The 57671-nt window shown below is 29.9% G+C and carries 54 protein-coding genes (1 of these 54 cut by a window edge); 33 read left to right on the top strand and 21 right to left on the bottom strand.

The annotated features are described in order from the left end of the window. Positions 1 to 26: 26 nt before the first annotated feature. Positions 27 to 1301, top strand: a complete 1275-nt coding sequence (gene purD, locus ACSHW5_RS02935; RefSeq protein ID WP_435674614.1) for a phosphoribosylamine--glycine ligase — start codon at positions 27 to 29, stop codon at positions 1299 to 1301. 100 nt (positions 1302 to 1401) lie between these two features. Here purD and ACSHW5_RS02930 read toward each other — a convergent pair whose 3' ends face one another. Together ACSHW5_RS02930 and ACSHW5_RS02925 are read right to left on the bottom strand one after the other, a co-directional pair. Next, on the bottom strand, positions 1402 to 2442 hold the full coding sequence (locus tag ACSHW5_RS02930) for a sensor histidine kinase (protein ID WP_435674613.1): 1041 nt from the start codon (positions 2440 to 2442) through the stop codon (positions 1402 to 1404). A gap of 8 nt (positions 2443 to 2450) precedes the next feature. Then, the gene (locus tag ACSHW5_RS02925; protein WP_435674612.1) at positions 2451 to 3149 is read right to left on the bottom strand and encodes a response regulator transcription factor; all 699 of its coding nucleotides are present in this window, start codon (positions 3147 to 3149) and stop codon (positions 2451 to 2453) included. 241 nt (positions 3150 to 3390) lie between these two features. On the opposite strand from ACSHW5_RS02925, the gene ACSHW5_RS02920 reads away from it, so the two are divergent. Next, positions 3391 to 4197 (top strand): T9SS type A sorting domain-containing protein, encoded by an 807-nt coding sequence (locus ACSHW5_RS02920; RefSeq protein ID WP_435674611.1) that lies wholly within the window; start codon positions 3391 to 3393, stop codon positions 4195 to 4197. 86 nt (positions 4198 to 4283) lie between these two features. Then, positions 4284 to 5000: a 3'-5' exonuclease gene (locus ACSHW5_RS02915; RefSeq protein WP_435674610.1), complete on the top strand. Its 717-nt coding sequence runs from the start codon at positions 4284 to 4286 to the stop codon at positions 4998 to 5000. A 244-nt stretch (positions 5001 to 5244) separates the two neighbouring features. Here ACSHW5_RS02915 and ACSHW5_RS02910 read toward each other — a convergent pair whose 3' ends face one another. Next, entirely contained in the window at positions 5245 to 7107 is a 1863-nt protein-coding gene (locus tag ACSHW5_RS02910; RefSeq protein WP_435674609.1) for an ABC-F family ATP-binding cassette domain-containing protein, read from the bottom strand. A 201-nt stretch (positions 7108 to 7308) separates the two neighbouring features. Beyond that, positions 7309 to 10980, bottom strand: a complete 3672-nt coding sequence (locus tag ACSHW5_RS02905; RefSeq protein WP_435674608.1) for a S8 family serine peptidase — start codon at positions 10978 to 10980, stop codon at positions 7309 to 7311. Between the two features lie 327 nt (positions 10981 to 11307). On the opposite strand from ACSHW5_RS02905, the gene ACSHW5_RS02900 reads away from it, so the two are divergent. The 4 genes from ACSHW5_RS02900 to ACSHW5_RS02885 are packed head-to-tail and all read left to right on the top strand — an operon-like array spanning position 11308 to position 15304. After that, entirely contained in the window at positions 11308 to 12324 is a 1017-nt protein-coding gene (locus ACSHW5_RS02900; RefSeq protein ID WP_435674607.1) for a sugar phosphate nucleotidyltransferase, read from the top strand. Beyond that, positions 12325 to 13305: a tetratricopeptide repeat protein gene (locus tag ACSHW5_RS02895; RefSeq protein ID WP_435674606.1), complete on the top strand. Its 981-nt coding sequence runs from the start codon at positions 12325 to 12327 to the stop codon at positions 13303 to 13305. A 2-nt stretch (positions 13306 to 13307) separates the two neighbouring features. Then, positions 13308 to 14081, top strand: coding sequence for a DUF4292 domain-containing protein (locus tag ACSHW5_RS02890; protein ID WP_435674605.1), 774 nt, complete (start codon positions 13308 to 13310; stop codon positions 14079 to 14081). After that, complete coding sequence (locus tag ACSHW5_RS02885) at positions 14081 to 15304, top strand: murein hydrolase activator EnvC family protein (protein ID WP_435674604.1); 1224 nt, start codon at positions 14081 to 14083, stop codon at positions 15302 to 15304. Before ACSHW5_RS02890 ends, ACSHW5_RS02885 begins: the two co-directional genes overlap by 1 nt. Positions 15305 to 15449: 145 nt before the next feature. On the opposite strand, the gene ACSHW5_RS02880 is transcribed toward ACSHW5_RS02885, so the two are convergent. The 4 genes from ACSHW5_RS02880 to ACSHW5_RS02865 form a co-directional block, all read right to left on the bottom strand. After that, positions 15450 to 17777: a CotH kinase family protein gene (locus ACSHW5_RS02880; RefSeq protein WP_435674603.1), complete on the bottom strand. Its 2328-nt coding sequence runs from the start codon at positions 17775 to 17777 to the stop codon at positions 15450 to 15452. A 106-nt stretch (positions 17778 to 17883) separates the two neighbouring features. Beyond that, entirely contained in the window at positions 17884 to 18384 is a 501-nt protein-coding gene (locus tag ACSHW5_RS02875) for a mechanosensitive ion channel domain-containing protein (protein WP_435674602.1), read from the bottom strand. An 11-nt stretch (positions 18385 to 18395) separates the two neighbouring features. Continuing rightward, positions 18396 to 18905: an acyl-CoA thioesterase gene (locus ACSHW5_RS02870; RefSeq protein ID WP_435674601.1), complete on the bottom strand. Its 510-nt coding sequence runs from the start codon at positions 18903 to 18905 to the stop codon at positions 18396 to 18398. A 263-nt stretch (positions 18906 to 19168) separates the two neighbouring features. Then, the gene (locus ACSHW5_RS02865) at positions 19169 to 20077 is read right to left on the bottom strand and encodes an SPOR domain-containing protein (protein ID WP_435674600.1); all 909 of its coding nucleotides are present in this window, start codon (positions 20075 to 20077) and stop codon (positions 19169 to 19171) included. Positions 20078 to 20204: 127 nt separating this feature from the next. Between ACSHW5_RS02865 and ACSHW5_RS02860 the strand changes: the two genes are divergently transcribed. The 10 genes from ACSHW5_RS02860 (at position 20205) to ACSHW5_RS02815 (ending at position 32578) form a co-directional block, all read left to right on the top strand. Then, on the top strand, positions 20205 to 21749 hold the full coding sequence (locus tag ACSHW5_RS02860; protein WP_435674599.1) for a 7TM diverse intracellular signaling domain-containing protein: 1545 nt from the start codon (positions 20205 to 20207) through the stop codon (positions 21747 to 21749). A 92-nt stretch (positions 21750 to 21841) separates the two neighbouring features. Beyond that, positions 21842 to 24337: a T9SS type A sorting domain-containing protein gene (locus tag ACSHW5_RS02855; protein ID WP_435674598.1), complete on the top strand. Its 2496-nt coding sequence runs from the start codon at positions 21842 to 21844 to the stop codon at positions 24335 to 24337. A gap of 55 nt (positions 24338 to 24392) precedes the next feature. Then, positions 24393 to 25493 carry a DNA-processing protein DprA gene (gene dprA / locus ACSHW5_RS02850; RefSeq protein WP_435674597.1) on the top strand — a complete coding sequence of 367 codons (1101 nt, stop codon included), beginning with the start codon at positions 24393 to 24395 and terminating at the stop codon, positions 25491 to 25493. 153 nt (positions 25494 to 25646) lie between these two features. Beyond that, on the top strand, positions 25647 to 26714 hold the full coding sequence (locus tag ACSHW5_RS02845) for a hypothetical protein (protein WP_435674596.1): 1068 nt from the start codon (positions 25647 to 25649) through the stop codon (positions 26712 to 26714). Between the two features lie 135 nt (positions 26715 to 26849). After that, complete coding sequence (gene dinB, locus ACSHW5_RS02840; RefSeq protein ID WP_435674595.1) at positions 26850 to 27932, top strand: DNA polymerase IV; 1083 nt, start codon at positions 26850 to 26852, stop codon at positions 27930 to 27932. Positions 27933 to 28005: 73 nt separating this feature from the next. Beyond that, positions 28006 to 28458 (top strand): GNAT family N-acetyltransferase, encoded by a 453-nt coding sequence (locus ACSHW5_RS02835; protein WP_435674594.1) that lies wholly within the window; start codon positions 28006 to 28008, stop codon positions 28456 to 28458. After that, positions 28459 to 29568 (top strand): NAD(P)/FAD-dependent oxidoreductase, encoded by a 1110-nt coding sequence (locus ACSHW5_RS02830; RefSeq protein WP_435674593.1) that lies wholly within the window; start codon positions 28459 to 28461, stop codon positions 29566 to 29568. A gap of 46 nt (positions 29569 to 29614) precedes the next feature. Beyond that, the gene (locus ACSHW5_RS02825; protein ID WP_435674592.1) at positions 29615 to 30748 is read left to right on the top strand and encodes an NAD(P)/FAD-dependent oxidoreductase; all 1134 of its coding nucleotides are present in this window, start codon (positions 29615 to 29617) and stop codon (positions 30746 to 30748) included. After that, on the top strand, positions 30748 to 31458 hold the full coding sequence (locus ACSHW5_RS02820) for a methyltransferase domain-containing protein (protein ID WP_435674591.1): 711 nt from the start codon (positions 30748 to 30750) through the stop codon (positions 31456 to 31458). The genes ACSHW5_RS02825 and ACSHW5_RS02820 overlap by 1 nt, the downstream gene beginning before the upstream one ends. A gap of 67 nt (positions 31459 to 31525) precedes the next feature. Next, positions 31526 to 32578 carry a type III polyketide synthase gene (locus tag ACSHW5_RS02815; protein ID WP_435674590.1) on the top strand — a complete coding sequence of 351 codons (1053 nt, stop codon included), beginning with the start codon at positions 31526 to 31528 and terminating at the stop codon, positions 32576 to 32578. Between the two features lie 100 nt (positions 32579 to 32678). Here the strand turns inward: ACSHW5_RS02815 and ACSHW5_RS02810 are convergent, their stop codons facing one another. Both ACSHW5_RS02810 and ACSHW5_RS02805 read right to left on the bottom strand, forming a co-directional pair. Next, positions 32679 to 33425 carry a uroporphyrinogen-III synthase gene (locus tag ACSHW5_RS02810; protein ID WP_435674589.1) on the bottom strand — a complete coding sequence of 249 codons (747 nt, stop codon included), beginning with the start codon at positions 33423 to 33425 and terminating at the stop codon, positions 32679 to 32681. Positions 33426 to 33442: 17 nt separating this feature from the next. Next, the gene (locus tag ACSHW5_RS02805; protein WP_435674588.1) at positions 33443 to 34084 is read right to left on the bottom strand and encodes a DUF4271 domain-containing protein; all 642 of its coding nucleotides are present in this window, start codon (positions 34082 to 34084) and stop codon (positions 33443 to 33445) included. Between the two features lie 78 nt (positions 34085 to 34162). Between ACSHW5_RS02805 and ACSHW5_RS02800 the strand changes: the two genes are divergently transcribed. Genes ACSHW5_RS02800 through ACSHW5_RS02790 form a run of 3 tightly spaced genes read left to right on the top strand, consistent with a single transcriptional unit; the run spans position 34163 to position 36654 of the window. After that, positions 34163 to 34885, top strand: coding sequence for a polyprenol monophosphomannose synthase (locus tag ACSHW5_RS02800; protein WP_435674587.1), 723 nt, complete (start codon positions 34163 to 34165; stop codon positions 34883 to 34885). A gap of 10 nt (positions 34886 to 34895) precedes the next feature. Then, on the top strand, positions 34896 to 36236 hold the full coding sequence (locus ACSHW5_RS02795) for a dihydroorotase (protein WP_435674586.1): 1341 nt from the start codon (positions 34896 to 34898) through the stop codon (positions 36234 to 36236). A gap of 1 nt (position 36237) precedes the next feature. After that, positions 36238 to 36654, top strand: coding sequence for a DUF4296 domain-containing protein (locus tag ACSHW5_RS02790; RefSeq protein WP_435674585.1), 417 nt, complete (start codon positions 36238 to 36240; stop codon positions 36652 to 36654). Here the strand turns inward: ACSHW5_RS02790 and ACSHW5_RS02785 are convergent. Continuing rightward, positions 36629 to 37645 (bottom strand): NAD-dependent epimerase/dehydratase family protein, encoded by a 1017-nt coding sequence (locus ACSHW5_RS02785; RefSeq protein ID WP_435674584.1) that lies wholly within the window; start codon positions 37643 to 37645, stop codon positions 36629 to 36631. The genes ACSHW5_RS02790 and ACSHW5_RS02785 overlap by 26 nt on opposite strands. 185 nt (positions 37646 to 37830) lie before the next feature. On the opposite strand from ACSHW5_RS02785, the gene tyrS reads away from it, so the two are divergent. Both tyrS and ACSHW5_RS02775 read left to right on the top strand, forming a co-directional pair. Further along, positions 37831 to 39126: a tyrosine--tRNA ligase gene (tyrS, locus tag ACSHW5_RS02780; protein ID WP_435674583.1), complete on the top strand. Its 1296-nt coding sequence runs from the start codon at positions 37831 to 37833 to the stop codon at positions 39124 to 39126. An 8-nt stretch (positions 39127 to 39134) separates the two neighbouring features. Further along, entirely contained in the window at positions 39135 to 39896 is a 762-nt protein-coding gene (locus ACSHW5_RS02775) for a sterol desaturase family protein (RefSeq protein WP_435674582.1), read from the top strand. 8 nt (positions 39897 to 39904) lie between these two features. Here the strand turns inward: ACSHW5_RS02775 and ACSHW5_RS02770 are convergent, their stop codons facing one another. The 4 genes from ACSHW5_RS02770 to ACSHW5_RS02755 all read right to left on the bottom strand — a co-directional run bounded on the left by ACSHW5_RS02770 (position 39905) and on the right by ACSHW5_RS02755 (position 42743). Further along, the gene (locus ACSHW5_RS02770) at positions 39905 to 40351 is read right to left on the bottom strand and encodes a YHS domain-containing (seleno)protein (protein WP_435674581.1); all 447 of its coding nucleotides are present in this window, start codon (positions 40349 to 40351) and stop codon (positions 39905 to 39907) included. A 79-nt stretch (positions 40352 to 40430) separates the two neighbouring features. Beyond that, positions 40431 to 41153, bottom strand: coding sequence for a mechanosensitive ion channel family protein (locus ACSHW5_RS02765; protein WP_435674580.1), 723 nt, complete (start codon positions 41151 to 41153; stop codon positions 40431 to 40433). 144 nt (positions 41154 to 41297) lie between these two features. Further along, positions 41298 to 41756: a large conductance mechanosensitive channel protein MscL gene (gene mscL / locus ACSHW5_RS02760; protein WP_435674579.1), complete on the bottom strand. Its 459-nt coding sequence runs from the start codon at positions 41754 to 41756 to the stop codon at positions 41298 to 41300. Positions 41757 to 41768: 12 nt separating this feature from the next. Beyond that, entirely contained in the window at positions 41769 to 42743 is a 975-nt protein-coding gene (locus ACSHW5_RS02755; protein WP_435674578.1) for an acyl transferase, read from the bottom strand. A 125-nt stretch (positions 42744 to 42868) separates the two neighbouring features. On the opposite strand from ACSHW5_RS02755, the gene ACSHW5_RS02750 reads away from it, so the two are divergent. From ACSHW5_RS02750 to ACSHW5_RS02735, 4 genes are all read left to right on the top strand, one after another. Continuing rightward, positions 42869 to 43276: a hypothetical protein gene (locus ACSHW5_RS02750; protein WP_435674577.1), complete on the top strand. Its 408-nt coding sequence runs from the start codon at positions 42869 to 42871 to the stop codon at positions 43274 to 43276. Positions 43277 to 43378: 102 nt separating this feature from the next. Beyond that, the gene (locus ACSHW5_RS02745; protein ID WP_435674636.1) at positions 43379 to 43912 is read left to right on the top strand and encodes an RNA polymerase sigma factor; all 534 of its coding nucleotides are present in this window, start codon (positions 43379 to 43381) and stop codon (positions 43910 to 43912) included. Beyond that, on the top strand, positions 43913 to 45277 hold the full coding sequence (locus ACSHW5_RS02740) for a hypothetical protein (protein WP_435674576.1): 1365 nt from the start codon (positions 43913 to 43915) through the stop codon (positions 45275 to 45277). Between the two features lie 149 nt (positions 45278 to 45426). After that, positions 45427 to 45771 carry a hypothetical protein gene (locus tag ACSHW5_RS02735; protein ID WP_435674575.1) on the top strand — a complete coding sequence of 115 codons (345 nt, stop codon included), beginning with the start codon at positions 45427 to 45429 and terminating at the stop codon, positions 45769 to 45771. Here the strand turns inward: ACSHW5_RS02735 and ACSHW5_RS02730 are convergent. Continuing rightward, entirely contained in the window at positions 45762 to 46817 is a 1056-nt protein-coding gene (locus tag ACSHW5_RS02730) for an isoaspartyl peptidase/L-asparaginase family protein (protein WP_435674574.1), read from the bottom strand. The two genes, ACSHW5_RS02735 and ACSHW5_RS02730, sit on opposite strands and share 10 nt — an antisense overlap. 111 nt (positions 46818 to 46928) lie before the next feature. On the opposite strand from ACSHW5_RS02730, the gene amaB reads away from it, so the two are divergent. Then, positions 46929 to 48470: an L-piperidine-6-carboxylate dehydrogenase gene (gene amaB, locus ACSHW5_RS02725; protein WP_435674573.1), complete on the top strand. Its 1542-nt coding sequence runs from the start codon at positions 46929 to 46931 to the stop codon at positions 48468 to 48470. 117 nt (positions 48471 to 48587) lie between these two features. On the opposite strand, the gene ACSHW5_RS02720 is transcribed toward amaB, so the two are convergent. The 3 genes from ACSHW5_RS02720 to ACSHW5_RS02710 form a co-directional block, all read right to left on the bottom strand. Next, entirely contained in the window at positions 48588 to 49319 is a 732-nt protein-coding gene (locus tag ACSHW5_RS02720; RefSeq protein ID WP_435674572.1) for an energy transducer TonB, read from the bottom strand. A 140-nt stretch (positions 49320 to 49459) separates the two neighbouring features. Next, positions 49460 to 50065 carry an FAD-dependent oxidoreductase gene (locus ACSHW5_RS02715; protein WP_435674571.1) on the bottom strand — a complete coding sequence of 202 codons (606 nt, stop codon included), beginning with the start codon at positions 50063 to 50065 and terminating at the stop codon, positions 49460 to 49462. A 1-nt stretch (position 50066) separates the two neighbouring features. Further along, entirely contained in the window at positions 50067 to 50651 is a 585-nt protein-coding gene (locus tag ACSHW5_RS02710) for a MarC family protein (RefSeq protein ID WP_435674570.1), read from the bottom strand. An 89-nt stretch (positions 50652 to 50740) separates the two neighbouring features. On the opposite strand from ACSHW5_RS02710, the gene ACSHW5_RS02705 reads away from it, so the two are divergent. Then, entirely contained in the window at positions 50741 to 51310 is a 570-nt protein-coding gene (locus tag ACSHW5_RS02705; protein WP_435674569.1) for a DUF3109 family protein, read from the top strand. On the opposite strand, the gene ACSHW5_RS02700 is transcribed toward ACSHW5_RS02705, so the two are convergent. Continuing rightward, the gene (locus ACSHW5_RS02700) at positions 51302 to 53224 is read right to left on the bottom strand and encodes a tetratricopeptide repeat protein (RefSeq protein ID WP_435674568.1); all 1923 of its coding nucleotides are present in this window, start codon (positions 53222 to 53224) and stop codon (positions 51302 to 51304) included. The genes ACSHW5_RS02705 and ACSHW5_RS02700 overlap by 9 nt on opposite strands. A 12-nt stretch (positions 53225 to 53236) precedes the next feature. Then, entirely contained in the window at positions 53237 to 53971 is a 735-nt protein-coding gene (locus ACSHW5_RS02695) for a LytR/AlgR family response regulator transcription factor (RefSeq protein WP_435674567.1), read from the bottom strand. 451 nt (positions 53972 to 54422) lie between these two features. On the opposite strand from ACSHW5_RS02695, the gene ACSHW5_RS02690 reads away from it, so the two are divergent. The 5 genes from ACSHW5_RS02690 to ACSHW5_RS02670 form a co-directional block, all read left to right on the top strand. Further along, positions 54423 to 55160 (top strand): energy transducer TonB, encoded by a 738-nt coding sequence (locus ACSHW5_RS02690; protein ID WP_435674566.1) that lies wholly within the window; start codon positions 54423 to 54425, stop codon positions 55158 to 55160. Between the two features lie 67 nt (positions 55161 to 55227). Then, on the top strand, positions 55228 to 55974 hold the full coding sequence (gene deoC, locus ACSHW5_RS02685) for a deoxyribose-phosphate aldolase (protein ID WP_435674565.1): 747 nt from the start codon (positions 55228 to 55230) through the stop codon (positions 55972 to 55974). Positions 55975 to 55976: 2 nt separating this feature from the next. Next, positions 55977 to 56552, top strand: a complete 576-nt coding sequence (locus tag ACSHW5_RS02680; protein ID WP_435674564.1) for an acyltransferase — start codon at positions 55977 to 55979, stop codon at positions 56550 to 56552. A 375-nt stretch (positions 56553 to 56927) separates the two neighbouring features. Next, on the top strand, positions 56928 to 57338 hold the full coding sequence (locus tag ACSHW5_RS02675) for a hypothetical protein (RefSeq protein WP_435674563.1): 411 nt from the start codon (positions 56928 to 56930) through the stop codon (positions 57336 to 57338). Positions 57339 to 57347: 9 nt separating this feature from the next. Further along, positions 57348 to 57671, top strand: partial view of a lysophospholipid acyltransferase family protein gene (locus ACSHW5_RS02670; RefSeq protein ID WP_435674562.1) — the 5' end (the start) only. Its footprint extends 405 nt past the window's final position; 324 of the gene's 729 nt are visible here — the first part of the coding sequence; it begins with the start codon at positions 57348 to 57350; its stop codon lies off the right edge, out of view.

Below are 57671 nucleotides of genomic sequence, written 5' to 3'. Positions count from 1 at the left end.
CAAAACAATACAAAAAGTAATTACTTATGAATATTCTTATTTTAGGAGCTGGTGGAAGAGAACATGCTTTTGCCTTAAAATTAAAAGAAAGTAAAAAAATTAATCAACTTTTTGTAGCGCCTGGTAATGCGGGCACACATAAAATAGCCACCAATATTTCTATAAATCCAACAGATTTTGAAGCCGTAAAAAAAACAGTTTTAGAAAATGACGTAAACATGGTAATTGTTGGCCCAGAAGCACCCTTAGTAGCGGGTGTTCATGATTTCTTTCTTGCTGATGAAGTGTTAAAAAACATACCCGTTATTGGGCCTAAAAAAGACGGCGCTTTATTAGAAGGAAGTAAAGATTTTTCTAAACAATTTATGCAGAAACATGGCGTTCCTACAGCTCGTTATAAATCTTTTACCAAAGAAAACTTAACAGAAGGTTTCAACTTTCTAGAAACCTTAGAACCACCTTATGTTTTAAAAGCAGATGGGTTAGCTGCCGGAAAAGGAGTTTTAATTTTAAATTCTCTTGAAGAAGCAAAAACAGAATTAGAAGAAATGGTTTCTAATAAAAAGTTTGGCGAAGCCTCTACCACCGTGGTTATTGAAGAATTTTTAAAAGGAATAGAATTGTCTGTTTTTGTATTAACAGATGGTAAAAACTATAAAATTTTACCTTCAGCAAAAGATTACAAACGAATTGGCGAAGGTGATACGGGCTTAAATACTGGCGGAATGGGAGCAATTTCTCCTGTGCCTTTTGCAGATGATGCATACTTAAAAAAAGTAGAAGAACTGGTAGTAAAACCTACCATTGCAGGTTTGCAGAAAGACGGCATAGATTATAGAGGTTTTATTTTTATTGGATTGATGAATGACAACGGAAATCCTTCTGTAGTTGAGTACAATGTAAGAATGGGAGACCCGGAAACGGAAGTAGTTTTACCAAGAATAAAATCTGATTTGTTAGATTTATTTGAAGGTGTTGCCAATCAAAACTTAAATGAAAAATCTTTTTCAGTGATTAATGACATCGCAACAACAGTAATGTTGGTTTCTGGCGGATATCCTGAAAGTTATGAAAAAAACAAAGAAATTACTGGCTTAGAAAACGTTACAGAGTCTACTGTTTTTCATGCCGGAACTACTTTAAATAACAACAAAGTTGTTTCTGCAGGTGGTAGAGTTATGGCTGTTACTTCCATTGGAAATACCATTGAAGAAGCTTTAGAAAAATCTTACAGAAGTATCGATAAAATTCATTTTGATAAAATGAATTACAGAAAAGATATTGGTTTTGATTTAACCTAGTTACAGAATTAATTTCCTTCAAAGTATTCATATACTTGGGGGAAAATCATTAAAAAAGAGCAAACTATCTTAACACAAGATAAACAAGCTATAAAAAAAATTATTTGGCCTTTTCTACGGTAAATGAAAATTCAGACCCTAATCCAAAGGTACTTTTTAGAAAAATAGTTTCATTGTGTGCCTCAACAATGTGTTTTACAATAGACAACCCTAAACCAGAACCACCTTGTTCTCTAGACCTACTTTGATCTACTCTATAAAAACGTTCAAATAATCTAGGAATGTGTTGTTGTTTTATACCTTCTCCATTATCAATAACTTTGATAATAAATTTATCTGCATTATAAGAATCTACACCAACAATGGTTGTTCCGTTTGGTTTTCCATATTTAATAGAATTTACCACTAAATTAATGAGTACTTGTTCAATTTTTTCAACATCTCCTCTTACAAAAATCGGAAACTCATATATTTTATCAAACTTTAAAGTAATGTTTCTCTTTTTTGCTTTCATTTCAAACAAATCGAAAACATTTTGTATAACTACTAAAACATTAAAAACGTTCATATTTAGTTTCATGCCTTCTGTTTCTAATTTGGCAATCATGTCTAAATCTTTTGTTACTGCAACCAGTCTTTCTACTCCTTTGTTAGCTCTTTCTAGGTATTTTACACGTATTTGTTTGTCGTTTACAGCACCTTCTATTAAAGTTAATATATACCCTTGTACTGTAAATAAAGGTGTTTTAAGTTCGTGTGCAACATTCCCTAAAAAGTCTCTTCTAAAAGTATCTCTTTCTGTTAAGTTTTTAATCTCTAATTTTTTAACCTCAACATATTTCTGCATTCTTTTAGATAATTTATCAATATCTGTTGTAGCAGAATCTCTTTTAAGATCTTTAATATCTAAAATTGAAACCTCCTCATAAATTCCCCTTAAACGTCTATAAATAAAGTGTTCTGCTCTGTATTGAGTGATAAAAAAAGTTGTTAAAAAAAGAATTATTACAGAAATAATAATGATGCTAAAATCAAAATTATGAAGAATAAAAAAGTATGAAATTGCCGCAATAACAACAGAAAGTAGTGTTAAATATGTTGCAGACCAAAGTGCATACGAATATGTTTTTTTAAATTTCAAGGCTAAATTTATTTATCTGATCCTTCTAACACAAATTTATAGCCAACCCCTTTAACTGTTTTAAAATGGTCGTCGCCAATTTTTTCGCGTAATTTTCTAATATGAACATCAATAGTTCTTCCGCCTACTACAACTTCATTTCCCCAAACAGAATCTAAGATTGCTTCTCTTTTAAACACTTTACCAGGTTTAGAAGTTAACAAAGAAAACAATTCGAATTCTTTTCTTGGAAGCGCTATTTTTAACCCTGCTTTATAAACAACATATTCATCTCTGTCTATAACAATGTCACCAATTTTAAAAACTTCTTCATCTTCTTTTTCAGTTTTTAGTCTGCGTAATAAAGATTTTACTTTGCTTACTAAAACTTTTGGTTTTATGGGTTTTGTTATATAATCATCTGCACCTGCCTCAAAACCTGCAACTTGAGAATAATCTTCACCTCTAGCGGTTAAAAATGAAATCAATACATTTTCTAATGATTTTATCTTTCTAATTTTTTCACAAGCTTCTATGCCGTCCATTTCTGGCATCATAATATCTAATAAAATTAAATGTGGAACATGTTTTTTAGCAGACTTTATAGCTTGTTGCCCATTACTTGCAGTAAATACTTGATATCCTTCACTTTTTAAATTGTAACCTACAATTTCTAAAATGTCTGGTTCATCATCAACCAATAAAATTTTAATTTCACTTTTATCCATAAATTTATTAAAACTATGAACATCAAAAATAATCAATATTATAGTAAGAATTACAAATGCATAACAGAATATTCATTTTTACTCCTTAAAACAACAATCTAAAGCATTAAATAACAGGTGATTAATTAACTACAGAACTATCTTTTTTAATTAATGTTAACAATTAATTAATCTAAACACCCTATAATGCTCTTTCAAAAAATGGTTATATTTACAATACAAACCGTAAAAAATATCTAATATGAAAAAAAATTACATTTTAAGTTTTTTCTTAACTTTCTCTATCTGCTCTTTCACTTTTGCGCAAGAAATGCTTCTAAACGGAGATTTAGAGAATTGGGATAATGACACGTCTCCTACAAGTTGGACAAAATCAGAATCATTAACAAAATCTACTGAGGCTCATGGAGGTTCTTTCTCAGCGTTTAGAAATGCTGGTTCTTCAACTAAAAAGTTAAGTCAAACAATTGATGGAATAACTCCTGGCGCTAGTTATACTATTAGTTTTTGGTATAAAGTTACAGCTGGTGATGAAGAAGATGCTAGAATTTGGTGTACTTGGAAAAATGGTATTACTTCTGTTTATCATGTTGGTACTTCACAAAATGCTACAGAAGATCCTTTAAGAGGGCCAGAAAATGGTTATTTAAGTAATAACGGAGGTGTTTGGTCTAAACATGAAGTTACAGTTACTGCCCCAGCAGGTGTTGACGCTTTTTATTATGAAGTTAGATCTTATACAAACTCATTAACTTATTGGGATGATTTATCTTTTATAAAAAATGCAACTGCTTCAGTTGAAAAAAATACTATAGAAGGTTTTACTACCTATCCTAACCCTATTACAAACAATAGTTTTACTATAAAAAGTTCTTCAACCAAAGAAAAAAGTGTGGCCATTTATAATTTATTAGGAAAAAAAGTATTTGCAGCTAACTTTTCTGGTGAAAAGAAAGATATAGATGTTGCTACTTTTACTTCAGGAATTTATATTGTAAAGGTTACTGAGGATACTAAAACAGCCACTAAAAAAATAGTGATCAGATAAATTTCAATTATATTTTTAAATGCTAAAGCTTCGAAATTTTCGGAGCTTTTTTATTTTTATTATCTTTAGTAAAAAAACGAATTGTTATGAATTTATCTATCAAAATAAATGATGTTCTTTTTTTAGATATAGAAACAGTACCACAAGCAGAAAATTGGAAACTACTTTCTAAAGAAACGCAAGAGCTTTATAAAAAGAAAACTCAATACCAACGTAAAGATGAGTTTACTGTTGAAGAATTTTATGAACGAGCCGGAATTTGGGCAGAGTTTGGTAAAATAATCTGTATTTCTGTGGGATATTTTATTGATGTTGAAAATAAAAAGCAATTCCGCATTACTTCTTTTTTTGGTGATGATGAACATACACTTTTAACTGATTTTAAAGTTTTATTAGACAAACATTTTGCCAAGAAAAGTAATGTTTTATGTGCGCATAATGGAAAAGAATTTGATTTTCCGTTTATTGCCAGAAGAATGATTGTGCATCAAATAGATTTGCCTAAAAAATTAAATTTATTAGGCAAAAAACCTTGGGAAGTTCCGCATTTAGATACCTTAGAATTATGGAAATTTGGAGATTATAAACATTATACTTCTTTAAAACTTTTAACGGCTATTTTAGGTATTCCTTCACCTAAAGATGACATTGACGGAAGTGAGGTTGCCAAAGTATACTACGAAGAAAAAAACCTAGAAAGAATTGTTACCTATTGCGAAAAAGACACCATTGCAGTAGCTCAGATCTTGTTACGTTTTAACAATCAACATTTATTAAAAGATGAAGATATTATTAGGGTTTAACTGTTTTACGAAGATTTAAAGAGAAATTCAGAAGCACATAAAGAAAATAAGAAGTTCTTTTCTGAAGGTAAAAAAAACTTATAGGTATTTTATTTATAGGTAGTTATTTGGTATAATACCTACAAGGTCAAGAAAAAGACCTTGCAGGTGAATATTGTTTGTTTTACGCTAATATTTTTTGAAGTTTTCTCTGTCAATCTCTGCGAACTTTGCGAAAAAAACTTTGCGTTTTTGCGGTAAATTACTAGCCTTCTAATTTCATAGAAAGCTCTAACCAGCGCTCTTCTTTTTGCTCTAAATTTGTAATAGTTTCTTGTAGTTCTTCAGATTTTTTTGCAATATCTTCTTCTGGTATTTCAACATTTAAAAACTGAGTTTCAATAGCTGATTTTCTTTTTTGAAGTCTTTCTATATCAGCTTCCAAAGTACCAAACTCACGTTTTTCGTTAAAACTTAGTGCGTTTTTTGTTGTTTTTTTCTCTTCCTTCTTATTTTCTACAGGTTTTTCAGTGTCTTCTACTAAAGCAGTACCATCATCATAGGCTCTAAAATCTGAGTAATTTCCAGGAAAATTCTCTACAACACCTTCTCCTCTAAATACAAAAAGTGCATCTACAATTTTATCCATAAAATATCGGTCGTGAGAAACCACCAAAAGGTTACCAGGAAAATCTAACAAGAATTCTTCTAAGACATTTAACGTAACAACATCTAAATCGTTGGTAGGTTCATCTAAAATTAAAAAATTAGGATTTTGGATTAAAACAGCACATAAATACAAACGCTTTTGTTCTCCACCAGAGAGTTTTTCAACAAAATCATATTGTTTCTTTTTATCAAACAAAAAGCGCTCTAACAATTGCGAAGCAGATATTTTTCTGCCTTTGGTTAATGGAATAAATTCTCCAAACTCTTTAACAACTTCAATTACTTTTTGTCCTTCTTTTATTTCAATTCCTGCTTGTGTATAATAACCGTATTTTACAGTTTCACCCAAAATAACTTTACCAGAATCTACGGGTGCCGTTTCTGTAATAACATTTAAAAATGATGATTTTCCGGTTCCATTTTTACCTATAATACCAATGCGTTCTCCACGTTTAAAAACATAATCAAATCCATCTAAAATCTTCTTATCACCAAAAGACTTAGAGACTTTATGAAGTTCTAGAATTTTACTTCCTAAACGTTCCATATTAATTTCTAACTGAACTTGGTGGTCTTTTCTACGTTGATGTGCTTTTTCTTTAATTTGATAAAAATCATCTGTTCTAGATTTAGACTTTGTTGTTCTTGCCTTTGGTTGCTTTCGCATCCATTCTAATTCTTTTTTAAATAAACTTTTTGCTTTTCCTAAATTGGTAGCTTCTAATGCCAAACGTTCTTCCTTATTCTGTAAATAATAAGAATAATTACCTTTGTATTTATATATTTTACCCTCGTCTAATTCTAAAATCTCATTACAAACTCGTTCTAAAAAATAACGATCATGCGTTACCATAAAAAGGGTAATTTTTTCTTTTGCAAAGAAAGCTTCTAACCACTCTATCATTTCTAAATCTAAATGATTTGTAGGCTCATCTAAAATTAAAAAATCTGGTTTGTTAATAAGTACAATGGCTAAAGAAAGACGTTTTTTTTGTCCACCAGAAAGACTTCCTACTTTTAATGTTAGGTCTTCTAATTTTAATTTAGATAAAATTTGTCTGTATTGTGTTTCAAAATCCCAAGCATTGTATTGCTCCATTTGCTCAAAAGCAGCTTGATAAGCGTCTGTATCATCTAAGTTTTTAAGCGCTTTCTCATATCTATTTACTATTGAAAGTATTTTATTATCTGTAGCAAAGATGGTTTCTTCAATAGTTAAATCTGGATTTATCTCATCTTTTTGAGCCAAATAGGCAATAGAGATTCCATTTCTAGAGACCACTTGCCCAGAATCTGGAACATCTAAACCTGCAATAATATTTAAGATGGATGTTTTTCCACTTCCATTTTTAGCAACAAAAGCAACTTTTTGGTCCTTGTTAATTCCAAAAGAGATGTCTTCAAATAAGATACGTTCTCCATAAGATTTAGAGATATTTTCAACGGATAAATAGTTCACAGAAATAAAATTTATTTTTGCAAAGAAACAAAAAACCCAAGCGTTAACTTGGTTTTTTAGAATCTATTAACTTTTGGAATTTTCTTTTCCCTAAATTTAAAGAAGAAAGCTCCTTTTTTAAGGGCTAAAAACCTTCATCAAAAACAAAAACCTCAAGCTAGGCCTGAGGTTTTATAAAAGTAATTACAAATGTATCCTTTCTTATTGTTTTATAAACTTTTGTATAAAAGTTTCTTCTTCGTCTGTTAATTCTATCAAATAAATTCCTTTTTTCAAAGTGCTAATATCAATAGTATTGTTTTTAATTGTTCCGGATGTAATTAACTGACCTAATAGATTTGTAATTCTATAGTTGGATTTAATTGCGCCAAAACTTGTGTTAATGTTTAAAATAGCAGAAGTAGGATTTGGATATAGCAGATTATCTCCAAACTCTTTATTAGATGCTGATTCTGTTGTATAATAGCTATTCACTTCATTTACAGAATTTATAGAACTTCCTCCATTACCAATAATACCTGTAATTGTAACTTGGTCTATGTAAATATGATCATCATTTTTTGATGCATCATTTTGGAATCTGAATGCAGAATTGGAAGCAAAATTAACATCTGTACCATTTAAAGTAACGGTTGCCGAATAAAAAGTATTATTGTTAAATGATGTTCCTCTTGCCCACGCTGCAACTGTAGACCAAGAAGATCCGTTATAAAAACGCAACCAAAAATCTTCACCGTTTTCCATTGATCTAGCATAGAAATAGAAAGTTACCTCAACAGAATTAAAACTTGTTAAATTAAAACTAGATGATGTCATTGCAGAACCAGTACCAGAGTTATCTCTTAAACGAATAGACCTATTACCTTCAAAAGAACGTGAACCAGAATACCTATAACAATCAGATCCTCCATCAGACCAACCATCCCAACCAGATTCAAAGAATCCTTCATGTAATACTGTTGTAGAACCTGTTGATCCATCAAGAGTTGTAAAAGTTACACTAGTACTTTGTGCCGATACATTACCAGCTGCATCTTTTGCATTTACGGTGTATGAATAACTTGTAGCAGCAGTTAAACCCGTAAGATTTGCGCTTGTAGAACTTACACTTCCTATACTTGTACCGCTACTAAAAATTTCATAAGCTGTTACACCAACATTGTCTGAAGATGCAGACCAAGATAAACTAGCCGTTGTTTCTGTAATATTTGATACCGTTAAATTTGTTGGTATTGTTGGTGCTTGTGTATCTGCAGCTGGCGCATTTACATGTACAGTTCTTGAAACTTCTGTAGCTGCATTTCCCGCAGCATCACTTACGTTATAGGTTACAACATAGGTATTTACTGTATTTGTATCAACAGTATCGCCACCAATAACAATATTAGCTGTTAAATTTCCATCTACATTATCTGTTGCTGTTGCTCCTAACTCATTGTAAGCATCTCCTTGTGTTACATTTATGGTTGATGCTCCTGTTAGTGTAATTATTGGCGCTGTTGTATCTGCAACTCCGTCTGTAATATTTACAGTATAATCTTCTGTTTCTCCATAATTATAACTTCCACAAGAACTTGGTATTGCATTGTATTGCATAACAACTCGCATTCTAGTTGCTCCTGTTATTGCAGAAGTTGGTATAGTAAAAGCACCACTTACTGGAGTGGTTGTAGAGGCAGACTTTGACCAAATGGTTTCTCCATTGTCTGTAAAATCTCCATCTTTATTGTAATCAATAAACACCGCATACCCTTCGTTATATAAAGTGCCTGTCCAGGTTGGAGTTATTGTTATGGTAGCAGAAGTTCCTTTGGTTAAAACTGTAGATTGCGAAGTATAATCTGCATATCCACTAGAAGCTGCACCTGTTGTATTGTTAATACTTCCTAAAACAACTTTACTAATATATTCATCAACCACACTGTTTCCATTAGAACTACAATAGTTTAATTGAATTTCGCTTGTTGTAAAACTTACGGATGCACTATATGCTGATGTAGCGTTGTCTGGACATGTACTTCTTACTTGAACTTCGTATGTAGTTTCTGAGTTTAAACCAGCTAAAGAAGTTGATGTTCCGGCAACTGTAGAAGTTGTCCAAGTAGTTGTTCCTGATTGACGGTATCTAAAATCATAAGAACTTCCTGGAACTGCATCCCAAGAAACGGTTGCTGTTGAAGATCCAAAACCATCAATAGTTAAATTATCAGGAGTGGTTGCGTTACAAACCACAGGCGTTCCCGTTAAACCAGTTATAATTAATGAATAATTTTGACTCCCGCCAGTTAAAGAACCTTTATTAGTTACGGAAATTGTGTAAGTTCCAGAAGCATTTGCAACATCAACTCTTTCATAAGGATCTACATTATTATCTCCCTTACCGTTGGTAGCTACACCTGTTAATTTCCAAGGTGTATAGGTTGTTCCGTTTTTTGAAACTCTAATATCTAAATCGTTTACTAAAACAGGTGAGCTAGAATTTGTAGCGGTAGAAGCTACTCCAGCTCTATCTGTCCAAGAAATAGAAGCCATTAAATCATTAATTCCGTCAGAATCTACGGTTATTTGATAGGTTTGTCCGTTGGTTAATGTTAATTCTTCTACTTTTGATTCATTTCCATTTTGTGTAATTGCTTGCGCAGCTCTTTTTGCATTCAACAATCCCCAACCATAAACTGCATCCGGACCTGTAGCACCAGCATCATCTGCGGTATGTAAAGCAATTCCTTTTAAAGTAGAAGCTTTTATAAAAGAACCTCTTACATCATTTGCATGTTGTTGTAATATTAATAAAGTTCCTGCAACGTTTGGCGATGCCATTGAAGTTCCTGTAATACTATTGTAGTCTGTATTACTAGATTCATAGGTTGAGTAAACTGCTGTTCCGTTTCCAGTAATATCTGGTTTTATACGATAATCATCTGTAGGACCTTCGCTACTAGAAGAATTGATACTTACAGAAAGTAAATTTCCGTTGGTATCAATATTGGCATCATTTGCATTTGCAACCACCATATTATTTTTTGCAGTAGCATGACCAGATAATTTATCATAAGAAGAATTTCCACCTAAAGGAGATCCGTTTGAAGAATTATCATTTCCATCATTTCCGGCAGCCACCACCATTAAATAATTAGGCGCATTAAACATAATTTCATCCCAATCTCTAGAATCTGTTATATAACCTCCAAAATAATAATCTGGCAATTGACTGGCACGAAAACCATAAGAATGATTAGAAATTAACATTCCGTTAGACGCTGCCCCTGTAGCTTCAGATGTATCGCTATTCCAGTCATAACCAACAGCACTTGCATGCGGCGCCATTCCTTTTGCATTTGCATCTACACCAGATGCAATAATTGTACCTGTTACGTGTGCAGAATGATAATGTAGTGTTGTTGTTCCATCTCCTATGGAAAATCTATTTGTACCACCTGCACCATCATATTCTTGATGAGAAGCCCTTGCAAGTCCTCCATCCCAAACGTGAGCAGTCATATTTTGTCCCATTAGATTTAACCCTAACGAACCACCAGCATTCAAATGATCTGTTCTAGTAGATGTTGCTGCATCAACATTAAAAGTTGTGTAATAGATTGGTTTTCCATCTACAACTCTTTGTATTTCTAAAAGTTCACCTTTGGAATTTGTAAATTTTGTTTGCCAACCTTTCGCATTTGCTATAGAAATGGCATTTTGCTTTTCTAAAGATGCTTTTTGCTTAAAAGTCTTTTTTAAAACACTCAGTTTTTCCTGATTATACTTGCCTTTAATTTTTTCTAACTCAACTTTCTTTTGCGCTTGTATGCTTAATCCGAAAGTCATAAAAACTCCTAAAATAAGAAGTCTACTGAAGTACTTGTTTTTCATTTTTGGTTGATTTTTGGTTAGTGATTCATTGAAATCATTTGTAATGCTTTAAAGCAACTCTTCAAAGAAATAGAAGATTCATAAAACATGATTATATAATACTAAATTTTTATGTTAAAATGACATAAAATTTTAAATAATACCACACAAACATACAAATTAATTATCAATACCGCAATTATCAAATTTAAGAAAAAATAAGGACACAAAACTCCAACAGAAACCATACAATTTATATAAATAAAACAATCAAAGTAAAACTTAACTCTCACTTTTTACATTTCCTAATTAGTGGTATATTGCGCCCAATAATTGATAAAAAAAAGTATGAAAATAATAGTTCCAATGGCCGGAATTGGGTCTCGTTTAAGACCTCACACGTTAACTGTACCAAAACCATTAACTGTAATTGCAGGCAAACCAATTGTACAACGCTTAGTAGAAGATATTGCTTCTGTTATTGATGAAAAAATTGATGAAATAGCATTTGTAATAGGTACAACAGCCAAAGGTTTCCCTACAAATACTGAAGAACAATTGTTAAAAATTGCAGCAGAATTAGGCGCAAAAGGCTCTGTTTATATACAAGAACAAGCATTAGGAACTGCGCATGCTATTTATTGCGCTAAAGAATCATTAAGTGGTCCTTGCGTGGTAGCTTATGCAGATACATTATTTAAGGCAGATTTTACCTTAGATGTAAATGCCGATGGTGCAATTTGGGTAAGCAAAGTAGAAAATCCAAGTGCTTTTGGTGTTGTAAAACTAAAAGATGGTTTTATTAGCGATTTTATTGAAAAACCAAAAGATTTTGTTTCCGATTTAGCAATTATTGGAATTTATTATTTTAAAAGCGGAGATAAATTATTAGAAGAAATTCAATATTTAATAGATAATGATTTAAAAGAAAATAATGAATATCAATTAACCAACGTTTTAGAATCTTTAAAACAACAAGGAGCAAAATTTATTCCTGGAACTGTAAACGCCTGGATGGATTGCGGTAAAAAGGACCCAACCGTAGACACCAATAAACAAGTGTTAGGTTTTGAACATGAGGCTGGTAATAATTTAGTTTCTAAAGATGTTATTTTAGAGAATTCTGAAATAATTCAACCTTGTTTTATAGGAGAAAATGTAGTGCTTAAAAACACTAAAATTGGACCTTATGTTTCTATTGGCGCTAATAGCACTGTTGAAAACGCTACTATAGTTAATTCATTAATTCAATCTAATGTAGCAATATCTAATGCAGACTTAGACAATGCTATGATTGGTAATCATGCAAAATATAATGGCAAATACACTTCTGTAAGTATTGGCGATTATACAGAATTAATTTAGATGAAATTTAGAAGAAAGAAAAAAGAAAATAGAGAAAAAAGCAGACTTGGTTTTCAAACCTATGCGCTATTCTCTATTTTCTTTTTTCTCTTTTCAATCCATACGTTCTCACAAGACAGTATTCCTGCAGCAAAAGATTTAACAGAGGAAAAAGAGTTAAATTTTCAACAATTTTTTTTTAAAGCGCTGTCAGAAAAAGCAATTGGCAACTACACCAAAGCCATTCAGAACTTAGAAAATTGCAATCAAATTTTACCTGATGATGTTGCTGTGTTTTTCGAGTTTTCTAAAAATTACTTGTTACTAAAAAACACCTTACTTGCAAAAGAATACATACATCGTGCGTTGGCAAAAGAGCCTACAAACTTATGGATGCTAAAACATTTGGTACAAGTAAACTTTGAAGAAAAAAACCTTAAAGAAGCCATTCTAAATCAGCAGAAACTAGTTGAAAGCGACCCTAAAGAAAGACCATTTTTAGTGCAATTATATATCTATAACAAAGAATATAAAAAAGCAGTTAGTTTACTAACTATTTTGGAGAATGAAGGCGCTTTATCCGTAAATTTGAAAAATTTAAAACAGCGCTTAGAAAAAAGAAAAGAAAATAGTATTGTTGAAGAAAAACAAAAAGACTCAACAAATTTAATAGCACAGTTTAAGAGTGACAAATCGTATAAAATTCTAGAACAGATTTTAGAAAAACACGCAAACAACACAACTGTTTTATTAAAATATGCTGAAGAAGGAATTGCTCTTTTTCCTGCACAACCTTTATTTTATTTAACAAAAGGAAAAGTTTTAAATAATCATAAAAAGTATAAAAAAGCGTTAGAGAGTTTACAAAATGGTATCGATTTTGTATATGAAGATAAAATGGAAGCCGCTTTTTACAATGAAATGGCCATTGCTTATAATGGTTTAGGAAACACAAATGAAGAAAAAAAATACAGAGCAAAGTCCGAAAAAATAAAAAATTAACAATGAAATCTATAAAATACCTTCTTGTTTTTGCCCTTGTTTTTACCGCTTGTAAAACTTCTAAAAACATCATAGATGCTAATGTGGTTGCCAAAGAAATGGCAGCCAAAAAAGTAGCAAAAAAACACATTGCAGCTAACTTTGATAAAAAAACAATAGACGCTAAGTTTAAAGTAAATTTTAATAACGGAAAAACAAACCAAAGTATTTCTGTGAACCTAAAAATCATAAAAGACGAAGTTATTTGGCTGAAAGGCACCAAACTAATAAGTGTTTTTAAGGCAAAAATTACACCTACTTCTGTACAGTATTATTCTCCTTATGCAAAAAATTATTTTGAAGGAGATTTTTCTATGCTCACAAAATTGTTGGGTGTAGAAATTAATTTTAATCAACTTCAAAACTTATTTTTAGGTCAATCATTACAAAATGTAAAAGAAGAAAAACAAGAAGTTGTTATTGTAAACAACTCTTATCTTTTATCCCCAGAAACACAAGCAAATTTATTTGATATTTTCTTTGCCATAAACCCTTCTCATTTTAAATTAGATTCTCAATCTATTGTAAATTCTATAAAAAATAAACGTTTAGATGTTTTTTATCCGTCATATACTATTGTAGATAAGGTCTTATTTCCATCAGAAATTAATATCAATGCAAAACAACTAAATAGTAATAATCAAATAGATTTTTACTTAAAATCTGTGGAGTTTAACACCAATCTAGATACTTCTTTTTCAATTCCTAATAAAGCCTATAAACGCATTAATTTATAATGAATAAAACGCAATTTTACATATCTATTTTAGCTTTTATACTAAGTGGTTTTTCAGTTTTAGGACAAACTAGAAAACAGCTAGAAACCGAACGTATTAAATTGCAAAACGAAATTAAACAAGTAAATAGCTTGCTTTTTAACGAGCAAAAGAAAGAAAAAAATGCTTTAGAAGACTTAAATAATCTGAATCAGAAAATTGAAGTTCGAAACAAATTAATTTATACGATAAACTTAGAAGCAAAAGCATTGTCTAAAGAAATAAATGGCAACGAAAAAGAAATAAAAGCTTTAAATAAAAAATTATCTGAATTAAAAGAAGATTATGCAGATATGATTTTTAAATCATACAAAAGCAAATCTCAGCAAAGTAAAACCATGTTTTTATTGTCTTCACAGAACTTTTACCAAGCGTATAAGCGTTTAGAGTACATGAAACAATATACTGCTTTTAGAAAAAAACAAGGAGAAGAAATAAGTATACAAACTAGTATTGTACAAAAATTAAACGACTCTTTGTTAATTCAAAAAAAATCGAAAGACAGGTTACTTTCAGCAGAAAAAAATGAGAAATCTAAAATTGAAACAGATAAAAAAAGAAAAGAATTCTTAATTGCAGCTATTAAAAAGAAAGAAAACTCCTACAAAAGAGACTTAAGAAAAAAAATAGCACAAGAAAAAGATGTTGCTGCAAAAATTGATAAAATTATACGCGATGCTATTGCAAAAGCAAATAAAAAGGTTAAAGTAAAACCAAAATCTACCAAAAAGAATGAGTTTATTTTAACTCCGGAAGCAAAAGCTCTGGCAACAAAATTTGAGTTGAATAAAGGAAAACTTCCTTGGCCTGTAAAAGAAGGTTTGGTAACTAGAAGATTTGGTGTACAAGCACATCCAACCATAAAAGGAATTACAGTAAATAGTACCGGCCTACACATTAATACCAAAAAAGGTGTGTTTGCAGAAAGTGTTTTTAACGGAAAAGTGTTGGCCATTCAATTAACTTCTGAAGGCAGAAAAAATGTTTTAGTACAACATGGTAATTACATAACTGCTTATAATAATTTAGAAAGTATATTGGTAAAAAAGGATGATAATGTTGTAACCGGACAAAAAATAGGTAAAATATTTACCGATAAAGTTTCTGGTAAAACCAAACTAATTTTTGTGCTTTTTAAAAATACCAAACGTTTAAATCCTTCTTCTTGGATTTTAAAAAGATAGTTCCTTTTAACTGAAATTCAGAAAAAACAATTGTTCTAAAATTATAAAGTAACCATATATTTTTACTTCATAAAAAATTCCATAATCATTTTAAAAATAAAATAATTATGGAATTTAATTTGAAACTCTGAAACAACTTTAACGCTTAGTTTCTAACAATTTTTAAAACTGTTTTATTGTTTATAAGCGCCATATATACACCTTTTGCTAAGGAAGAAACATTAATTTCTACATTATTTTTATCAGTGTAATTATTCTTTATTAATTTTTGTCCTTGCAAATTATAAATCACAACAGAATTAATACTGTAAGCAGTATTTTTTATAGTGATTTTATTATCTGTTGGATTTGGATACAAGCTTAAAGTATTGCTAAAACTCACCTCATTTGTAGAAAGTACCGTTTCATTATCTATACCATAAGTTGGATTTTGAATTACAAAATCTCCGGTTCCATTAGGGTTTCTTGCATACCCCATATCATCTGTTTGTTCTCCAAAGGTGATGTTTTCTATTATGGTACCATCTGCATAAGATAAAATAGCACTTTCACCGCCTGCTGAAAATTTAATATCGGCATGTAATCCTGTTTGATCATCATCTTTATCGCACCAAACTATTAAATAACTATTTGGCGCTATTGTTAATCCTGTAGGAAATTGCCACACCAATAAATCTGTTGGATCATCAGATAAATACAAATTATCTAAACTAAGCGTTTCTGAACTATTATTATACAGCTCTAACCAATCATCATATTCTCCATCTTGATCTGTAACCGTTGTTTCGTTAGAAGCCATTATTTCATTAATTACAAGATCTCCTGGTGTTAATTTTACATAAGTTGCTTCTATTGTATAAAATTCATGTTCTGCTCTTGCTGGCGAAAATGCGCCAATATTATCGTTTTCTGCATAAATATAATATTGCATATAATTTGCATCAACAAGCACATCTACACCATAAACATTATCTCCAGAAGCACCGTCATTATGTGCACCATCATCATACATTAACACTTTAGTAAAAGGTAATGTTTCATCTGTTCTGTAACCTAAATAAACTGCATCTGAATTTGTATCTGTTACCGTACTTGTAATGCTAATAGTTTCTCCTATAATTGGCGTTGTAACAGAAGTATTTGTATTGCTAATAGTTGGCTGTGTATTTGTAAAATCTGTCTGAGACAATAAATACGTATTTCTTGCAGACATTAAGTTTGTTAAACCTGAAGCAGTTATAGACCCAAAAGTATAATCTGTATCTATATTTCCGGTAAACTGCTCATCTGTATAAAATTTATTGGTATCTGCTGTTACTGCCGAAGCAATAATTGCTTGATAATCATTTGCTAAAGTTAAGTAGCGAGAATTGCTAATGTTTTCTGTTAAAATGGTTTTGTAATGTGCCAAATACATTTTTTTATATTTTGGTATTGACATCAATTTAGAAATTAACGGAAATGCATCATCATTTATATGTAATAAGTGATCTAATTCTGCTTTTTGAATAGTTGTATTTAAACTTCCACCACCTGGAGGACCTCCAGGACCACCACCATTTTGACTTTCACCAGTCTGACTAAACGTTCCGAAAGACATGTTTAAATCCCAAATAACAGCATTAAATTGATTGTTATCATCTTTATACAAATAGTAGTTTTGTTTATACCTGCCAATATAGCTATCTAAATTTACCAAAACATTGTTTAATGCCAGCATCCAAATTGCTCTGTCTACATTAATAACATTTTCAATATTAGAAATATCATTCTTTAAAACATCTGTTAACTCTATCAAATCATTCCAATGTGCAACTGCCACTGTTGGGTCTGAATCATCATCAGATTTAATTTCATATCCTTCTTCATAACTATTAATATCGGTTCCTAAATATTCTAAACTTGGCAAATTAGCAGTAATAGGACTTGCACCGTTAGGCGGACTACAGCTAAAAAACGCATTACTTTTAGAGTTAAAATGCTTATTTACAAAAGTTTTAGTAATGGCTTCTGTATTTGTGTACAACCCCATTAAAGTACCATTTACATATACATTTGCGTAGTTTGCCTCTGGCGCATACATATATTGGTTTATAATATTGTAAGCAATAGTTTCTCTCACAAAAGAAGGATCATACAATACATTTGCTAACTTAATATCTTTGTAACCTTGATAGTCTTGATCTATATAAGTGTCTAATTCTATGTGAAATGGGTTTTTTGTTTGACTTGAGTTATACGTACTATTGCCCTTATATTTTACACCAACTTGATTAAACAAGGTTCCGTTAATAGTAACAGATTGTGCTTCTGTATAGTTATTATCACCTTCTTTTTCAGCATCTAATAATTCATCCCAATTACTTTCAGCAAAAACTATTTCAATAGTTTGAATGGTATTTATGTTGTAAAAATCTTGAGAATAAATGGTTAAGGTTAAAAACCACAGTAAAAGAGTAAATTTTTTTTTCATTTTTTTTTATTTAAGATTTAACTTTTTAGATGCCTTTTCGTTCATAAACTTGCGCCATTCATTAAAAATAAATTTAGTAATAAAATGACAATGAAAAGAATACGTCTTACTCTGGTTGAGGGTAATACTTTATATTCTTTTGTAAAATTATTGCATTTGGCAATGTAATTAATTCTCCTTTTTTAGTTTTTAAAGTGATAAAAAAAGCGCCAATATCTCTAATTTCTCCTGTAGTATCATTGTCTTTTTCTAAGATGGTAATGGTATCGCCAATCTTTACAGGATAATTTACAAACAGAATTATACCCGCCGTAATGTTAGAAAGGATAGACCATTGGGCAAAAAAAGCAATCCCTAAAATGGTTAAAAAAGAAGAAATATAAATTAATAATTGTTTTTCATCTACTCCCCAAATAAAAGCAACTATTACAATAACAGACATATACGTTAGAACTGTAATAATTTTATTAGTCAAAACAATTCTTGCATTTTGAAAACCAAATTTTTGCTGAATTTTACGCAACGATTTTGTAATTAACCAATGCACAAAAAAAGCAATGATCAAAATTACTACAGTTTGTATTATTCTATAATTATCTATTCTCATATTTATAAAGTTTAAGTAAACAATGCTTTTAATTCAGTTGCTTCATTTGGTTGTAATTTGCCCGCTAAAACCAGGCTCAATTGTTTTCTTCTTAAAGCTCCTTCAAACCTTTCTATTTCTAATTCAGTTTCTGGTTTTATTTGAGGAATCATAGTTGGTTTCCCAGTTTCATCAACCGCTACTAAAGTATAAATACCTTCATTAACTTTGGTTCTAAATCTAGATTGCCTGTCTTCTATCCAAACATCTACATAAATTTCCATAGATGTTTTAAAAGCTCTAGATACTTTGGCCTCTATAGTTACTACACTACCAACGGGTATTGCTTTGTTAAATGCCACATGGTTTACAGAAGCCGTTACCACAATTCTTCTTGAGTGTCTTCTTGCAGCAATACTGCAAGCTCTGTCCATTCTTGCCAACAACTCGCCACCAAAAAGGTTGTCTAAATAATTAGTTTCACCAGGTAACACTAAATCGGTAAGAGTTGTTATAGAGTCTTTGGGAGTTTTTACTTCCATTGCTAAAAATTTCTGCAAAGATAGCAATCACATCCTTAAAAAGGATGTTAATAAAAAGTAAAGAGCTTGATTTTTAGTAGAAGTGAAGTTTTTATGAAATTTATACAAGTTCTTTGAAAAAATCTAAAGATATTTCTAGCTACAGCACATAATTTTTACTCAATTTCACTAATTTCAATTACCCATTTGTGAATACCCTAAAATAGTCTTTCGGAAATTCACTCTAAAATTGACTGTTTACACTAGAAAATACTATAAAACTATTATAGTTTTTCTATAAGAAGCCAAGCATCTTTAGAAACGGTTTTTTGAATGCGATACAAGTTGTTAATTGCTTCTCTTTTTTTAACAAAGCTATTAAAAGAAACTTGGGTTAAACCCCATTTATTAACACCAATAATCTGAGCATTATACCCTTTCTTTTTAAGTTCATCAACTTTCTTTTGGGCGTTTTCTGGAAATTGAAAAGCACCAGCAACTATATGATACGGTTTTGGTATTTCTTTAGCAACATTTAACTCTATTGTTGGCAACGGATTAGAAATTACAAAAGTGGCTGCTTGTATCTTTTTTTGAATTGCTTTTTGCTGATTTGCCAATAATTTTTCTTGCTCTTTTTGTTGATAACCAGCATATCCTGCAAAACCTAATGTTAATAAAATTGCTGCAGTTGCCGCATATTTTATAAAGGCAGGAATTCCTTTTTCAGCTGTTTTTTCTACAACAGGCACTAAAGGTTTTACTTGTTCTTTGTATCTTTTTATTGCTGAAGATTCTAAGGCCGTTAAACCAAAAGAATCTGTTAGAAAATTAAAAACAGCATTGGGTTCAAAAATAATTTGATTCTCATCATTTAAAGACAAAGTACCAATATTTTCTAAAGAAATAGCCGCAGTTTGCAATTCGTTTTGCCATTTTATTACAGACAAAGAAATAGCTGTAGACGCTTTCTCAAAAGAAATATTTTCTGCAGAAGCTATATAATTTGCCAACAAACCGTCATTGTGTTTTAAATGACTGTTAAACGTAATTTGTTTGCTTGGCGGATAAAACATTTGGGTAGTTTCATCTAATTTTGCACCAATTCTATTGGTTACAAATCCTCCAAAATCAGGTACTATTACGCAATCGTATCTGTACAATAAATCGTTTATGTAATTGGCTAAAATCATTAATACAAATATAGAAAAATAGCCATCTATTTTTACCGAATAGTTTAAAATTTATTCACAATTTAAATAACTAATTCATTTTCAGTATTTTTTTGTAAATTTAAAAGACCATTTCTTTATTTGAACGATGAAATTCTACTATAAAACTCTTTTTTTTATATTCATTATCTCCGTAAAAAGTTATGCTTTTCAAAAAACCATAGTTCTAAACTCCCAAAATACAGCTATAAACCTAAGAGATTACGCAACTATTTTTACTTCTGAAGAAGAACTTTTAACAAACGAAATAGACATAAATGCGTTTCGTAAAATAGACCCTACAACAGATTTCTTTTATTTTGATTTTACCCTAAAAACTATTTGTTTACAGTTTTATTTGACAAATAAATTGGAAAAAAACAAACAATTTTATGTTCGGTTTTCCAATACCATGATTCATGAAATTATAGTTTACAAACACACGCCAAATGGTTTTATAGAACTTCATAAAACAGGTATAAAACACCCCATAAAGTCCAAATTAGTAAGAAATAGAAATTTTATAATTCCTATTGAAATAAATTCAAAAGAAAGCGCCTCTTATATGATTTGTTTAAATAAAATAAACGGAAGACCTTTAGTAACCAATGTAATGTTATTAAGTAAAGACTCTATCAATTCTAAAAGTTTTAAAGAAGACATTATTATTGGTGCTTATGTTGGCTTAAGTTTTATTTTCTTACTAATTGGCATTGTGCTTTTTGTTGTTTTAAAAAAATCTATTTACTTTTTTTATTCGCTTTACATTTTCTTTCTAGGCTTGTTTATTTTATCCTATACAGGTGTTTTTCAACAACTTTTTTTATCATCAGAAATTATTATTAATAAATATTTACATTATGTAGTTTTTGGCGAATTGGCATTTGTTTTTTTTGTTGTATTCTCTCAAAAATTTCTGAACACAAAAAAACATCAACCAAAATTATATAAAATTGTTTTGTGGTTGATGACAACCTTAATTGTACTACGATTATTACTGCATTTTTTCTTTAACAACTTGTTTTCAAATTACATTCCAACTTTTATGAAAGTTTGGTATTTACTATATGTAATAGGTGTTTTTTTAGTTGCTTATCAAATTATAGTTTTATACAAAAATGGCAAGAAAAAAAACATCCTTTTTGCAATTGCCTATTTGTTCATGATATTAGGTTCTTTTATTTCTGTAATATACCATAGTTTTGGCTTGGTAAATGCCATTGTTTTTAATTTACCTTTATTGTTATTTACATCATTACTAGAACTAATTTTTATAACCATAGCTTTAGGTTTTTTAGTGATAGATATTATGAATGATAAAAGGAATTTATTAAAAGAAGTCGCAAAACAAAAGCAGCAGAATTTAAAAGAATTTATAACCTTAAACAGCAAAACTAAAGTCTATTTAGATGCTTTAAAATATGTAAAATCAGACGGAAATTATTTAGAGTTTTATGTTACCGATAAAAAAATATTGGATAGAAATAAACTAAAAACGCTACAAGAAATTTTACCATCAAATTTTGTGAAGGTTCATCGTTCTTTTATTATCAATAAAAATTACATTAAAACAACTACCAGCACTTCAGTAATTTTAAATCCAAATATAGAAATACCTGTTTCACGTACTTTTAAAGAAAACCTTAAAGGTTAGTAATGTTCTTTTTTGTGTTAGTCATCACAAATTTATAAAATGCCTTTTTATTTCATGTAATTTTAGAATATCAACACCTAAAATTAAATATCATGAAAAATTATATCCTATTTTTTTGCATCACCCTATTAACTTCTAATTTATATGCTCAAACCAATGGTTGGCAGCAATACTCGCAACCCAAGAAAATTTACGACATGCAATATGACAGTGCCGGAAATTTACATTGTGGTACAGATATGGGTTACGTAAAGCTAGACAATATGCTTACTGTTGTAGCTTTTAAAAATCTTACTTCTCAAGATGTTCCTGTCGGAAAACTTAAACAAGTTGCTTTAGATCCTAGTAATGATGATTTTTTTTACGGCGTAGATGATGACGAGAAAATTGCTTCTTTTAATCTTGACAATGGAAACATAGAGTACCCCACTTTTAATGCTACGCTTGAAGAGTATAGAAACACCCAATTGTATTGGGCAAGCAATAACGAAATGTATGTGTTTTCAAAAGAAAAAAAATATTATCAAACGGTAAACAATGGCGTGCTAAGCCCTAAAAAAGATGTTGACTTTTATCCTCAAAGTATTGTAGAAAATAGTGATCATACAAAAGCATATTTTGCCGGAATTAACAACGGTTTATGGGAATTAGATAAAGCAACTACCAACTGGACCAATTACAACATGCAAAACTCTGCCATACATAGTAATGGTTTAACGGATTTAGAAATAGATTCTAACAATGTTTTATACATTTCTAGTTACGCCGGCTTATGCACACTTACCAACGGAACTTTTGCAAACTACGAAGAACCAATACCAGGCGGCACTATTAATTATCCCTGTTTTCAAGTAGATGTTCACCCCAATACCGATAAAGTATTGGTAAGAACTTCTTTAAATAATTCTGCCAGTCACAGTGGTTTTGCAACAGTAGATTTAACTACAAATACATGGAATTTTTATGCAGAAGACAATACCAATTGTGTGAATAAAAACACTTTTGATCATGTAAATTATTCTTCTGATGGTTCTAAAATTTTAGCCATAGAACCTTTTGGAGGTTACTATTCTGCATCAAACACTGTTTTTGACCCCGTTATAAATTCGTGTAACCCTATCAACTTCAACTACTTAAACGCATCAGAATTAAGCCAATACTCAGATATAAATGTAAGATCTTCAAAAGACACAAATGCACCTAACAATAAATTTGAAATTGGTTTTACCAATAATGATGGATTTAGCATTCAAGAACTACCAATTATTGTTACTGGTAACGATTTTGCAGCATATAATAATTCAGAAATAATAATACCCAATAATAATGGAGAGGTACAATACGATGTTTTATCTACAAAAAATTATTTTTTAATCACCAATAATAAAAATGAAATTCAGTTTGTTGATGATGATAATAATATAACCAAACAACAACTAACAGGAATTGGCTCAGGTGGAATTATAAAAGCAAAAACCGCGGGTTCTATTGCCAACCACTACCAACCTATTGTTTTAAGCACTTATAATAACGGTGCAGAAAGAAAGTTTGATATTATTAATTGCGATTTAGAAAATAGTACTTGTACGCCAGGAACAGAGGTTTTTACAAATGATAGAAATGTAACAGCTAATGCAACATTTAATTGTACAGAAAAAAGTGATACGGAATTATTATGTGGCATTCTTAAAGAAAATGCAACTGATGAAATTACAGCAGAACTTATCAACTATAATATATCAGCAAAATCTTCAGTAATACTATTAACAAAGGTAGTTTCCCATTTAATTTCACAAATAAATAGAGAAATTAACTTTTTAGAAACATCACCAGAAGACGAAACGAACAATCCAAAAGCACATTTTTCTAGTCATGAGAGAAAACAATTAAATAGAATTGAAAACGTTAATAATGAACCCGTAATTACAGAATTTACCATAGACGTAAATCAAGATGGTAAAGTAGATAGTGTTGATGAAGCTATTGCTGGCAATATTTTTATAAAAGGTAGAGATTTAGACCCAGACATTCCGTTTGATTTTTTAAAAGCCATTTTTTTATATTTAGAGCGAGTAAATACTACTGGGAATGGAACTTCTGAAAGAGTAAGACAAAAATTTGCAGATGTAATAGCGTATAGAGAAGGCAACACTGCAAATAAAAATAGTACAACTACAGAAATTCCTTATAGTGCTATTACCGAATCAGAAATTAAAGATTTACCACAAGATTTAATCATTTATAAAACCATAAGATACTTTAACTCTACACAAAATTATACGCTTCTTTTAAATACAAATTATGGTCTTTTACACAAATCTGGAATCACGATTAACGATGTATTAAGCATATCTGAAAATACAATTTCAGAAAATAATATTTCTGTGTACCCAAACCCAAGTACAAATGCTTTAAAAGTTACAGGCGTAACTGCCAAAAAACTTACCTTACTAGATATAAACGGACGCAAAATAACTTCAACAAACGGCAATCAATTAAAGTTTTCCAATGTTTCTAAAGGAATGTATGTATTAAAGATAGAAACGGAAAAGAATAGTATCATCACAAAAAAAATAATTATTCAGTAAGTAACTTTAGCATTAAAACCTTTTTGTATCTTGTAGGTGTTGATACTTTTATGATATGCAAAATGAAAAGTTACTTGCTGTTTTACGTCTACAAAAATGCACGGCTATTGGTGATATTTTAGCAAAAAAACTCATTGTACATGTGGGTGATGTTGAACAAATATTTAAAGAAAAATCAGCAACATTACAAAAAATAAATGGTATTGGAAACCACGTTTTAAAGCACCTTTTTGATAAAAAAAACATCAATTTAGCTACACAAGAACTGGCATATATTACAGAAAATAATATTGCATATTCTTATTTTTTAGATGATGATTATCCTGTAAACCTACAAAATTGTATAGATGCACCAATTTTACTTTTTAAAGATGGAAATTTAGATTTTTCAAACAACAGAATAATCTCTATTGTAGGCACAAGAAATATGAGTTCTTATGGACGCGATTTTTGCAATCAATTTATTAAAGATCTAGCAACCTACAACCCTGTAATTGTTAGCGGTTTTGCTTACGGCGTTGATATTTGTGCACACAAAGCAGCCATCAAAAACAATTTGCAAACCATTGCTGTTTTAGCACACGGTTTTGAGCAAATATATCCTAAAGTGCATAAAAAATACATCAATCAAGTAAATGAAAAAGGTGGGTTTTTAACCGAATTTTGGCATGAAGAAACTCCTTTAAGAGAAAACTTTTTAAAACGAAATAGAATTGTAGCAGGCATTTCTAAAGCCACCATTATTATAGAGTCTGCAGAAAAAGGAGGCTCTTTAGTTACCGCAGATATTGCCAACTCTTATAATAAAGATGTTTTTGCCGTTCCGGGAAGAACCACAGATATTTACAGTAAAGGATGCAATAATTTAATTAGAAACAACAGAGCGCATTTGCTAAATTCAGCTTCAGATATTGTAAAAATGTTGAATTGGGATATTCCAGAAAAACCCAAAACAATACAAAAACAACTATTTGTAACACTGAATGAAAATGAGCAAAAAATTCATGATTTACTTCACCTTAAAGGCAAACAATTATTAGATGTTATTGCTTTAGAATGTAACATTCCTATTTATCAATTATCATCTATACTATTACAATTAGAACTAAAAGGCGTTACAAAACCATTGCCTGGTAAAATGTTTGAACTTGCTTAATTATAACATTTTATTAAAACCAACAAACCCTAAAATAGAAACTAAAGAATTGTTTGTCTATTAAAAAATAAATAAAACAGTTTCTTTTGAATCAAACAATTAATATTTAAAGTATCTTTATTACTTCTTATTTTTTAAAATACAAACCAAAAGATGGCAATAGAAAGAAAATTAATGTCAAAGAAAAAACCATCATTTCCTATTAACGGAATGTTGAATGAATATTTAAAAAAATACAAAAGAAACATAAAAATCCCTATTTTTTATGATGATTTACTACGTTTTCAAGGCTCTGTTACCGTGTATGATAAAAATGATGAAGATACCCTTTGGATACGCACCTATTATTCTGAGTGGGACAGAGCAGAAATAGACAATAGTTTAAAGAAAATATACAACATGTTACTTTCAGATGGAAATGATGACACACTTCCGTTTTTAAATGTTGATGCCATAGATTATTGTACGTTTGGTAATTCTAAACCATTTAGAATTAAAGTAAGAAATATTTTAAATGACAATTTTACCTATTTTTATGTAAAAAAAGCAGATGCTTCTCGTGTTTATGGCTTAGAATTAGAACACATATTATCTCCGCATAACATTAACTTTTTAGTGTACAAAGACACCTTAATAGAAGAACATATTGTAGGAATTCCAGGAGATGATTTTATAAAAAATTTCTTACCAAAATGTACAGAATCAGAAAAATCTCAAATAGCCAAAGAGTTTGTTAAATTTAAAGAACGTTGTTTAGTACGCTTGTTAGGAGACATGCGTTCTTACAATTATGTGGTGACGCCAACCCACGATTTTTCTCATATTATATATAAAATTAGAGCCATAGATTTTGATCAACAATCTTTTGAAGGAAATTTAAAAGTCTACAATTTACAGTTTATGAAAGAAAACTTTAAAATGGTAGAAATGGTTAGTAAAAAACTACAAAACTCCTCTATAAACCAATATAAAATTGAAGAGCGTTCTTTTATGGCAAAACGTATGATTACAGCACCAAGAAGAACAGAATGGCTTTTAAATTGCATGAAAAACGACAGCATTTCGTATCCGGAAAATATAGCACTTCTTAAAAAACAATTAATGAAATACGTTGGTGATGTTAAATTTAAAGAATGCAAAAATATGGGCGAAATTCTAGAAACCATCTTAGAATTTGTAAGACGTAATTATTTAGATATTAGAAATAAAGAACTGTTTTAGTATTACCATAAAAATATTTTTATAAGAGTATTTATCTTTTCATAAGCCTCTTTAAATCTTTAGCGATGTTTTTCTTTTAAGAGATTTTTACCATTGTTAGATTAACAAATAAAAGGTTTTCCGTATTTTCGAAAGATGGAAATGAAACCTCCTTTTAGAAAAATAATTCATGTAGATATGGATGCTTATTACGCGTCTGTAGCAGAATTAGACCATCCGGAATTACGAGGAAAAGCCATTGCTGTTGGAGGCAATGAAATAAGAGGTGTTGTTTCTGCAGCAAGTTATGAAGCTAGAAAATACGGTGTAAAATCTGCCATGAGTGGTGTTTTGGCAAAACAAAAATGTCCACATTTAATTTTTGTAAAAACTGATTTTGCTCGCTACAAAGAAATTTCATCAAAAATTAGAGGAATCTTTTATCAATATACAAACTTGGTAGAGCCACTTTCTTTAGATGAAGCCTATTTAGATGTTACAGAAAACAAAAAAGGAAATCCGTCTGCCAGTTTAATTGCCGAAGAAATTCGTCAAAAAATATACTCAGAAACAGGTTTGCGAGCTTCCGCCGGCATTTCTATCAATAAATTTATTGCAAAAGTAGCTTCAGACATCAACAAACCAAACGGACAAAAAACCATAAATCCAGAAGAGGTTTTGCCATTTTTAGAACAATTACCAGTCAATAAATTTTACGGAGTTGGTAAAGTTACCGCTGCAAAAATGTATAATCTAGGAATTTTTGTGGGCAACGATTTAAAGAAAAAATCCTTAGAAGAATTGGTGAAGCTTTTCGGAAAATCTGGCGCACATTATTACAATATTGTAAGAGGAATTCACAATAGCAAGGTAAAACCAAATAGAATTCAAAAATCAATAGCCGCAGAGCGTACTTTTATTGAAAACATTTCTTCGGAAATTTTTATGATCGAAAAATTAGAACACATTGCCGCAGAATTAGAGCGAAGAATGATAAAATCTGAAACCAAAGGAAAAACTATTACTCTAAAAATAAAATATTCAGATTTTACGCAGCAAACCAGAAGTAAAACCAAAACAACTTTTATGCAATCTAAAAAAGATTTTTTTCCTGTGGTAAAAGAATTGTTATTTCAAGAAAAATTACAAAATTCTGTACGCTTATTAGGTTTATCTTTTGCAAATTTAAACACCGTTATCAAAGAACCCGTTTGGGTGCAATTACAATTTGAATTTTAGCACTTAGTATTTTTTAGAATGCTTAAAAATTATGGTTAGATAACTGTTTAAGAGTAATAGAAACCTAGTAAAAATGAAAACAACAATAAAAAGAACAAATTCCGAAAATATAGATTTTATCAATTTGGTAAAAAAGTTAGACGCCTATCTAAAACTAATGGACGGTGAAGAACATGCGTTTTACAATCAATACAACACCATAGCCGTTTTAAAAAATGTTGTTGTTATTTATGTTGATGAAAAACCAATTGGTTGCGGCGCCGTAAAAAAGTTTGATAGTTCTTCTATGGAAGTTAAAAGAATGTATGTGCGTCCAGAAAATAGAGGAAATGGTATGGCACAAAAACTTTTAAGCGAATTAGAAATCTGGTCAAAAGAAATGGGCTATAAAAAATGTGTGTTAGAAACTGGTAAAAGACAAGTAGAAGCCGTACAATTTTACAAAAAATGCAACTATGAAATAACGCCAAATTATGGTCAATATAAAAATATAGAAAACAGTATTTGTTTTGAAAAAACATTATAAATGAACTTTAGCTATTGGGAATTAAAAGAATGGTTTACCAACATAGATTTTACCATTGTTGGTAGCGGTATTGTAGGATTAAATTGCGCTATAGAGCTCAAGAACAGCTACCCAAATGCCAAAATTTTAATTCTAGAAAAAGGAATGTTGCCACAAGGTGCAAGCACAAAAAATGCGGGTTTTGCTTGTTTTGGAAGTTTATCTGAAATAATAGACGATTTAAAGTACCATTCAGAACAAGAGGTTTTTAATTTGGTTGAAAAACGTTGGAAAGGTTTACAATTATTGCGCAAGAATTTAGGTGATAAAAATATCGACTTTCAACAAAATGGCGGTTTTGAGCTTTGTAAAGACATTTCATTTTTTGAAAAATACAATGCAGAAAGAAAAAAGATAAATCAGTTTTTAGAACCCATTTTTAAGTCTGATGTTTTTTTGGTTCAAGAAGATACATTTGGGTTTAAAAAAGTACACACAAACCACTTTATAAACCCATTTGAAGGTCAAATAAACACTGGAAAAATGGTTTTGGAATTGTTAAGTAAAATTCAAAAATTAGGAATCAAAATTTTAAATAATATTTCAGTTGAAAATTTTTCTGAAACAGGAAATAATGTTGCCATAAAAACGAATAAAATTACTTTTAAAACCAACAAATTGTGTATTGCAACCAATGGTTTTGCTGCGCAACTTTTACAAGAAAACATACAACCTGCTAGAGCCCAAGTTTTAATTACCAAACCTATTAAAAATTTACATATAAAAGGCACTTTTCACTTAGATAAAGGCTATTATTATTTTAGAAACATTGACAACAGAATTTTGCTAGGTGGCGGAAGAAATCTAGATTTTAAAACCGAAGAAACCACAGAGTTTGGTCAGACAGAAATTATTCAACAGAAATTAGAAAAAATTTTAAAAGAAATAATTTTACCAACTACTTATTTCGAAATTGAACACCGTTGGAGTGGAATTATGGGAGTTGGCAATCAGAAAAAGCCAATTGTAAAACAAGTTTCAGAAAATGTTTTCTGTGGAGTTCGTTTAGGCGGAATGGGCATTGCCATTGGTAGTTTGGTGGGTAAAGAATTAGCAGAATTATTAAATTAACAAAAGGAACCCACGTTTTTGATTTTACAAATACGTTAGCAAACAAATGAAAACAGACAATACCTTAGACATTGTTATAATTGGCGGCGGTTTGGCGGGTTTGTGCAACGCAATTCATTTATCTAAATTTGGTAAAAAAGTGTTACTAATTGAGAAAAACGCTTATCCAAAACACAAAGTTTGCGGAGAATATATTTCTAATGAAGTGTTGCCCTATTTACAGTATTTAGATATGAATCCGTTTGATTATGGCGCTGTAAAAATTAAAAACTTTCAACTTTCAACAACCAAAAACAATTTAATTTCTGCAAAACTTCCCTTAGGCGGTTTTGGTATTTCCAGATATAAACTCGATTCTATTTTATCAGAAAAGGCAAAAGAGAATGGCGTAACAATTTTACAAGATGTAGTGATAGCTATAGATTTTAAAGATGATTTATTTTCTATAAAAACCAAAGAAAACCACCTATTTACGTCTAAAATTGCCATTGGTGCTTTTGGCAAAAGAAGTTTGCTAGACGTAAAAATGAACAGAAATTTTATCAAAAAAAAATCTCCTTATCTAGGTGTTAAAATTCATGTAAAAGGCAAATTTTCATCAGATTTAGTAGCACTTCATAACTTTAAGGGCGGTTATTGTGGAGTTTCTAAAGTAGAAAATGATGTTATTAATTTGTGTTATATCAGTAATTTTTCAACATTTAAAAAATATAAAAACATTGATGACTTTCAAGAAAATGTTGTTTTCAAAAATAACTTTTTAAAAGAATTATTTCAAAACTCAGTTTCAGAATTTGCGCAACCATTAACCATTAGTCAGATTTCTTTTGAAGCAAAAAAACCAATCGAAAATCATATCATCATGTGTGGTGATGCCGCTGGTATGATTCATCCACTTTGTGGAAACGGTATGAGCATGGCCATACAATCTGCACAAATTGCATCAAAATTAATTTTACAATATCTCAATAAAAAAACTAAAACTAGAAAAGCTCTCGAAAAACAGTATCTTAGACAATGGAACGCACAATTTAAATGGAGGATAAAAGTGGGTCATTTTATTGCATTTTTATTCAGAAATGATAATATTGCCCATGTTTTACTTCAACTTTTAAAGAAATTACCATTTTTATTACCCATTATAATTAAGCAAACGCACGGAAAACCAATGAAAATTTAATGGACTTTTTTATTAGTACAAAAACCAGATCCAACAAAGAAGAATTGATGGACGATTTTTCTATTGGCGGAGATTTACTGCGTGATACATTAGATAAATTAGAAAATATAAACCGGTATTTGGGTGGAAATTTAGTAACTTTAAATGCATTAAAATCCATTTTAAAAAATCATCCGAAGGAAAAAGAAATTACCATAATTGATATTGGTTGTGGACATGGAGATATTTTACGTGATATTGCTAAGTTTGGAAGAAAACAACATTATATTTTTAAATTAATTGGTATTGACGCCAACCCAACAGCCATAGAATATGCAAATGAGTTGTCTATAAAATATCCGGAAATATCATTTTATATGGAAGATATTTTTTCTGATGAATTTAAAAAACGCCAGTTTGATATTGTGGTAGCCACACTTTTTTTGCATCACTTTAAAGAACCTGAGTTGGTTTCATTTTTAAAAAATACGTTACAACAAGCAAGAATTGGCATTGTTGTAAACGATTTACACAGACATAAATTAGCCTATTATTTATTTATGTTCTTGTCCTTATTTATAAAAAATAAAATGATTATTGAAGACGGATTAACGTCTGTTTTAAGAGGGTTTAAACGAATAGATTTGGTAAGATTATCACAAAAAATACATATACAACCAGCAATTTCATGGAAATGGGCATTTCGTTTTCAGTGGATTCTAAAGAAATAAAGGTTTTTAAGTTTTCATTTAAAACTATAAAAGGAGCGTACATAAATACTAAAATTTTTGAACTAACATGTGTGTAAAAATAACGTCAGTAGCAAAACAGCTTCCAAAATACACGAGAAAAACCTCGGAAATAATTCCTTTTATAAAACATTGGATGCAAGACCAAGACACTCGTTATCAAAGAAAAGTTATTAAACTTTTTGAAAACGCTGGTGTAGACAAACGTTATTCTATTATGGACGCTGAAGAAGTTTTTATGAACACTACTTTTGAAGAAAAAAACAACATTTACACCAGAGAAGTTACAAAAATAGCAGAACAAGCTTTGCTAAAATCATTGGCAAAAGCTCAATTACAACCCACAGATATAGATTATATAATTACAGTAAGTTGTACCGGAATTATGATACCTTCTTTAGATGCATATTTAATAAATTCGCTACAAATGAAACAAGATATTGTGCGTTTGCCAGTTACAGAAATGGGTTGTGCTGCCGGCGTTTCTGGCATTATTTATGCAAAGAATTTTTTAAAAGAAAACCCAAATAAAAGAGCTGTTGTTATTGCAGTCGAATCACCCACAGCCACGTTTCAATTAGATGATTTTTCGATGACAAATATTGTAAGCGCGGCTATTTTTGGCGATGGCGCTGCTAGTGTAATTCTATCTTCTTATGAAAATGAAAAAGGGCCTAAAATTATAGATGAAAGCATGTATCATTTTTATGATGCCACGTATATGATGGGTTTTAAATTGGTAAATACAGGTTTACAAATGATTTTAGACAAGGAAGTTCCTCAAAAAATTTCCGATCATTTTCCTAAAATTGTATTTCCTTTTTTAGAAAGAAATAATTTAAAAATTGATGATGTAGATCACCTAGTTTTTCATCCCGGAGGAAAAAAAATTGTACAAACTGTAGAAGATTTATTTGGTGTTTTAGGCAAAAACATTGATGACACTAAAGAGGTTTTGCGCTTGTACGGTAATATGTCTAGCGCCACCGTTTTATATGTTTTAGAACGCTTTATGGATAGAAATCCTGCAGAAGGAGAAATTGGTTTAATGTTAAGTTTTGGCCCTGGTTTTTCTGCTCAACAAATTTTATTAGAATGGTAAAGTTTCCCAAAAAAAAACTGAACATTGCTGTTCAGTTTTTATCAATTTATATTTTTTTTGAATTTTACAGAAATCAATTTCCTGTAAAATTATAACAAAATTATTTTTTATTCACCACTTTAATATAATTATCTAAAGCCATTGTCATTGAAGGTATTTCTGGAGTTGGTGCGGCAATATCGCACTTAAAACCAGCTTCTGTAACCGCATTTATGGTAGAATTACCAAAGGCAGCAATCCTAGTTTCATTTTGTTGAAAATTCGGAAAGTTTTTTAACAATGATTCAATACCAGAAGGACTAAAAAAGACCAAAACATCATAAAAAACATCTTGTAAATCAGACAAATCGCTAACTACAGTTTTGTAAAAATCTGCACGTGTCCAAGTAATTCCTAACTTATCTAATTCTTCTGGAATTAAAGGTTTTAATTTATCAGAAGAAGGCAGTAAAAACTTTTCAGTTTTGTGTTTCTTAATTAATTTAGTAAGTTCAGGAAACGTTCTTTTACCTACATAAATTTTACGTTTTCTATACACCACATATTTTTGCAAATAATAGGCAACAGCTTCAGACTGACAAAAATATTTCATTGTATCTGGCACTTTAAAACGCATTTCATCTGCAATTCTAAAAAAATGGTCTACAGCATTTCTGCTTGTTAAAATAATAGCCGAATAGTTTTTTAAATCTATTTTCTGGCTTCTCACCTCCTTTACGTCAATCCCTTCAACATGTATAAAAGGTCTAAAATCAATTTTTACCTTTTGTTTATCAGACAAGTCAAAATAAGGGGATGTTTCTGTTTTTGGAGCGGGTTGAGATACTAATATTGTTTTCACTTTCATATGCTTTATTCTTGTAATTAAAACACCAATTTAAACAGTAGAAATAGCGGTGCTATTTCAAAGGCGCAAAGGTACAATATAAAATAAAACAACTTGCTAAAAATCAGCTTTTTATTGTTTATAAGATGAACAGTAAATCTTATTAAAAATAAAACGGCTGTAAAATATGCTAAAAAAACTTTATCTAACTTGGTGTATTCTACTAAAATAAGTCCAATATATATCAAAAAGGAAATAGAATATAAATAGCTAAATTTAGAAACTAAAAAAAATCGAACTTCCTTTTTTATAAAAAAAATGACAGTTAATAGATATTCTAATCCCCATTTTACAGCAAAAAAAAGAAAAGTAAGACCTAAAAAATACAAAAAATTATGAAAACCATCTTGGTCATCAACTAAAGAATTTCCAGCAAAAGAATACAATAAAAGTGAAATTACAGCTACAGAAAAAGAAAAAATTAAAATATGAAATGAATTAAAGAAAGTTACATTTTCTTCTAATTCCGTTTCAATAAAATTGCTATTAAAAATAGAAACGGCATACCCTTTTAATTTATTTCCACCCAATCCTTTCAAAAAAAATATAAGCGCCAATAAAAACATAATTACCATGGTAATCCAGCTATTATTTATAAAGATTTTTTCTACAGCTTCCACTTTTTAGTTTTGTAAGATTAACACAAAATTAGTATTTAAAAATGTATATTTGTCTCCTTACCACATGAAATTTTATTTATGTCCGATACTTTAGTTATCATTCCTACTTTTAATGAAAAAGAAAATGTTGAAGCTATAATTAGAGCTACTTTCAACCAAAAAAAAGCTTTCCATATTTTAATTGTAGATGATAATTCACCAGATGGAACTTCAGATATTGTTACACAACTTATTACAGAATTTCCAACCCAACTTTTTTTAGAAAAAAGAATTAATAAAAACGGATTAGGCACTGCCTATATTCATGGTTTTAAATGGGCGCTTCAAAGAAAATACACCTATATTATAGAAATGGATGCCGATTTTTCTCACAATCCTAATAATTTAATTCGGTTGTACAACGCTTGTAATTCTGGAAAAGCAGACGTTTCTATTGGGTCTAGATATGTAAATAACAATGTAAATGTTGTAAATTGGGATATGAAACGCTTATTACTTTCTTATTTTGCATCAAAATACGTACGTTTTATTACACGCATTCCTGTTTACGATACCACAGCTGGCTTTGTTTGCTACCATCGTAAAGTACTAGAAACAATACAATTAGACAAAATAAAATTTATAGGATATGCTTTTCAAATTGAAATGAAATTTAAAGCTTGGCAACATAAATTTACGTTAAAAGAAATTCCTATTGTATTTACTGACAGAGCTTTAGGCACTTCTAAGATGAGTGGAAATATTTTTTATGAAGCATTATTTGGTGTGATAAAAATGAGGTTAAATGGATTGCCAAAATAAAAATATAAAAATGACAAAATCAATTTTAATAAAAAACGCAACAATAGTAAATGAAAACACCACTTTTATAGGTGATGTTTTAATTGAAAACGAACTTATTAAAGAAATTTCATCAGAAATAAAAACGACTAAAAATGTAGAAATTATTAATGCTGAAGGTAAGTATTTAATTCCTGGTTTTATAGACGATCAAGTGCATTTTAGAGAACCCGGTTTAACTCACAAAGCAACTATTGCTACAGAAAGCAGAGCCGCTGTTGCTGGCGGAATTACTACTTTTATTGAAATGCCAAACACAGTACCACAAGCTACAACACAAAATTTATTAGAAGATAAATTTACAATTGCTGCCAAAGATTCGTACGCAAATTATTCTTTTATGTTTGGCGGAACAAACGATAATTTAGAAGAATTATTAAAAACAGACCCACAAAAAGTAGCGGGAATTAAATTATTTTTAGGTTCTTCTACAGGAAATATGTTGGTAGACAATGAAGAAATTCTAGAGAAAATTTTCTCATCAACCAAAATGATTATTTCTGTACATTGCGAAGATGAAGCTACTATTAGAAAAAACACACAAGAGTTTGTAGACAAATATGGCGATGATGTTCCTGTAAAATATCATCCGATTATTAGAAGTGAAGAAGCTTGTTATTTATCATCTTCTAAAGCCATAGCATTGGCAAAGAAAACGGGCGCAAGATTGCATATTTTTCATGTTTCTACAGCCAAAGAAACGGAACTTTTTAGAAATGATATTCCTTTAGAAGAAAAGCAGATAACTGCAGAAGTTTGTGTGCATCATTTATGGTTTTCAGACAAAGATTATGCAGAAAAAGGAACACATATAAAATGGAATCCTGCGGTAAAAACAGAAAAAGACAGGTTGGGTTTATGGGACGCTTTGTTAGATGATAGAATAGATGTTTTGGCAACCGATCATGCGCCACATACGTTAGAAGAAAAAACAAATGTGTACACAAAAGCACCAAGTGGTGGGCCTTTGGTGCAACATGCGGTAACTGCAATTTTAGAAAAAGTAAAAGAAGGTGTAATTTCTATTGAAAAAGCGGTAGAAAAAATGAGTCATAATCCGGCAAAATTATTTCAAATTAAAAACCGTGGTTTTATAAAAGAAGGCTATTTTGCTGATCTTGTTTTAATTGACACCAACAAACCACAAACCGTTTCTAAAGACAATATTTTATACAAATGTGGTTGGTCTCCTTTTGAAGGAACCACATTTTCATCAACCATAACACATACCTTTGTGAATGGAAATTTAATCTATAATAATGGTGTTTTTAATGATGAAATTAAAGGAAAACGCATCACTTTTAATCGCTAATATGAAGAAATTTAGTTACGCACTTATTTTTGTTTTTTTGGTTTCTTGTACCAGCAATACCATTTTTGAAAAACCAAAAGATCTTATTCCTTTAGATACAATGAGTCTTTTAATTCAAGAATTAACTATTGCATCTTCTGCTAAATATATGAAGAATAAAAACAATGAAAAAAACATTAATTACATCCCTTATGTATATGAAGTTTTTAAAATTGATAGCCTTCGTTTTCAAAACAGCAACTTATATTATATGTCTAAAATTGATGTGTACAAAAACATATTATCAGATGCAAAAATGAGTTTAGAAAAAAGAAAAGCAGCTTATAAAGAAATAGATTCTCTTAGAAAAGATTCTATAAAAAAATCAAAAATACCGATTAGCAAACTAGATACTATAGATCATTCTGATGATCATTAACAAAAAATGAACATGTTTCTGTAATTGTAGCTGCTATTTTCTCAAATTTGAAATGCAATGTGTTTTCTATTTTTTCTGATGAATATTTAGAAATTTCATGAGCACTTATTGCAGCATATTTACCCAACAAAGGTTCTTTTCTTGTAATTTTTGAAAGCAAATAAGAAACGCGCCAAAAAATTGCCGTTTGCCACTTTTTTATACGAATTGATGGTCTCTTTTTATTAAAAGCATCTGCCATTAAAAAGAATATTTCTTTGTATGATTTATTTTCTGAAACCAAAATAAAACGTTGGTTTTTAACTTCAGAATTCATTAACAAAACCATTGCTTTTACCACATCTTTTACACTAACAAAACCTGTAATTCCTTCAGTAAAATAAGAAAAATCCTTGTAAATTTGAGAAAATAATTTTCCCGATCCAGATTCCCAAAAACCGCTTCCTAAAATTACTCCAGGATTCACAATAACTACTTCTACTCCTTCTTGACTTGCGCGCCAAATTTCCATTTCTGCACCAAATTTGGTAATAGAATATCCGCTATTGTCTTGTTCTTTATTCCATTCGTTTTCTTCAGTTATCAGATTTCCATTTAAAGCATCTCCAACAGAAGCTATAGAGCCAACAAAGCAAATTTTATCAATTTTAGCATCAATAGCAAGGTTTACAATTATTGCGGTTCCATGAATATTTACTTTTCGCATTTCTCTATAATCTTTCGGATTAAAAGAAATAAATGCAGCACAATGATATACTTTTTTAATACCAACAAAAGCAGGAATCATAGCAGGAACATCTGTAATATCTGCTTTAAACCATTCAATTTTAGAAATTAGAGATACATCATTATCATAATAAGAAAAAACTTCTTTTACTTTTTCAATTTTTTCTTCAGAACGATAAATAGCACGTACTTTGTCATCATTTTTTAACAAATGATATAATAAATGAGCACCTACTAAACCTGTTCCTCCGGTAACTAAAATCATGCGGCTAATTTATGATTTTTTCATTGATAAGTTTATCTTTGCACAATGAAAATAGCAACTATTTAATTGCTATCACATGTCAAATTTAGCTTGTCGAAATTGATAGTTAACACATTCAAGACACAAAAACTTAGACAAGCTTCATTTGGCATTCCTATTTTAAATTGAATTAATTTAGATTTATAATGACAAATTTTGTTGAAGAATTACGCTGGCGTGGACTATTGCATGATATTATGCCAGATACAGAAGACTATTTATTAAAAAATAAAACTGCCGGTTATATTGGTTTTGATCCAACGGCAGACTCACTACATATTGGTAGCTTAGTACAAATCTTTATTTTAAAACACTTTCAAAATGCAGGCCATAATCCTATTGCCTTAATTGGTGGTGCAACAGGTATGGTTGGTGATCCTTCTGGAAAATCTGCAGAACGTAATTTATTAGATGAAGCTACTTTGGCAAAAAATATTGCTGGTGTGAGAGAAAATTTAGAACGTTTTTTAGATTTTGATGCTACCGCAGAAAACAAGGCAGAATTGGTGAACAATTACGATTGGATGAAAGATATTTCATTAATTGATTTTGTAAGAGATACAGGTAAACACATCACCGTAAACTACATGATGGCCAAAGATTCTGTAAAGAAACGTTTGAGTTCTGAATCTTCTGAAGGTATGAGTTTTACTGAATTTACCTACCAATTATTTCAAGGTTACGATTTTTATCACTTGTATCAAGAAAAAAATTGTAAATTACAAATGGGTGGTTCTGACCAATGGGGAAACATTACCACAGGTACAGAATTAATCCGTAGAAAAGCACAAGGTAAAGCCTATGCAATTACAGTACCGTTGGTTACAAAAGCTGATGGAACTAAATTTGGTAAAACTGAAGGTGGTAATGTGTGGTTAAATGCCGATAGAACTTCGCCTTATAAATTTTATCAATATTGGTTAAATTCTTCAGATGAAGATGCAGAAAATTTTATTAAAAAGTTTACATTTTTAGACAAACAAACCATAGAAACTTTAATTTCTGAGCATTCAGAAAATCCGCATTTACGTTTGTTACAGAAAAAACTAGGTGAAGAAGTTACTATTTTAACGCATGGCAAAGAAGCCTATGAAAATGCCTTAAAAGCCTCTAATATTTTATTCGGAAAATCTACAGCTTCTGATTTAAAATCTTTAGACGAACAAACATTTTTAGATGTTTTTGATGGTGTACCACAAGCAACGGTTACTACCGCTGATATAGAAGAAGGTTTAGATATGATTGGAGCTTTGGCTGCAAAAACTAACTTTTTAAATTCTAATGGTGAGGCTAGAAGAGCTTTAAAAGAAAATGCAATTTCTGTAAATAAAGAAAAAGTAAAAGAAGATTTTACGATTACTAAAGAAGATTTAATTGCAAATAAATTTGTTTTATTACAACGAGGCAAAAAAACATATTACTTGCTTAAAGTAACAGACTAACTTTAATTATGAATCCGATAGTAAAAGAACTTAATTTTAATGATGTACTAATTATAGTTCTTGTAACTCTTTTACTATCGGTCATTATTTTTTTAAGATACATCTTACTTTCTAGTGCATATCATTATTTTTTCTACACGCTTTTTAAGAAAAAATTTCTGCATCGGTTTTTACATAAAAAAGAACTCAATAAAAAACAAGCAATTACAGAAATTTATTGGTCTGCATTAAGCGGATTCATTTTTGGCTGTTTTATAATGTTCTCCTATTTTTTATGGACTATAAAGTACACCTTAATTTATTTAGATATTTTTAAGTATTCTATCTGGTACATTCCAATAAGTATATTTCTTTTCTTATTTCTACAAGACACCTATTATTATTGGGCTCATAGAGGCATGCATCACCCTAAAATTTATAAACACTTACATTTAGTACACCATAAAAGCTTACACACTTCTGTATTCACTTCTTTTTCATTTCATCCATTAGAAACTATTGTACAAGCAGTTTTTTTACCATTAATTATTTGCATTTTACCACTACACCTTTATGCCATCATTGGTATTTTAGTTATTATGACAATTTCTGCCACAATAAACCATGCAGGTGTGGAAGTATATCCTTCGGGAAAAATTGGAAATTGGTTAAAAAAATGGATTATTGGAGCTACACATCACAATTTTCATCATCAAAAATTTAACTACAATTATGGACTTTATTTTACTTTCTGGGACAAGTGGATGAAAACAGCGTATAAAAATAAATAACAGTGCTTTTAACTTTTACTTTTAAGTATTTTTTTCCAGTTTTTATCAGCCTTCTTTTGCAATTCTTCGGCACCTTCATTTTGCCACAATTCTAAGGTATTTGTTCCCCAAGAATTATAGAACAAATACAATTTTCCGTCTCTAATTTCAAAAGTTTTGGGGTTTATAGACACTTTTTCTCCTTTTGCACCAATAGCATAGGCACAAAAACCACCGTATTGTGGTATAAATTTATTTGGTGATTTTTTAAAGGTTTCTAAGTTCTCTTTAGAAGAAAATTTAAATTTTACATCTTTAAAAGTTGTGGTAAACTTTTTTTCTCCAGGTACTGCTTTGTGAGAAAAATAGGCAACAACATCATAACCTTCTGCAACGTAACCTTTTTTAGTATTGAATTCTTGCGCAAAAAAAGTTGTAGAAATAATTAGCACTAAAAATGTTATAAAATGTTTCATCGATGTTGTTTTTAGTTTGGTCGATAATCCATTTTACAAATTACAGCTTAGTCTTGCTATCTCACTTAAAATTTAACAACTATTGTTTAAAATCAGATTTTATATGCACATCCATTTGAGGAAATGGAATGCTTATATTGTTTTCAATAAATTTACGGTTAATTGTTCTACGAATGTCACTTTTCATACGGTCTGAACCAAAAATTGTTGAGCTATAAAACAGCACTTGAAAATCTAAAGATGAATCTCCAAAATTTACCAATCTTGCTTCAATTAATCGCTCTCCATTAACCTCTGGATGTTCTTTAGCACTTTCTTCAAGAGTTTTAATTACAAGTTCTATATCACTTCCATAAGTAACTCCTACTCCTATTCTAAAACGGTTTTGTTTTGTTTGATGACTCCAATTAATAACTTTATTGGTGGTAATTAAAGAATTGGGAATTATAATAGAAATATCATCTGTATTTAACCCTTTTGAAGTACGCAAACCAATTTCTTGTATTTTTAAAATTCCGCCATCTATTTCTAAAACATCAGAAATTCTTATAGACCTTTCTGAAAGTAAAATAATACCAGAAACAACATCATTAAACGTCTGTTGCAAACCCAACCCAACGCCCACTAATAAGGCCGCAGAACCTGCAAGTAACAAAGAGAGTTTAACGCCAAAGGTTTCTAAAATAAGACCAAAAGAAAGTACCCAAATTATGTATTTTATTATTTGAAATAAAGAATAGGTATTTCCTTCATTAAATTTATCATTATTTCTTTGTCTGAAAATTGATTTCTTAATCATCATCAAAATTATTTTTGTGATGATGAGAATGAAAAGTACTAAAATTAAAGTACTAACCTTTAAACTGTAGTTGCCAACATTAAATAACTCGAATTCTAAAAATTTCTTTAATAATTCCATATGGTATATTTTTATGCGATTACTTCATTATTTTTTTTCAATCATAATTTTTTGTAAATATTCATTTTGTTTTTCTAACAGCTCATTGGTTCTGTTCATTAACTCAATATTTTTAGGCGTAACAACAATTTTATTTTTAGGGTCATCTGCCTTTTTCTTCATGGCATTCATCATCTTTACAACAATAAATACGGTAAATGCAATCACTAAAAAATCTACACCGGCTTCAATTAATTTTCCATAACCAATGGCAATTTCTTCAAATTTTGTTTTTGCATCTACCATTACGGCTTCTCTTAAAATAATTTTCTTATCTCCCCATTTAGCACCTTCGGTCATTAAAGATAATGGAGGCATTAAAACCTCTTTTACCAAAACATTTACCACTTTATTAAATGCTGTTCCAATAATAACACCGATGGCAATATCTATCATATTCCCTTTTACGGCAAATTCCTTAAAATCTTGTATAAACTTAAATTTCATGTGTGTATATTTTTATAAGACCATTAAATTACATCCTCTAATATCAGAATTATCAAAACGACCAATAATTTCAAAGGTTCCGTTTTTGTGTACCTTTCCTAAATCTTGAGTGGCAATAAAAGAACAGGAGTTGTAATTTGCCAAATCAATTACATTAATTCCGCCAGTTTTATCAGCTTGCTGTATGGTTAAAGCATCTTCTGTATCTCTTGTTAGAATTTTCATCCAAGGCGGAGTTTTAAAAATGCCGTTTCCATTAGAATATCCTTGGCTTAACAATTCTGTCATTCCGTATTCTGAATGAATTTTAGTAACTCCAAATCCGTTTTGCAACAATTGGTGCAATTCTTCTCTCACCAACTCTTTTCTACGACCTTTCATGCCACCTGTTTCCATAATTATGGTGTTTTTTAGGTTGAATTGTTGTAATTCTATCAAATCTAACAATGCAAAAGAAACACCAATTAACAGTATTTTTTGTCCTTTTTTATCTAATTCTTTCAGTTTTTGTGCTAATTCTTGAATATTATCGAGATAAAAGCCACTTTCCTCATTTTTCGATTTCTGAATTAAATCATCAACCATAAAAACCAAAGAAGAACCTTTTCTTTCTAAATAATTGGGCAACAAAGCCAAAACTACATATTTTTCTATATTTCCATAAAAATAGGCAAAGCCCTTTAAATAACTTTCTTTGTAAACACTAATGTCTGTAACCAAATGTTTGCTAGTTATGCTACCTGTTGTGCCAGAACTTGTAAAGGTTTCTTGTACTTTATTTGAAGAAGAAATTACTTCTCTACTCTTAAAAAACTGAATAGGTAAAAACGGAATTTCTTCAATGGTAGTTACATCAGACGGATGAACGTATAATAAATCGCAAAAAGAACGGTACACTTTATTGTTAGTAAACTGATGTTTAAAAACTGCCAAAGCTACTTTTGTAAAATCTTCTTGAGATTGTATGTTAAAAATTGTTTCTTTCATATTAAACAACAAAAATAATAGTATTAGACGCAACCTTTTAGTTTTTTTTCATCTTATAAAAAAAAGAGTTGTTAAAAAAGCCGCTTTTTTGATCAAATTTATATGAATTCCTAAAACTTTAACTTATGAAAAAAATTATTTTACTTGCTTTTGGATTGCTTATTTTTTATTCGTGTTTAAACAATAACGACAATTCTGATAGTTATGGATATGAATACTTGCCAATTGACGAAGCCACAACACCGGCTAATTTTACTTTTGGCGAAACGGACACCATTACCATAAAATACTCTTTGCCCAACGGTTGTTATGCTTTTGATAGACTTTATTATGAAGTGAAAGATACCACAAGAATAGTTGCAGTAACGGCATTGGTAAATCTAAGCGAAGATTGCACACAGGCTATAATTCAAGATGAATTTGAATTTTTAGTTACAGCCAACCAAGAAGAAGACTATGTGTTTAAATTTTTTAAAGGCACAGATAGTGCTGGTGAAAATATTTTTGAAGAAGTTGTAGTTCCTGTTAATTAGTAATATTTTATATTTAAATTGAAAAAGATTCCACAAGGTGTTTCCTTTAAGATTATAATACCTAAAAAACAGGAATCTATAATGAAAATATAAAATAAAACCATTAAACTAGAAGAACTCATACAGCAATGTTGTCAGCAAAAATTGTCTGCTCAAACCCAAGTTTATCAACTTTTTTCTGATAAGCTTTTTGCCGTATGTTTAAAATATTCTCGTAATTATGAAGATGCAGAAGATACTTTGCAAGACAGTTTTATTACAATTTTTAGTAAAATTAAACAATATAAAAATACAGGTTCTTTTGAAGGTTGGTTAAAAAGAATTACCATAAATACAGCTTTGCAAAAATATAGGGAAATTACACCCATAGCATTGGTAAAAGAGATTTCTGATGAAGAAGAAACCGATGAAATAGATTTAGAAAATCCTGTTTTTAGTGCAACTCTATTATTAGAATTTATACAAAAATTACCAGACAGGTATCGCTTAGTTTTTAATTTATACGTTTTAGATAATTATAGCCATAAAGAAATTGCAACGCTCTTAAAAATATCTGAAGGAACTTCTAAATCTAATTTATCTAGAGCTCGAAAAATATTGAAAGAAAAGCTAAAAAAACACCCACAAGAAAACTAAATGACAGACGAAAATAATTTAGATAAACTATTTCAAAAACAACTTAGTAATTTGGAAGTTACCCCAAATAAAAAGGTGTGGCAGCATGTAGAAACCAAACTAAAAAAGAAACCAAAAACCATGATTCCTTTTTGGTGGTTTGCAGGCGCTGTAGCTGCTATTTTAATTCTTGCTTTGTTTATTTTTCCTTTTTCTGAAGAACAAATACCTGTTAAAAAAGATAATGGAACCCCAATAATTACCAAAATTCCAGAAAATAAAAAAACGGATACCAACACTATTGACACTATTTTAAAACCAAAAAACACACAACAAGAAATACTAATTACCGAAGAAAATACAACTATAAATAACAACCATAAAAACCCAAAAACACTCCCAAAAGAAAAAATAATTGTTGCAGAACAGCAGACTGAAAATATTAAAAATAAAGAGGAATTAGTTAGCACAAAAAACGCTATGAAAAAGATTTTTTTAGCTGACAATTCTCCTAAAATAAAAACAGATTCAATTGAAAATAATTCATTGGTAATTACTGATAATTCTGCAAAAAAGAAACAAACTTTTTTAGAGATTAAGACAAAAACAAATGAAGAAAATAGGATTTCAAAAAAAGAAAACTTCACTACTTACATAAATAAAAAAGACAGTGTTAGTGTTGATAAGAAAATAGAAAATAAATGGTCTGTTGCACCTGTTTTTGGTGTCTTAAATTCTAATTCATTTTCTAACACTTCTCCCATAGATAAAAATCTAGCCAGTTCTACTCAAGGTAAAAACACCATTTCTTATGGTGTAAAAGTAGCGTTTAAGCTTAATAAAAAATGGACGTTACAATCTGGTATTCACTTGCAAGAAATGAGTTTTACTAATAATAAAATTGCCGTAAATTCTGCCAATACCTCTTCAATTATTTTTAATGGAGGCGATCAATTTTCGTTTGTAAAAAGCTCTAATAATAGCATTAATACAGCTAGCAATTCTATTATTAATACGGTAAGTTTAAATGGTAATTTAAATCAAAAATATGGCTATTTAGAGATTCCTGTAGAAGTAAAATACAAACTAAATAATAGTCAAAAAATTTCTACACAAGTTGTGGCAGGTTTTAGTTCTTTGTTTTTAAACAAGAACGAAATTAATTTAACAACAAGTTTGTATACAAATCAAGGTAAAGCAAACAACTTAAACAATATTAATTTTAGTGGTAACCTAGGTTTTGATGTGAATTATTCTTTCGATAAAAACTGGTCTTTACATGTAAACCCAATGTTTAAAGCCCAATTAAATACGTTTAGTGAAAAATCTAATGGCTTTTCTCCATTTAATATTGGTGTTTATAGCGGAATAAAATATCAATTTTAGGAAACAGATTTTACACTATAAAACTAATAAAATTGTAGAAATTTATGAAAATTCAATTTTATTAATTTTTTTTAATACATTGTTGTTTCAATTGAATAAAATGTGACTTATCTAGATGTTTTGGGTCATAATAATACTTAAAATAGAAAATGAAATTAAACTTATCTACATATAGAACATTTAGCGGAGTTAAGGAAGTGCTTGAAATTCCAGATAAAAAAGAAACACAATGGATTATTTTTGAAAAGAATAAGCCTAAATACTTTGTAGATTTTTTTGATTTAGAAACAGAATCTAATGCAATGATGAATAGTTTAGTTCTTTGTTCTAAAAGATCTTTAGATGAAGTTTTGCAATTAATAAACAAAAAAAATAACATTCAATTATCTATTCCTAAAATTTCTAAATTAAGAGTAAAAAAGAAAATAAAATTTGAAATTATAGAAATGACGCTACCTCCTTTGCCAGAAAAATGGTTGTCTTATTACTTATAAATTTTTACTGTTAATTTACCCTTATCATTCATAAAAGCCCTGTACATTCCTGCAGTATTAAACTCAAAAGACATATTTCCATTTTTATCTAAGGCCACAACACCTCCTGTTCCGCCAAGTTTGGTTAGTTTATTCTGAATAACATCTGTGGTTGCTTCTTTCAACGTTTTTTGTTGATATTCCATTTGTGCAGAAATATCATACGCAACCTGACTTCTAATAAAATATTCTCCCCAACCAGTTGATGAAACTCCACAAGTTTTATTATTTGCATAGGTTCCAGAACCAATAATAGGCGCATCACCAATTCTACCCCAACGCTTGTTTGTCATTCCACCAGTTGAAGTCCCTGCAGCAATATTTCCCTGTTTATCTAAAGCCACACAACCAACTGTTCCAAATTTACTATTCTTAATATCTACATCATAAAAAACGGCTTTTTTATCATCATGATCTAATGCTGTTTTTTCTCTTTCTTTTATCCTTTGCAAAGATTTAAAACGGTTTTCTGTATAAAAGTAACTTGGGTCTACAATTTCTAATCCTTTTTCTTTTGCAAAAACGGACGCTCCTTTACCAGAAAGCATCACATGATCGGAATCTGTCATAATTTTAATTGCCAATTCTATGGGACTTTTTACATTGGTTACACCTGCAACTGCTCCAGCATTTAAAGTTGCTCCGTCCATAAAAGAGGCATCTAGTTCATTGGTTTCTTCGTGTGTAAAAACCGCACCTTTGCCTGCTTTAAATAATGGAGATTCTTCCATTACCTGTATTGTTTTAAGAACTGCTTCTTTACTAGTTCCTCCATACTTTAAAATTGTATGACCCACTTTTATGGCTTCTGCTAATGTAGCTTTATAAGCAGCTTCCTTTTCATCAGACATGTTTTCCTTTAAAATTGTACCTGCGCCACCATGAATAATTATGGCAAATTCATTTTGCTTTACATTAGATATGCTTTCTTTAGACGATGATATTGTTTCATTTTTACATCCAAAGAAAATCATTAAAAACGAGAAAAAATACAGGAATTTTGCCATGATAAGTGTTTAAATTTAAACAATTACTATTGTTTTTGTTAAATTTACGTATGTCTATAATTATTCGTAAATTCGTTCTTCGAATTTAATCAACAAAAACGGAACTGCAAAATGACAGACTTTGGAATTAAAGAAGCATTACAAAAATTAGGTTTAAAAGACATAAATAAAGGAACCTCTACAGGTTCTCATACTTTTTCTAACGGAGAAATCATAGAAAGTTACTCGCCAGTTGATGGAAAACTAATTGGAAAAGTAAAAACCACTACAAAAGAAGACTACGAAAAAGTATTAGAAACGGCTTCCAAGGCATTTCTTTATTTCAGAAATATGCCAGCTCCTCAAAGAGGAGAAATTGTACGTCAGTTTGGAAATAAACTAAGAGAAAAGAAAGAAGCGCTAGGTAAATTAGTTTCTTATGAAATGGGTAAAAGTTACCAAGAAGGTTTAGGCGAAGTACAAGAAATGATAGATATCTGTGATTTTGCTGTAGGTTTATCTAGACAATTAAACGGACAAACAATTCCGTCGGAAAGACCTGGTCATGTAATGAGAGAACAATGGCATCCTATAGGTATTGTTGGTATTATTTCTGCATTTAATTTTCCGGTTGCTGTTTGGGCTTGGAACACTGCTTTGGCCTGGATTTGCGGCGATGTTTGTGTATGGAAAGGTTCTGAAAAAGCTCCTTTGTGCACTGTTGCTTGTCAGAATATTATTGCCGATGTTTTAAAGAAAAACAACTTACCAGAAGGAATTTCTTGCATTATTAATGGCGATTATAAAGTGGGAGAAATGATGACTACCGACACAAGAATTCCATTAATTTCTGCAACAGGTTCTACAAGAATGGGCAGAATAGTTGGCGCTACGGTTGCACAACGTTTTGGGAAATCTTTATTAGAATTAGGAGGAAATAATGCCATTATAATAACACCAACGGCAGATTTAAAAGTAGTGGTTCCTGGTGCTGTTTTTGGCGCTGTTGGTACTTGCGGACAACGTTGTACATCTACTAGAAGATTAATTATTCATGAAACTGTGTATGATAAAGTAAGAGATGCTATTGTTGGCGCTTACAAACAAATTAAAATAGGAAACCCTTTAGATGAAACCAAACATGTGGGACCTTTAATAGACCAAGATGCAGTAAATACTTATTTAGCCGCTATTGAAAAGGCAAAAGCAGAAGGTGGAACTATTTTGGTTGAAGGTGGTGTTTTAGAAGGTGAAGGATATGAATCTGGTTGTTATGTAAAACCCGCAATTATTGAAGCAGAAAATCATTTTGAAATTGTACAACATGAAACTTTTGCACCTATTTTATATTTGATGAAATATTCTGGAGAAGTAGAAAACGCTATTGCCAAACAAAATGGTGTTGCCCAAGGATTGTCTTCTGCAATTATGACCAATGAAATAAAAGAGGCTGAAAAATTCTTGTCTTATTCGGGTTCTGATTGTGGAATTGCAAACGTAAATATTGGTACTTCTGGCGCAGAAATTGGTGGTGCCTTTGGAGGTGAAAAAGAAACTGGTGGCGGACGAGAGTCTGGTTCTGATGCCTGGAAAGTATATATGCGAAGGCAAACAAATACCATAAATTATTCTGATGAATTACCGTTGGCACAAGGAATAAAGTTTGACCTTTAAAAATTCTTATCTATTTAAAATAGTGATAAAAACAGCTATTAAGCTGGTTCCTTCCTTTTAATAACTAAAAAGAAGGTCTTCTAAAAAAATAATTTTTAAAAGACCTTCTTTTAGTTGTTATCTCACTTCAAATGTTATTGGTATACTATAACTAACACCAACGGGAGTTCCTCTTTGTTTTCCTGGAATCATTTTTGGTAACGAAGCAATAATTTCAACTACTTCTTTCTCTAACCTTGGATGCGGACCTCTTGCTTTTATATTTGTAATATTCCCTTTATTGTTTATTCTAAAAACTACAAACAATTTCTTTTTTCCTGTGCTTAAACCTAGTTCATTTGCCAAATTAGCATCAAATTTTCTCCCAAAGTGCTCTGTAACTTTTTGTGTAAAACATTTTTTCAGTTCGGTGTTGTTACCTTTACAACCTGGATAAACTGGTACATTTTCAATTAAAACAAAAGGGATATCTTCCACTACTTCTTCTACTTCTTCTACTTCTACAATATCTTCTGTATTAACAACCACACTCACGTTTTCATCCGTTTCTGTAGATTCAATAATTGTTTCTTCAACCTTTAAATCATCTTCTACTACTTTTATTTTTTCCACAATTGGTGGCGGTGTAGATTTTTGTGGTTGTTTTATTTCTTGAATTTCAATTATAGGAATATCTTCCTTCATTTCATCAACCATAATTGCATCTCCTAAGCTTTTTAAATCGATTTTTTCATAGGTTTTATGTTCAATTAATGCGTATGTAATAAATAGGGCTAATACTAAACCTATTTGCGTAAAAATTTTGCTAAAATTTTCTAACTGTAATTTTGGGTTTTTTTTAATTTCCATCTTCTAACTCTTTTAAGTTTGTAAAAATATAAACTGGCTATTTAAGATAGTCATGACGTTTAGTCTTTGGTAAATACTATTAACCAGTAGGTTACCACTTTAAAGGTAGAGAATTATCAGCGCTTAAAGTATGATTTTCATCATACTTTATCGTGTATTTTAGTAGGTTTATTATTGTTCCAAAGAGTAAGAATATCGGTAGCTACACTGGCGCCGCTACCAGCTGCAATTGAAAATTGACTACGCCAACCAGCAATGGTACCGCAACAATACAATCCTTTTTTAATAAGATGATTGTTGTTTTTAAGTTGAATTCTATCTTTTTCCGGATTTGCTCTTTTGTGTAGTTCTATATATTCTTCTAAACCCTTAATTGCAAAAGGTTTGGAATAATTTAAAGCAACAATAACGTTTTTAGAAAAATAAGTTTCTTTATTAGTTGTAATTTTATACTTATTATCTTCATTTAAAACTGATAACACCTTTTCATTCTCTATCTGAGAAACATGAGGGTATAAAGACGCTAGATGCTCTTTTCCTTCATTTAAAACATCTTTTCCTAAGGTTTTAGGTTTTAGTCCTAAAACATTATTAAACAAGGCGTTTTCTAAATGAGATGCTCTTTGATGTAAAATAATTGCAATTTTTTTATTAGCCGCAAATTCTTTTGATTTTGCAGAGCCTAAAACCAAGGCACATTGCATTCCTGCAACGCCACCACCAATAATTAAAACATCAAAAATCATCTTAAATAAATAAGGCTTTTATATTATGTGTAAATAATTTTACAGCAATTGCTAATAAAATTACTCCAAAAACTTTTCTAATAATTTGAATTCCGGTATCACCAATTATACGTTCTATTTTAGAGGATGTTTTTAAAACTATATATAAAAAAATGATATTTAAAATAACAGCTACAATTATGTTTTCAATTGCAAACTCTGATCTTAAAGAAAGTAAAGTTGTTAAACTACCAGGGCCTGCAATTAAAGGGAAAGCCAACGGAAAAACAGTAGCAGTCATAGGTGCAGAACTAGAATCATCTTTATACAAAGTAATACCTAAAATCATTTCTAAAGCAATAAAAAATAATATAAATGAACCTGCAACAGCAAAAGAGTTTACATCAATACCAATTAAAGTTAATAAACTTTGGCCTAAAAAAAGAAATATAATCATAATAAAACCAGCAATAATTGAGGCTTTTTCTGATTGAATATGACCTACTTTTTTACGTAAGTCTATAATAATAGGTATGTTTCCAATAATGTCTATCACTGCAAATAGCACCATAAATGCGGTTAGAATTTCTTTGAAATTGAAGGTCATCCGAATTGAATTTAATTTTGTGCAAAATTAGTCAACTAACTTTACGAAATTGTTAAAAATTAGAAAAAAATAATCATATTTTTGCGAATATGTTTCAACTAGGAAAAACAATAGTATCAGAAGATATAATAGAAAAGGACTTTTTATGTAATTTGTCTGCTTGCAAAGGCGCTTGTTGTGTAGACGGCGAAGCTGGAGCTCCACTAGAAAAGGAAGAAACCAAAATTTTGGAAGAAATTTATCCAAAGGTAAAACCCTTTTTACGCAAAGAAGGTATTGATGTTATAGAAAAAGAAGGCACTTGGGTTACCAGTGATTGGGGAGAATTAGAAACCCCGCTAATTAACGGTGCGGATTGTGCTTATGTAATTTTTGATGAAAAAAACACAGCTCTTTGCGCTATTGAAGAAGCGTTTAATCAAGGAGAAATTGATTGGAAAAAACCTGTTTCTTGTCATTTATATCCTATTAGAATAAAGGAATATAGCGAGTTTTCTGCTGTTAATTACAACAAATGGGAAATTTGTGATGATGCTTGTGCTTTAGGAAAAGAACTGCAAGTGCCAATTTACAAATTTGTAAAACAAGCATTAATAAGAAAATTTGGAGAAGATTGGTATGCTGAATTAGAAAAAGTTGCTGAAAAACTTCTAAAATAAAGGAATTGATATAATTACTTTAGTGCCTATTGGTAGCTTATTTTTATCCATTAAATCTTCATACACAATTGCGTATTCTTTTTTAAAATTTTTAGAAAAATTGTTTAATCTTTCTTTGGTTAAACTAATACCTATAGATTTTCTATTTAAAGATTTTTCAGATTTAATTTTTGCAGAGGCTTTTCTGCCAATACCGTTATCTTGAATAATAACATCTACTATACCTTCTTCATTTTTATTTACAGAGAGTGTAATTTCTTTGTTATATTTTTTAGAAGACAACCCGTGCCAAATAGCATTTTCTATAAAAGGTTGTAACACCAAGGGTGGTAGTTTAATTTTGTCTAAACAAATAACATCATTCACATGTATTTGAAACTTTATTTCATTTGAAAAACGTATGTTTTCTATAGTCAAATACAAGTCCATTGTTTCTAACTCTTCTTGTAAAGACACTTCTTTTAATGTTGATGATTCTAAAATTTTTCTAACAAGTTTAGAAAACTTATTTAAATAATGAACAGCGTTTTTTTGCTCGTTATTTATGATATAATGCTTGATAGAATTTAAGGCATTAAATATAAAATGCGGATTCATTTGTGTACGCAATACATCTTGCTCTAATGTTAAAATTCTTTTTTGATTTTTTAACAAACGTTGCCTGTTTAAGAAATATAAAATAGCCAATAACAATACCAAACTTACAAAAACAATAATCCAAGTATTGCTATTTTTTATTAACTGTAATTGGGCAATTTCATTTTGTTTTGCCAAACTTTTTATTTGATTGTTTTGGCGTTCACTATCATACTTAATAATTAAATCATTTACATATTGAATGTTTCTATCATTAGAAATTTTTTTCTCAAACTCAACAGAAATTCTATAGTATTTAAGTGCATTTTTAAAATCATTCTTACTTTGATATAATTCAGAAAAATGACTGTAAGCATCAGACAAAGCGGGTGCAAAATCGTATTTTTTTGCTATAGCCAGACCTTTTTCTAAATTTTTTTCAGCTTCAGAAAACTGTTTTAATCTAGATTGTGCCCAACCTAAATTTAAATATTCATACGCCAAGTATTCATTATTACCTAACTTTTCTGCGGTTTCCAAATTCCCTTTAATCAACTCTAAAGCCTTGGCGGGTTCACCTTGTTTTATATACATACTTGCAATACTACTTTTACAAATAATTTGCCCATACGTGTTATTTATCCTATTATTTATCTCTAAAGATTTTTTAAAAAAAACCAATGCCTCATCACTTTTTCCTTGTGCATTTTTGGCGTACCCAATGTTTTGATAATTAATAGCTAAACCTAATTCATTATTAATACTTTTTTCTATTTCTTGTGATTTTTTAAAGCGTTCTATTGCTAAATCATATTGTTTTAAAAGCAAGTAAATATTCCCCATGCTATTTAAGGAAACCGCAATGCTTCTTCGCAGTCCTAAATTCGGATTTTCTACAGTTTCTGCGAGTGTTAAGGCTTCATGATTATAATCTAAAGCAGTTCTATTGGCGTCTAATTTTCTATAATCTACACCCAACATATTTAAGCTAAAAACCCTAAACTCTATACTATTGGCTCTCTTTGCAGTTTCTAAAGCCATTTTATGTGTTGCAAGTGCTTTTTTATATAAAGAGTAATTTCTATATTGAATTCCTAAAAAGTTTTCTACATACGTTTTACCGTCTAAATAATTGTTTGCTTCAAAAAGTAAGGCAATTTCTTTTAATTTTGTGGTGTCTCTTCTATATGCTCTCAAAAAAGAATTAATTCCTTTATAAGTAACGGGTTTTACTTTTAGAATACTGTCTAATTCATTGGTTAAAACAGGGTTTTTCTCTTGTCCATAAAAGGCAAAAGTGCTACTAAAAAAAAGTGTTATTATAAAAATTCTTAACATGGAATATTTGGGTTAGAGCTTCTCTAAAAATTCAGTTTTACGTTGTCTAGAAACAGGTATTTTGGCATTGTTTTCTAAAACTACATATCCATCAGTTTTTAAAAATTCTTTAATTTTATGCAGGTTGATAATATATGAATTATGAATTCTAAAAAAATCATCTGTAGGCAACAACTCATCTATTTCTTTTAACTTTTTTGTCACCACAATTTTCTTATTGTCAGATAAATAAAGTGTAGAATAATTACCATCTGAAGCTACATAAAAAATATCATTTGGTTCTAAAAACACCAATTTACCATCTGTATTAATGGTAATTTTTTTATGGTGTAATTTGTTGTTAAATTTTAAAAGAATATCTTCAAACTTATCAGAATTAAAGCCTTTAGTTGTATGTTTTTTTATTTTAGAAATAGTTTCTCTTAAATCGTCTGTATCTATTGGTTTTAATAAATAATCTACAGCTTCTTTTTTTAAGGCAGTTATTGCATACTCATTATAGGCAGTGGTAATTACTACTGCAAAATCTCTATGTTCTAGTTTTTCTAAAAATTGAAAACCATCCATAGTAGGCATTTCTATGTCTAAAAACAGACAGTCAACTTCTATTGATTTTAAATACGGAATTGCTTTTTCTGGTTCTGTAAAAGTTGCAATAACCTCTAATTCTTCTTTAAAATTTGAGAGCTCCCAAACTAAACCTTGTATGGCTTTTGGTTCATCATCAATAATAACAGCTTTAATCATAGTGGGCAATTTTATCAAAGTTAAAACTTATTTCTTATATTCTTTTTTAAAGTTGTGCAAATTGAAGCTTTTTAGTCTTAATCTGCACTTTTTGAATGATAAATGGTACTTTTTTTAATAAATCTATAAAAACCAATTATACAGAAATTTTTACCATTCATACATTCTTTCTTTTTTAAAAACTTTATTTAAAGAATATTTGTGCTGTAAAATAAACCAACCAATTAGAGAAACTTAAAGAAATATAAACACACTTTTATACAAAAAAAGGCATTCTAAAAAGTTGTTTATGACGAAACAAAATAAGAAAAAAGGAAAAGCAAGAACCACAATTAACAGGAATTAAGGGGCCTATAAAATTGTGTAAACAGCATCAGCTATCTGTTGATGCTGTTTTTTTTGGCACATTCTTTGTTTTAACAAAGTCTTAACAAATAAAAAAATGCTATTTATGAAAGATTTTAAAAAAGTACCCGTTAAACAATTAGAAAAATTCTCTAATCTTTTTACTCAATTAGGCCTCGTATTAGTGCTTTTTATTGTGTACATCACATTAGAGTACCAAACATCAAAGAAATCTGTAGCAGATTTTAAAACAGACAAAAACAAGGTGGTATATATTACACCAGAAACAGAAGTTCTTTTTACAAAAGAAGCCAAAGCAAAACCAAAAGTAATACTACCAAAACAAACTAAATTAATTCCTGATGAAGTAGTAAAAGGGAATAATAATATCATTGAAACAATAATTGATAATACGCCCACAAAAAACCCAGAAATAATAGATATTGAGAACATTGTTGAAATTAAAGAACCGGTAGAAATTATTGAAGATGTTCCGTATGATTTTATACAAGACGCCCCGGTATTTAAAGGTTGCGAAGGTTTAAATAAAAAAGAAAATAAGGTTTGTTTTGATAAAAAAATGAAACAGTTTGTACAACGTAACTTTGATTTAAACTTAGCAAATGATTTGGGTTTACATGCCGGAAAGCATAAAATTCAAACTCAATTTATTATTGATGATAAAGGAAATGTTGTAGATATTTTGGTGAGAACTCCAAGTAAAGGATTAGAAAAAGAGGCAAAAAGAATTATTAAAAAGTTGCCAAAATTTAAACCTGGTAAACAACAGAATAAAACCGTAAAAGTAAGATACACATTACCTATTTCTATTAGTATCAACTAAAAATAAATCCAGTTTTTTAGGCTGGATTTTTGTATGATTTTTTTGATGATTTCGTTACCTTAGCACTATGAAAATCAATCAATTTTTAGATGCTACCTATTTAAAAACGGCAAGCCAAGCAAATCTTACAGAAGAAGAGAATGAACAAAAAGTTATTGAGCTACTAGAAGAAGCTATTTTGTATGACTATAAATTAGTAATGATTCGTGCAAAACACATTCCGTTAGCAAAAAAAATGTTAGCAACTGCAGGTTCAAATGTGTTAATAGGAACTGTTATTGGTTTTCATGAAGGCACCTATTCTACCCAAGAAAAATTACAAGAAGCACAAAAAGCAATTGATCTAGGTGCAGACGAATTAGATTTTGTAGTCAATTATTTAGCCTTTAAAAAAGGAAATTTGTCATTGGTGAAAGAAGAAATTTTAAAAGGCATAGAAATTTGTTTGTCAAATAACAAAAAAGTAAAATGGATTATAGAAATTGCCGCCTTAACAAAGGAAGAAATTATTTCAATTACACGCATTATAAAACAACTAGTTTTAGAAAATTTTGGTAAAGAAAACGCAAAAAATGTGTTTGTAAAATCATCTACAGGATTTTTTAAGACGGAAAACAATTTGCCAAATGGCGCAACTTTACCAATAATGAAATTGATTGTAGAAAATGCAAAGCCATTAAAAACAAAAGCTGCAGGTGGCGTAAGAGATTACGGAACGGCTTTAAAAATGGTGGCATTAGGCGTAGATAGAATTGGTACCTCATCTTCTAAAGAAATTGTAACTAAAGAAAAGAACTCAAACCAAGGATACTAATTTTGAAAAACTATTTTGCACATGAAACTGCTGTCATCGATGATAACTGCAGTATAGGAAAAGACACAAAAATATGGCACTTTAGTCATATAATGTCTCATTGTAGTATTGGTGAAAAATGCAATATTGGTCAAAATGTAGTAGTTTCTCCTCAAGTAATTTTAGGCAATAATGTAAAAGTACAAAACAACGTATCTATTTATACAGGTGTCATTTGTGAAGATGATGTTTTTTTAGGACCTTCTATGGTTTTTACCAATGTAATAAACCCAAGAAGTGCCATTAACAGAAAAGAAGAATATCAAAAAACACTTGTAAAAAAAGGCGCTACTATTGGCGCAAATGCAACAATTATTTGTGGAAATACTATTGGCGAATTTGCTTTAATTGGCGCCGGTTCTGTAGTTACAAAAGAAGTTTTACCTTATGCCTTGGTTGTAGGAAATCCATCAAAACAAATTGGTTGGGTTAGCGAATATGGGCATCGATTAGCATTTAATAAAAACGGAATTGCCATTTGCAAAGAAAGTAATCAAAAATATGAACGTACACAGCACGGCATTCTAAAATTAGAATAGCACAAACAATTCTTTATTACATCAGTTATTATTTTTTATCCTATTGAAAAACTTTTTTTGTGTTTCTCTTTTATTTTCCCATCAACAGATATAAAATAACAGCATTAATTTCCTATTAAAATGCACACTTAGTTTCAAAAAAAAACAAATTAATTTTATTTGTTTTTTTTTGGGTGGTTGTTAAATTTTAACTTTTTATTATTAAAATATTTATTACATTTACATCGTGATTTAATTATCACACTTTTTCTTTTTCATAGCAATTTTCCCACTCAATTTTTTGAGTGGGTTTTTTTTATACTTTTTTAAGACATAAAAAGCCCTTCATAAAACACAAAATTTAGTAACTTTGTATTCCAAACATTTTATAAAAATATGAAAGAAATTCATTCTTATTGGGCATATATTGTTCTTGCCATCTTAATTTTTACCGTTGTTAATGCAATAACTGGTGTAATAAAGAAAAGAACCTTTACAGACAAAGATTTAAGACTAGGTTTATTTACCTTAATTGTTTCTCATATTCAATTATTAATAGGTATTGTTTTATATATTATAGAAGGAAGGTATGCTAATTTTTCTGAAACAATGAAAGTTAGTGAAGCAAGATTGTTAGCTTTAGAGCATCCTTTAATGATGGTTTTGGCAATTGTTTTAATAACAATAGGTTGGTCTAAACAAAAAAAGAAAACAGAAGATGCTGCAAAATTTAAAACATTTGCACTTTTTTATGGTTTAGCACTGCTATTTGTTTTGTCTAAAATACCTTGGAGTAACTGGTTTTAACTGTATAAAATGAAGATAATAAGCTATATATTATCACCAATTTTTGCGTTGGTGTTTTTCTTATTGCTACTCATTTTTCATGTATTACAATGGGCTGGTAAACAACTATTTGGTTATAAAGGCCATAAGTTTGTGGTAGATTATATGAATTGGGTTTTAACAAAATCGCTACTTTTGTTAGGGATTTCTGTTCGGGTAATTAATAAACATAAATTACCTGCAAATACCTCCTTAATTTTTGTGGCCAACCACCAAAGTATGTTTGATATTTCGCCAATTAGTTGGGCTTTTAGAAAACATCACCCTAAATTTGTATCTAAAATTGAATTGGCA

This window comes from Polaribacter sp., from assembly GCF_051251875.1.
Taxonomy (GTDB): domain Bacteria; phylum Bacteroidota; class Bacteroidia; order Flavobacteriales; family Flavobacteriaceae; genus Polaribacter.
This window is presented reverse-complemented; position numbering and strand designations above follow the sequence as displayed.

Coding starts and splice junctions, on each gene's coding strand:
- purD (WP_435674614.1), top strand. CDS start 27: ATGAATATTCTTATTTTAGGAGCTGGTGGAAGAGAACATGCTTTTGCC.
- ACSHW5_RS02730 (WP_435674574.1), bottom strand. CDS start 46,817: ATGGCAAAATTCCTGTATTTTTTCTCGTTTTTAATGATTTTCTTTGGA.
- dinB (WP_435674595.1), top strand. CDS start 26,850: ATGGAAATGAAACCTCCTTTTAGAAAAATAATTCATGTAGATATGGAT.
- ACSHW5_RS02835 (WP_435674594.1), top strand. CDS start 28,006: ATGAAAACAACAATAAAAAGAACAAATTCCGAAAATATAGATTTTATC.
- ACSHW5_RS02915 (WP_435674610.1), top strand. CDS start 4,284: ATGAATTTATCTATCAAAATAAATGATGTTCTTTTTTTAGATATAGAA.
- ACSHW5_RS02690 (WP_435674566.1), top strand. CDS start 54,423: ATGAAAGATTTTAAAAAAGTACCCGTTAAACAATTAGAAAAATTCTCT.
- ACSHW5_RS02790 (WP_435674585.1), top strand. CDS start 36,238: ATGAAGAAATTTAGTTACGCACTTATTTTTGTTTTTTTGGTTTCTTGT.
- ACSHW5_RS02890 (WP_435674605.1), top strand. CDS start 13,308: ATGAAATCTATAAAATACCTTCTTGTTTTTGCCCTTGTTTTTACCGCT.
- ACSHW5_RS02810 (WP_435674589.1), bottom strand. CDS start 33,425: ATGAAAGTGAAAACAATATTAGTATCTCAACCCGCTCCAAAAACAGAA.
- ACSHW5_RS02700 (WP_435674568.1), bottom strand. CDS start 53,224: ATGTTAAGAATTTTTATAATAACACTTTTTTTTAGTAGCACTTTTGCC.
- mscL (WP_435674579.1), bottom strand. CDS start 41,756: ATGAAATTTAAGTTTATACAAGATTTTAAGGAATTTGCCGTAAAAGGG.
- ACSHW5_RS02870 (WP_435674601.1), bottom strand. CDS start 18,905: ATGGAAGTAAAAACTCCCAAAGACTCTATAACAACTCTTACCGATTTA.
- ACSHW5_RS02770 (WP_435674581.1), bottom strand. CDS start 40,351: ATGAAACATTTTATAACATTTTTAGTGCTAATTATTTCTACAACTTTT.
- ACSHW5_RS02815 (WP_435674590.1), top strand. CDS start 31,526: ATGTGTGTAAAAATAACGTCAGTAGCAAAACAGCTTCCAAAATACACG.
- ACSHW5_RS02860 (WP_435674599.1), top strand. CDS start 20,205: ATGAAATTCTACTATAAAACTCTTTTTTTTATATTCATTATCTCCGTA.
- ACSHW5_RS02800 (WP_435674587.1), top strand. CDS start 34,163: ATGTCCGATACTTTAGTTATCATTCCTACTTTTAATGAAAAAGAAAAT.
- ACSHW5_RS02900 (WP_435674607.1), top strand. CDS start 11,308: ATGAAAATAATAGTTCCAATGGCCGGAATTGGGTCTCGTTTAAGACCT.
- tyrS (WP_435674583.1), top strand. CDS start 37,831: ATGACAAATTTTGTTGAAGAATTACGCTGGCGTGGACTATTGCATGAT.
- ACSHW5_RS02875 (WP_435674602.1), bottom strand. CDS start 18,384: ATGAGAATAGATAATTATAGAATAATACAAACTGTAGTAATTTTGATC.
- ACSHW5_RS02865 (WP_435674600.1), bottom strand. CDS start 20,077: ATGATTTTAGCCAATTACATAAACGATTTATTGTACAGATACGATTGC.
- ACSHW5_RS02695 (WP_435674567.1), bottom strand. CDS start 53,971: ATGATTAAAGCTGTTATTATTGATGATGAACCAAAAGCCATACAAGGT.
- ACSHW5_RS02830 (WP_435674593.1), top strand. CDS start 28,459: ATGAACTTTAGCTATTGGGAATTAAAAGAATGGTTTACCAACATAGAT.
- ACSHW5_RS02905 (WP_435674608.1), bottom strand. CDS start 10,980: ATGAAAAACAAGTACTTCAGTAGACTTCTTATTTTAGGAGTTTTTATG.
- ACSHW5_RS02825 (WP_435674592.1), top strand. CDS start 29,615: ATGAAAACAGACAATACCTTAGACATTGTTATAATTGGCGGCGGTTTG.
- ACSHW5_RS02705 (WP_435674569.1), top strand. CDS start 50,741: ATGTTTCAACTAGGAAAAACAATAGTATCAGAAGATATAATAGAAAAG.
- ACSHW5_RS02785 (WP_435674584.1), bottom strand. CDS start 37,645: ATGATTTTAGTTACCGGAGGAACAGGTTTAGTAGGTGCTCATTTATTA.
- ACSHW5_RS02885 (WP_435674604.1), top strand. CDS start 14,081: ATGAATAAAACGCAATTTTACATATCTATTTTAGCTTTTATACTAAGT.
- ACSHW5_RS02775 (WP_435674582.1), top strand. CDS start 39,135: ATGAATCCGATAGTAAAAGAACTTAATTTTAATGATGTACTAATTATA.
- ACSHW5_RS02740 (WP_435674576.1), top strand. CDS start 43,913: ATGACAGACGAAAATAATTTAGATAAACTATTTCAAAAACAACTTAGT.
- ACSHW5_RS02920 (WP_435674611.1), top strand. CDS start 3,391: ATGAAAAAAAATTACATTTTAAGTTTTTTCTTAACTTTCTCTATCTGC.
- ACSHW5_RS02675 (WP_435674563.1), top strand. CDS start 56,928: ATGAAAGAAATTCATTCTTATTGGGCATATATTGTTCTTGCCATCTTA.
- dprA (WP_435674597.1), top strand. CDS start 24,393: ATGCAAAATGAAAAGTTACTTGCTGTTTTACGTCTACAAAAATGCACG.
- ACSHW5_RS02735 (WP_435674575.1), top strand. CDS start 45,427: ATGAAATTAAACTTATCTACATATAGAACATTTAGCGGAGTTAAGGAA.
- ACSHW5_RS02710 (WP_435674570.1), bottom strand. CDS start 50,651: ATGACCTTCAATTTCAAAGAAATTCTAACCGCATTTATGGTGCTATTT.
- ACSHW5_RS02925 (WP_435674612.1), bottom strand. CDS start 3,149: ATGGATAAAAGTGAAATTAAAATTTTATTGGTTGATGATGAACCAGAC.
- ACSHW5_RS02715 (WP_435674571.1), bottom strand. CDS start 50,065: ATGATTTTTGATGTTTTAATTATTGGTGGTGGCGTTGCAGGAATGCAA.
- ACSHW5_RS02820 (WP_435674591.1), top strand. CDS start 30,748: ATGGACTTTTTTATTAGTACAAAAACCAGATCCAACAAAGAAGAATTG.
- ACSHW5_RS02845 (WP_435674596.1), top strand. CDS start 25,647: ATGGCAATAGAAAGAAAATTAATGTCAAAGAAAAAACCATCATTTCCT.
- amaB (WP_435674573.1), top strand. CDS start 46,929: ATGACAGACTTTGGAATTAAAGAAGCATTACAAAAATTAGGTTTAAAA.
- ACSHW5_RS02795 (WP_435674586.1), top strand. CDS start 34,896: ATGACAAAATCAATTTTAATAAAAAACGCAACAATAGTAAATGAAAAC.
- ACSHW5_RS02750 (WP_435674577.1), top strand. CDS start 42,869: ATGAAAAAAATTATTTTACTTGCTTTTGGATTGCTTATTTTTTATTCG.
- ACSHW5_RS02765 (WP_435674580.1), bottom strand. CDS start 41,153: ATGATGATTAAGAAATCAATTTTCAGACAAAGAAATAATGATAAATTT.
- ACSHW5_RS02855 (WP_435674598.1), top strand. CDS start 21,842: ATGAAAAATTATATCCTATTTTTTTGCATCACCCTATTAACTTCTAAT.
- deoC (WP_435674565.1), top strand. CDS start 55,228: ATGAAAATCAATCAATTTTTAGATGCTACCTATTTAAAAACGGCAAGC.
- ACSHW5_RS02880 (WP_435674603.1), bottom strand. CDS start 17,777: ATGAAAAAAAAATTTACTCTTTTACTGTGGTTTTTAACCTTAACCATT.
- ACSHW5_RS02755 (WP_435674578.1), bottom strand. CDS start 42,743: ATGAAAGAAACAATTTTTAACATACAATCTCAAGAAGATTTTACAAAA.
- ACSHW5_RS02720 (WP_435674572.1), bottom strand. CDS start 49,319: ATGGAAATTAAAAAAAACCCAAAATTACAGTTAGAAAATTTTAGCAAA.
- ACSHW5_RS02895 (WP_435674606.1), top strand. CDS start 12,325: ATGAAATTTAGAAGAAAGAAAAAAGAAAATAGAGAAAAAAGCAGACTT.